At 58.4% G+C, this 57,308-nt stretch carries 52 protein-coding genes and 1 tRNA gene (1 of these 53 cut by a window edge); 17 read left to right on the plus strand and 36 right to left on the minus strand.

The annotated features are described in order from the left end of the window. Nucleotides 1–59 precede the first annotated feature (59 nt). Both ACFSAG_RS01275 and ACFSAG_RS01280 read right to left on the minus strand, forming a co-directional pair. Nucleotides 60–704 carry a peptidylprolyl isomerase gene (locus ACFSAG_RS01275; RefSeq protein WP_381510752.1) on the minus strand — a complete coding sequence of 215 codons (645 nt, stop codon included), beginning with the start codon at nucleotides 702–704 and terminating at the stop codon, nucleotides 60–62. A 4-nt stretch (nucleotides 705–708) separates the two neighbouring features. Continuing rightward, entirely contained in the window at nucleotides 709–1,239 is a 531-nt protein-coding gene (locus ACFSAG_RS01280; RefSeq protein WP_381510754.1) for a regulatory protein RecX, read from the minus strand. 96 nt (nucleotides 1,240–1,335) lie between these two features. Here ACFSAG_RS01280 and ACFSAG_RS01285 point away from each other — a divergent pair, with 96 nt between their 5' ends. After that, the gene (locus ACFSAG_RS01285; RefSeq protein WP_374614703.1) at nucleotides 1,336–3,060 is read left to right on the plus strand and encodes a fatty acyl-AMP ligase; all 1,725 of its coding nucleotides are present in this window, start codon (nucleotides 1,336–1,338) and stop codon (nucleotides 3,058–3,060) included. A gap of 72 nt (nucleotides 3,061–3,132) precedes the next feature. Next, complete coding sequence (locus ACFSAG_RS01290) at nucleotides 3,133–5,490, plus strand: putative bifunctional diguanylate cyclase/phosphodiesterase (RefSeq protein WP_381510756.1); 2,358 nt, start codon at nucleotides 3,133–3,135, stop codon at nucleotides 5,488–5,490. On the opposite strand, the gene ACFSAG_RS01295 is transcribed toward ACFSAG_RS01290, so the two are convergent. Further along, nucleotides 5,491–6,459 (minus strand): alpha/beta fold hydrolase, encoded by a 969-nt coding sequence (locus tag ACFSAG_RS01295; protein ID WP_381510758.1) that lies wholly within the window; start codon nucleotides 6,457–6,459, stop codon nucleotides 5,491–5,493. It lies immediately after the preceding gene. Nucleotides 6,460–6,492: 33 nt separating this feature from the next. Then, nucleotides 6,493–6,840 carry an arsenate reductase family protein gene (locus tag ACFSAG_RS01300; protein ID WP_381510760.1) on the minus strand — a complete coding sequence of 116 codons (348 nt, stop codon included), beginning with the start codon at nucleotides 6,838–6,840 and terminating at the stop codon, nucleotides 6,493–6,495. Nucleotides 6,841–7,011: 171 nt separating this feature from the next. On the opposite strand from ACFSAG_RS01300, the gene ACFSAG_RS01305 reads away from it, so the two are divergent. Further along, a complete protein-coding gene (locus ACFSAG_RS01305; protein ID WP_381510762.1) occupies nucleotides 7,012–9,117 on the plus strand; it encodes a TonB-dependent receptor in 2,106 nt (701 codons plus the stop codon). Nucleotides 9,118–9,148: 31 nt separating this feature from the next. Here the strand turns inward: ACFSAG_RS01305 and ACFSAG_RS01310 are convergent, their stop codons facing one another. From ACFSAG_RS01310 to ACFSAG_RS01350, 9 genes are all read right to left on the minus strand, one after another. Next, entirely contained in the window at nucleotides 9,149–9,541 is a 393-nt protein-coding gene (locus ACFSAG_RS01310; protein WP_381510764.1) for a GxxExxY protein, read from the minus strand. A gap of 36 nt (nucleotides 9,542–9,577) precedes the next feature. Further along, entirely contained in the window at nucleotides 9,578–10,138 is a 561-nt protein-coding gene (locus ACFSAG_RS01315) for a gamma carbonic anhydrase family protein (protein ID WP_381510766.1), read from the minus strand. Further along, nucleotides 10,135–12,417, minus strand: coding sequence for a spermidine synthase (locus tag ACFSAG_RS01320; RefSeq protein WP_381510767.1), 2,283 nt, complete (start codon nucleotides 12,415–12,417; stop codon nucleotides 10,135–10,137). The genes ACFSAG_RS01315 and ACFSAG_RS01320 overlap by 4 nt, the downstream gene beginning before the upstream one ends. Beyond that, nucleotides 12,390–12,959: a GNAT family N-acetyltransferase gene (locus tag ACFSAG_RS01325; RefSeq protein WP_381510770.1), complete on the minus strand. Its 570-nt coding sequence runs from the start codon at nucleotides 12,957–12,959 to the stop codon at nucleotides 12,390–12,392. The genes ACFSAG_RS01320 and ACFSAG_RS01325 overlap by 28 nt, the downstream gene beginning before the upstream one ends. 49 nt (nucleotides 12,960–13,008) lie before the next feature. Further along, a complete protein-coding gene (locus ACFSAG_RS01330) occupies nucleotides 13,009–13,866 on the minus strand; it encodes a metal-dependent hydrolase (protein ID WP_381510772.1) in 858 nt (285 codons plus the stop codon). Next, entirely contained in the window at nucleotides 13,863–14,363 is a 501-nt protein-coding gene (locus ACFSAG_RS01335; protein ID WP_381510774.1) for a styrene oxide isomerase, read from the minus strand. The genes ACFSAG_RS01330 and ACFSAG_RS01335 overlap by 4 nt, the downstream gene beginning before the upstream one ends. Nucleotides 14,364–14,428: 65 nt before the next feature. Further along, the gene (locus ACFSAG_RS01340; RefSeq protein ID WP_381510776.1) at nucleotides 14,429–14,992 is read right to left on the minus strand and encodes a GNAT family N-acetyltransferase; all 564 of its coding nucleotides are present in this window, start codon (nucleotides 14,990–14,992) and stop codon (nucleotides 14,429–14,431) included. Between the two features lie 172 nt (nucleotides 14,993–15,164). Then, a complete protein-coding gene (hemB, locus tag ACFSAG_RS01345) occupies nucleotides 15,165–16,163 on the minus strand; it encodes a porphobilinogen synthase (protein WP_381510778.1) in 999 nt (332 codons plus the stop codon). A 39-nt stretch (nucleotides 16,164–16,202) separates the two neighbouring features. Beyond that, on the minus strand, nucleotides 16,203–17,771 hold the full coding sequence (locus ACFSAG_RS01350) for a M23 family metallopeptidase (RefSeq protein ID WP_381510780.1): 1,569 nt from the start codon (nucleotides 17,769–17,771) through the stop codon (nucleotides 16,203–16,205). Between the two features lie 517 nt (nucleotides 17,772–18,288). Here ACFSAG_RS01350 and ACFSAG_RS01355 point away from each other — a divergent pair. Beyond that, nucleotides 18,289–19,212: a LysR family transcriptional regulator gene (locus tag ACFSAG_RS01355; RefSeq protein ID WP_381510782.1), complete on the plus strand. Its 924-nt coding sequence runs from the start codon at nucleotides 18,289–18,291 to the stop codon at nucleotides 19,210–19,212. A gap of 188 nt (nucleotides 19,213–19,400) precedes the next feature. After that, nucleotides 19,401–20,555, plus strand: a complete 1,155-nt coding sequence (locus tag ACFSAG_RS01360; protein ID WP_381510784.1) for a hypothetical protein — start codon at nucleotides 19,401–19,403, stop codon at nucleotides 20,553–20,555. A 224-nt stretch (nucleotides 20,556–20,779) separates the two neighbouring features. On the opposite strand, the gene ACFSAG_RS01365 is transcribed toward ACFSAG_RS01360, so the two are convergent. From ACFSAG_RS01365 to ACFSAG_RS01385, 5 genes are all read right to left on the minus strand, one after another. Further along, entirely contained in the window at nucleotides 20,780–21,682 is a 903-nt protein-coding gene (locus ACFSAG_RS01365) for an HNH endonuclease (RefSeq protein ID WP_381510786.1), read from the minus strand. A gap of 155 nt (nucleotides 21,683–21,837) precedes the next feature. Beyond that, complete coding sequence (gene lepA / locus ACFSAG_RS01370; protein WP_374614725.1) at nucleotides 21,838–23,655, minus strand: translation elongation factor 4; 1,818 nt, start codon at nucleotides 23,653–23,655, stop codon at nucleotides 21,838–21,840. A gap of 9 nt (nucleotides 23,656–23,664) precedes the next feature. After that, complete coding sequence (locus ACFSAG_RS01375; protein WP_374614726.1) at nucleotides 23,665–24,186, minus strand: AAA family ATPase; 522 nt, start codon at nucleotides 24,184–24,186, stop codon at nucleotides 23,665–23,667. Beyond that, the gene (gene pnuC, locus ACFSAG_RS01380) at nucleotides 24,183–24,746 is read right to left on the minus strand and encodes a nicotinamide riboside transporter PnuC (protein ID WP_381510788.1); all 564 of its coding nucleotides are present in this window, start codon (nucleotides 24,744–24,746) and stop codon (nucleotides 24,183–24,185) included. Before pnuC ends, ACFSAG_RS01375 begins: the two co-directional genes overlap by 4 nt. After that, complete coding sequence (locus ACFSAG_RS01385) at nucleotides 24,743–25,651, minus strand: alpha/beta fold hydrolase (RefSeq protein ID WP_381510790.1); 909 nt, start codon at nucleotides 25,649–25,651, stop codon at nucleotides 24,743–24,745. Before ACFSAG_RS01385 ends, pnuC begins: the two co-directional genes overlap by 4 nt. A 141-nt stretch (nucleotides 25,652–25,792) precedes the next feature. Between ACFSAG_RS01385 and ACFSAG_RS01390 the strand changes: the two genes are divergently transcribed. Beyond that, nucleotides 25,793–27,532, plus strand: a complete 1,740-nt coding sequence (locus tag ACFSAG_RS01390; RefSeq protein ID WP_381510792.1) for a PHA/PHB synthase family protein — start codon at nucleotides 25,793–25,795, stop codon at nucleotides 27,530–27,532. 85 nt (nucleotides 27,533–27,617) lie between these two features. Then, on the plus strand, nucleotides 27,618–28,451 hold the full coding sequence (locus tag ACFSAG_RS01395; RefSeq protein WP_381510793.1) for an alpha/beta fold hydrolase: 834 nt from the start codon (nucleotides 27,618–27,620) through the stop codon (nucleotides 28,449–28,451). Here the strand turns inward: ACFSAG_RS01395 and ACFSAG_RS01400 are convergent. After that, complete coding sequence (locus ACFSAG_RS01400) at nucleotides 28,448–29,185, minus strand: class I SAM-dependent methyltransferase (RefSeq protein ID WP_381510795.1); 738 nt, start codon at nucleotides 29,183–29,185, stop codon at nucleotides 28,448–28,450. The genes ACFSAG_RS01395 and ACFSAG_RS01400 overlap by 4 nt on opposite strands. Before the next feature lie 143 nt (nucleotides 29,186–29,328). Here ACFSAG_RS01400 and ACFSAG_RS01405 point away from each other — a divergent pair, with 143 nt between their 5' ends. Continuing rightward, nucleotides 29,329–30,636: an FAD-dependent oxidoreductase gene (locus tag ACFSAG_RS01405; RefSeq protein ID WP_381510797.1), complete on the plus strand. Its 1,308-nt coding sequence runs from the start codon at nucleotides 29,329–29,331 to the stop codon at nucleotides 30,634–30,636. On the opposite strand, the gene ACFSAG_RS01410 is transcribed toward ACFSAG_RS01405, so the two are convergent. The 6 genes from ACFSAG_RS01410 to ACFSAG_RS01435 form a co-directional block, all read right to left on the minus strand. Then, entirely contained in the window at nucleotides 30,633–31,841 is a 1,209-nt protein-coding gene (locus tag ACFSAG_RS01410; RefSeq protein WP_381511252.1) for a DUF445 domain-containing protein, read from the minus strand. The genes ACFSAG_RS01405 and ACFSAG_RS01410 overlap by 4 nt on opposite strands. A 109-nt stretch (nucleotides 31,842–31,950) precedes the next feature. Then, nucleotides 31,951–35,082 carry an efflux RND transporter permease subunit gene (locus tag ACFSAG_RS01415; protein WP_381510799.1) on the minus strand — a complete coding sequence of 1,044 codons (3,132 nt, stop codon included), beginning with the start codon at nucleotides 35,080–35,082 and terminating at the stop codon, nucleotides 31,951–31,953. Beyond that, nucleotides 35,079–36,278, minus strand: a complete 1,200-nt coding sequence (locus ACFSAG_RS01420) for an efflux RND transporter periplasmic adaptor subunit (RefSeq protein WP_374614734.1) — start codon at nucleotides 36,276–36,278, stop codon at nucleotides 35,079–35,081. Before ACFSAG_RS01420 ends, ACFSAG_RS01415 begins: the two co-directional genes overlap by 4 nt. Before the next feature lie 254 nt (nucleotides 36,279–36,532). Next, nucleotides 36,533–36,796, minus strand: a complete 264-nt coding sequence (locus tag ACFSAG_RS01425; RefSeq protein ID WP_374614735.1) for a GlsB/YeaQ/YmgE family stress response membrane protein — start codon at nucleotides 36,794–36,796, stop codon at nucleotides 36,533–36,535. Nucleotides 36,797–36,957: 161 nt separating this feature from the next. Then, nucleotides 36,958–37,257: a CtrA inhibitor SciP gene (gene sciP, locus ACFSAG_RS01430; protein ID WP_374614736.1), complete on the minus strand. Its 300-nt coding sequence runs from the start codon at nucleotides 37,255–37,257 to the stop codon at nucleotides 36,958–36,960. Nucleotides 37,258–37,264: 7 nt separating this feature from the next. Beyond that, entirely contained in the window at nucleotides 37,265–37,534 is a 270-nt protein-coding gene (locus ACFSAG_RS01435; RefSeq protein WP_381510801.1) for a hypothetical protein, read from the minus strand. Between the two features lie 261 nt (nucleotides 37,535–37,795). On the opposite strand from ACFSAG_RS01435, the gene mnmA reads away from it, so the two are divergent. After that, the gene (gene mnmA, locus ACFSAG_RS01440; protein WP_381510803.1) at nucleotides 37,796–38,920 is read left to right on the plus strand and encodes a tRNA 2-thiouridine(34) synthase MnmA; all 1,125 of its coding nucleotides are present in this window, start codon (nucleotides 37,796–37,798) and stop codon (nucleotides 38,918–38,920) included. Here mnmA and ACFSAG_RS01445 read toward each other — a convergent pair. Beyond that, entirely contained in the window at nucleotides 38,917–39,294 is a 378-nt protein-coding gene (locus ACFSAG_RS01445) for a hypothetical protein (protein ID WP_381510805.1), read from the minus strand. The genes mnmA and ACFSAG_RS01445 overlap by 4 nt on opposite strands. Before the next feature lie 31 nt (nucleotides 39,295–39,325). Between ACFSAG_RS01445 and ACFSAG_RS01450 the strand changes: the two genes are divergently transcribed. Further along, nucleotides 39,326–40,459: a serine hydrolase domain-containing protein gene (locus tag ACFSAG_RS01450; RefSeq protein WP_381510807.1), complete on the plus strand. Its 1,134-nt coding sequence runs from the start codon at nucleotides 39,326–39,328 to the stop codon at nucleotides 40,457–40,459. Here the strand turns inward: ACFSAG_RS01450 and ACFSAG_RS01455 are convergent. From ACFSAG_RS01455 to ACFSAG_RS01465, 3 genes are all read right to left on the minus strand, one after another. Further along, nucleotides 40,456–40,731 (minus strand): DUF3297 family protein, encoded by a 276-nt coding sequence (locus tag ACFSAG_RS01455; protein ID WP_381510808.1) that lies wholly within the window; start codon nucleotides 40,729–40,731, stop codon nucleotides 40,456–40,458. The genes ACFSAG_RS01450 and ACFSAG_RS01455 overlap by 4 nt on opposite strands. Before the next feature lie 48 nt (nucleotides 40,732–40,779). Further along, nucleotides 40,780–40,932, minus strand: coding sequence for a hypothetical protein (locus ACFSAG_RS01460; RefSeq protein ID WP_374614742.1), 153 nt, complete (start codon nucleotides 40,930–40,932; stop codon nucleotides 40,780–40,782). Between the two features lie 94 nt (nucleotides 40,933–41,026). Continuing rightward, nucleotides 41,027–42,061 carry a DUF4424 family protein gene (locus tag ACFSAG_RS01465; protein WP_381510810.1) on the minus strand — a complete coding sequence of 345 codons (1,035 nt, stop codon included), beginning with the start codon at nucleotides 42,059–42,061 and terminating at the stop codon, nucleotides 41,027–41,029. A gap of 30 nt (nucleotides 42,062–42,091) precedes the next feature. Between ACFSAG_RS01465 and ACFSAG_RS01470 the strand changes: the two genes are divergently transcribed. Beyond that, nucleotides 42,092–43,300: a BaiN/RdsA family NAD(P)/FAD-dependent oxidoreductase gene (locus tag ACFSAG_RS01470; protein WP_381510812.1), complete on the plus strand. Its 1,209-nt coding sequence runs from the start codon at nucleotides 42,092–42,094 to the stop codon at nucleotides 43,298–43,300. A 3-nt stretch (nucleotides 43,301–43,303) separates the two neighbouring features. On the opposite strand, the gene typA is transcribed toward ACFSAG_RS01470, so the two are convergent. Continuing rightward, entirely contained in the window at nucleotides 43,304–45,124 is a 1,821-nt protein-coding gene (gene typA / locus ACFSAG_RS01475; RefSeq protein ID WP_374614745.1) for a translational GTPase TypA, read from the minus strand. Between the two features lie 87 nt (nucleotides 45,125–45,211). Between typA and ACFSAG_RS01480 the strand changes: the two genes are divergently transcribed. Next, nucleotides 45,212–46,180, plus strand: coding sequence for a bile acid:sodium symporter family protein (locus ACFSAG_RS01480; protein ID WP_381510815.1), 969 nt, complete (start codon nucleotides 45,212–45,214; stop codon nucleotides 46,178–46,180). On the opposite strand, the gene ACFSAG_RS01485 is transcribed toward ACFSAG_RS01480, so the two are convergent. Beyond that, nucleotides 46,167–48,677, minus strand: a complete 2,511-nt coding sequence (locus ACFSAG_RS01485; RefSeq protein WP_381510817.1) for an ABC transporter permease — start codon at nucleotides 48,675–48,677, stop codon at nucleotides 46,167–46,169. The two genes, ACFSAG_RS01480 and ACFSAG_RS01485, sit on opposite strands and share 14 nt — an antisense overlap. Further along, nucleotides 48,674–49,345 carry an ABC transporter ATP-binding protein gene (locus ACFSAG_RS01490; RefSeq protein ID WP_374614761.1) on the minus strand — a complete coding sequence of 224 codons (672 nt, stop codon included), beginning with the start codon at nucleotides 49,343–49,345 and terminating at the stop codon, nucleotides 48,674–48,676. The genes ACFSAG_RS01485 and ACFSAG_RS01490 overlap by 4 nt, the downstream gene beginning before the upstream one ends. Nucleotides 49,346–49,387: 42 nt before the next feature. On the opposite strand from ACFSAG_RS01490, the gene ACFSAG_RS01495 reads away from it, so the two are divergent. From ACFSAG_RS01495 to ACFSAG_RS01505, 3 genes are all read left to right on the plus strand, one after another. Then, nucleotides 49,388–50,080, plus strand: a complete 693-nt coding sequence (locus ACFSAG_RS01495; protein WP_374614748.1) for an arylesterase — start codon at nucleotides 49,388–49,390, stop codon at nucleotides 50,078–50,080. A 114-nt stretch (nucleotides 50,081–50,194) separates the two neighbouring features. Next, complete coding sequence (locus ACFSAG_RS01500) at nucleotides 50,195–51,415, plus strand: toxic anion resistance protein (RefSeq protein WP_381510819.1); 1,221 nt, start codon at nucleotides 50,195–50,197, stop codon at nucleotides 51,413–51,415. A 72-nt stretch (nucleotides 51,416–51,487) separates the two neighbouring features. Beyond that, nucleotides 51,488–52,141 (plus strand): hypothetical protein, encoded by a 654-nt coding sequence (locus tag ACFSAG_RS01505; protein ID WP_381510820.1) that lies wholly within the window; start codon nucleotides 51,488–51,490, stop codon nucleotides 52,139–52,141. 9 nt (nucleotides 52,142–52,150) lie between these two features. On the opposite strand, the gene ACFSAG_RS01510 is transcribed toward ACFSAG_RS01505, so the two are convergent. Next, nucleotides 52,151–52,224: transfer RNA gene (locus ACFSAG_RS01510), tRNA-Gln, on the minus strand. Between the two features lie 172 nt (nucleotides 52,225–52,396). On the opposite strand from ACFSAG_RS01510, the gene ACFSAG_RS01515 reads away from it, so the two are divergent. Next, entirely contained in the window at nucleotides 52,397–53,569 is a 1,173-nt protein-coding gene (locus tag ACFSAG_RS01515) for a Ppx/GppA phosphatase family protein (protein WP_374614751.1), read from the plus strand. Next, nucleotides 53,566–54,252 (plus strand): RlmE family RNA methyltransferase, encoded by a 687-nt coding sequence (locus tag ACFSAG_RS01520; protein ID WP_381510824.1) that lies wholly within the window; start codon nucleotides 53,566–53,568, stop codon nucleotides 54,250–54,252. Before ACFSAG_RS01515 ends, ACFSAG_RS01520 begins: the two co-directional genes overlap by 4 nt. A gap of 1 nt (nucleotide 54,253) precedes the next feature. Here the strand turns inward: ACFSAG_RS01520 and ACFSAG_RS01525 are convergent, their stop codons facing one another. The 3 genes from ACFSAG_RS01525 to ACFSAG_RS01535 form a co-directional block, all read right to left on the minus strand. Next, nucleotides 54,254–55,066, minus strand: coding sequence for a DsbA family protein (locus ACFSAG_RS01525; protein ID WP_381510826.1), 813 nt, complete (start codon nucleotides 55,064–55,066; stop codon nucleotides 54,254–54,256). A 49-nt stretch (nucleotides 55,067–55,115) separates the two neighbouring features. Continuing rightward, nucleotides 55,116–56,450 carry a M48 family metalloprotease gene (locus tag ACFSAG_RS01530; protein WP_381510828.1) on the minus strand — a complete coding sequence of 445 codons (1,335 nt, stop codon included), beginning with the start codon at nucleotides 56,448–56,450 and terminating at the stop codon, nucleotides 55,116–55,118. Between the two features lie 135 nt (nucleotides 56,451–56,585). Then, nucleotides 56,586–57,308, minus strand: the 3' portion of a protein-coding gene (locus tag ACFSAG_RS01535; protein ID WP_381510829.1) for an Rne/Rng family ribonuclease. 1,842 nt of this gene lie beyond the right edge of the window; 723 of the gene's 2,565 nt are visible here — the last part of the coding sequence; the start codon falls outside the window, past its right edge; the stop codon is at nucleotides 56,586–56,588.

Raw genomic sequence — 57,308 nt, forward strand, 5'->3', positions numbered from 1 at the left:
CGCATCCTGCAAATCCCCCTCCCGCCTGCGGGAGGGGTTAGGGGAGGGCCTGTTTTGGCCTAAGGCCCAACCACCCGCCGTGCTGTAATTACCTTCACCGGTTTCGCGATCATCTGCCCTTTCATCGCACCTTCGCCCAATGTCGGCGAAATCGGGGCGTCGTAAATCTGGCGGACGACCTCCATCCCGGCGGAAACGCGGCCGAACGCGGTATAGCCGGCGCGGGTTTCGGGATCGGTCGATTTGGGATCGGCATCAAGGCTGGGCATATCCGAAAGCAGGATGGAAAAGTCGCCCTTTGCGGTGCCTGGGGCCCAGCGCGCCATCGAGATCGAGCCCGCTTTGTGCAAAATGCCCGTCTGGTCGGTGGTTTCATGCGCGATCGGTGGCAGGTCGCGGCGCTGGTCACCGCGGGTGCCCGCCTGGATCAGGCCATTGGGTTGCTCACCCCAGGGGAGCTTCATTGCGCGGTAGAATGTAATGCCATCAAACCGCTTCTGGTCGACATAGCGCACGAAATTGCGTGTTGCGATTGGCGCCCGCTTTGCGTCGAGCTCGAGTTCGATTGGCCCCAATTCGGTCGTCAGCACCACCTTCACCAGATCGGGCAAGGGGGCAGGAGGTGCAGACGCCTTTTTGGGCGGGGTTGCAGCGGTCAGGGTGATCAAGAGCGGCAGCGCCGCAAGGACGAATCGGCGGTTCATGCTGCTAATCTGCCTCGACTTCTTCCCCGGGTGAAGCGTTGACGAAACGGCGCGCCAGTTCAAAATCATGCCCCGCACGCAGGAAAGCGGCAAATTGCTTGCGCCTTTGCTCTTCCGACGCGGGTTCGGTGGCATAAGGCCCTATGCGTTTGCGTTTGGCAAAGCGCTCAGCCGATTCCCATTTCTGCGCGTCGCTTTCTTCCTGTGCGTCGTGCGCATCATCTTCGGAAATGCCCTTGGCGCGCAAATCTTCTTGCACTCGCCTTTTGCCCAAACCGCGTGCGGAAAGGGTTCGGGCGCGTGCTGCAGCAAAGGCAGCGTCGTCGATATAGCCAAGGCGCACAAAATCGGTGATCAGCGCGTTGATATCCGGCGTTTTTTCGCTCTCCCATCCGCGCTCGCGCAGCTTGCGGGCAAGATAGTCGGATAGCTTCTTCCGGCTGGTGGCATAGCGCCCGACATAGTGCAGCGCGAGGTCGCGCAACTTCACCGGATTCAATGGCTTGGGAGCCTTGTGTCTTTTTGGAGCAGTCACTGCGCCGCATTGTTGCCACAGTCGGGTCGAAATTTGAACTCCAAAGCGCGGGTAAAAGGACAGGCTTAGGGATCGCAAGATTTTAAGGGAAAGCACATGACCGGTCTAACACCTACGCCCTCCAGCGATACGCTGGAGCGCCGGTTTTCAGACTTTGAAACTCTGGGGGAAGCGCTGGACTATGCAGCGCGCGGTGTACGCGGCCTCAATTTCCACGATATGCGTGGTGAACTGGCGCGGCCTTACCCGTTCAGCGAGATGCGCACCGATGCGCTCGACGTTGCCTATCGCCTGATCAGCCATGGCGTGAAAAAGGAAGATCGGATCGCGATCATCGCTGAAACCGGCCCTGAATTTGCCGCGCTGTTTTTTGGCTGTGTCTATGCTGGCGCCTGGCCGGTTCCACTGCCGCTGCCAACCAGCTTTGGCGGTAAGGAAAGCTATATCGACCAGATCATGGTCCAACTGAACAGCAGTGATCCCTCCATCCTGTTCTTCCCGCCCGAACTTTCGGAAATGGCCGGCGAAGCGGCGAAGCGCTGCAATGTCGAGGGTATCGACTGGGCTGAATTCAACGATCGCATCGCGCTCAAGACCGATCTGCCGCAGGCGACCACTGACGAGATTTGCTACCTGCAATATTCGAGCGGATCGACCCGCTTCCCGCACGGCGTTGCCGTGACGCACAAGGCGCTGCTCAACAACCTGTCAGCGCACAGCCACGGGATGCGGCTTGAGCCGACCGATCGCTGCGTCTCCTGGTTGCCCTGGTATCATGACATGGGCCTCGTTGGTTGCTTCCTCTCGGTCGTCGCCAACCAGGTATCGACCGATTACATGAAGACCGAGGATTTCGCCCGTCGTCCGCTGGCGTGGCTCGACATGATCAGCCGCGCCGAGGGCACGGTGATCAGCTATTCGCCGACCTTTGGTTACGATATCTGCGCCCGCCGCATTTCGAGCCAGAGCCAGGTTTCGGAGCGTTTCAAGTTCGACCATTGGCGACTCGCCGGCAATGGGGCCGACATGATCCGCCCCGATGTGATGCAGGCTTTTGTCGATGCCTTTGGCGATGCCGGCTTCAAGGCCAGTTCGTTCCTGCCCAGCTATGGCCTGGCCGAAGCGACGCTGGCGGTTTCGATCATGCCGCCGGGTGAGGGTATCCAGGTTGAGCTGGTTGAGGAAAGCGAGCTTACCGGCGTGCCCGGATCGCCCGACCGCCCGACACGCTATCGCGCCATCGTCAATTGCGGCAAGGCCGTGAAGGACATGGCAATCGAAGTGCGCGACGAGAATGGCAATATCCTGCCCGATCGCGTCATCGGCAAGGTGTGGTGCACCGGCCCGTCGCTGATGGTCGGCTATTTCCGCGATCCGGAATCGACCGAGGCCTGCATGGCGGATGGCTGGCTCGACACCGGCGACATGGGATATATGTCCAATGGATACATATACATAGTTGGCCGTGCCAAGGACATGATCATCATCAACGGCAAGAATTATTGGCCGCAGGATATCGAATGGGCGGTTGAGCAATTGCCGGGTTTCAAGGCGGGCGACATCGCCGCTTTTGCGGTCACCAATGGCGGCGAAGAAACCCCTGCCGTGCTCGTGCAGTGTCGCACTTCGGACGAAGCCGAGCGCGCCAAATTGCGCGAGCAGATCAAGGACAAGGTCCGTTCGGTGACTGGCATGAATTGCGTTGTCGAACTGGTCCCGCCGCGCACCTTGCCGCGCACCAGCTCGGGCAAGCTCAGCCGGGCCAAGGCGCGCAATCTTTACCTTTCGGGTGAGATCCAGCCTTACGCCATCGCCGCCTGAGGCGATTGCACTTTTTGAACAGCTGACGGCGATGCTTACTTTTCGGTAAGTTTCTGCCGTTATGCCGGGGGCGTGACAAAGCCAGATTCAAGAACCGACCTGCCGCGCGACATCTCTGCCATGGCGCTTTTGGGCTTTGCCTCGCCAGGCGGGATGGAAGCTGTGCAACTGGAGGAAATCCAGGCCCGCTCGATCCGCGATCGCAGCACGGTCCAGCTAGCCACAAACCTGTTCTGCGCGATGATGATTGCCGCAATCAGCTTTGGCTCGGCGCCAATTTGGGCCATCAGCGGTTGGATCGCCATGCTGCTGGGCTTCAATATCCTGTGGTTCACGGTGCTGCGCAGCAAGGAAATTTCCGAAAAACGCCGCGCCACGCGCAGGGAATTCCTAGATATGGGCAGGGATTCGGCGATCAGCGGGGTCATCTGGGGCTCGGCCTTGCCGTTCCTCGGCTCGTTCGGCGCGATGCCGCAATGGCTCGGTATCTGGTCGGTTACGCTGGCGATGATGGTCTATGCCTCGATGATCATGCCCAGCCTGCCGATTGCGGCGACGGCATTCATCTCATTGGCATCGCTCGGCGGATTTGCCGGCTGGGTCTACCACGGCGAATATTATCTCGCGCTTGCCAATGCCGCTTTGGGCACGCTGATGATCTTCGGCGTATTGCGCAGCGCCAAGGCGCAGGTGCTGTACGAACTGGCGAGCAATGTGCTCCATGAAAAATCCGAAACCGTCAGCCTGCTGCTGCGCGAATTCGAGGATAGCGGCGCCGACTGGCTGTGGCAGACCGATACCGCGCGCTGCGTGACGCACACCAGCCCGCGCTTTGCCTATGCGCTCGAATCCGATCCAAAGGCGATAGAGGGGCAGCCGCTGCTCAAACTGATTGCCGGCGATGCTTGGGAAACCGGGCGTTATCCCGAAGAATTGCATGAGCTTGCCGAGCGGCTGAAGCGCCGCGAATCCTTCTCGAACCTGATTGTACCGGTGACGATCCGGGGCAAGCGCCACTGGTGGGAATTGTCGGCATCGCCGCGCCAGTCCGAAAATGGCGCCTTCCTGGGTTTCCGCGGCGTCGGTTCTGACGTCACCGAACAGCGCGAGTCGGCAGAGAAAATCTCGCATCTCGCGCGCTTCGATACGCTCACCGGACTTCCAAACCGGTTGCAACTGACCGAGGCGCTGGGCCAGGCGCTGGCGGATGCCGATCAATGGCGCCGCCGCTGCGGCTTCATGATGATCGACCTTGATCGCTTCAAGGCGGTCAACGATACGCTCGGCCATCCGGTCGGCGACCGCCTGCTTGCGCAGGTGGCAAAGCGGCTGAAGATGATCATGTCGGAAAACGAATTGTGCGGCCGATTGGGCGGTGACGAATTCGCCGTCGTGCTCAAGGATGCCGCCGATGCCAATTATGTCGCGGGCGTCGCGCGCAACATCATCGAAACGCTGTCCAAACCCTATGAGGTCGACCAGAACACGCTCTATATCGGCGCCAGTGTCGGCAGCGCGATTGGGCCGGTGGACGGTCGAACCGTCGAACTGCTGATGCGCAGCGCTGATCTCGCGCTTTACCGTTCAAAGGAAGATGGCGGCAACGTCCATCACAGCTACCAGCACAAGCTGCACGCGAACGCCGAAGAGCGCCGCGTGCTCGAATTCGAACTGCGCAATGCGCTGGATAGCAACCAGTTCTATCTCGAATATCAGCCGGTGGTTGATGCTAATGGCGAACATGCCATCGCCGGGTTCGAAGCGCTGCTGCGCTGGAACAACCCCAAATTCGGGATGGTTTCGCCGGCCAAATTCATCCCTGTGGCAGAGGATGCCCGGCTGATCGTGCCGATTGGCAACTGGGTGCTGCGCCAGGCCTGCGCCGATGCGATGAAATGGCCCGAAGGCATCAAGGTTGCGGTCAATGTCTCGGTGGACCAGCTCACCAGCCAGGGCTTTGTTGAATCGGTGGTGCAGGCGCTGCACGATACCGGCTTGCCGGCATGGCGGCTGGAACTGGAAGTGACCGAAAGCATTTTCGTGCGCGATGGCGGGCTTGCGGTGCAGGTGCTCGATCGCTTGCGCAAGCTGGGCATCAAGCTGTCGCTCGACGATTTCGGCACCGGCTATTCCTCGCTCGGTTATCTCAGCAATATTCGTTTCGACACCATCAAGGTCGATCGCAGCTTTGTGATCGGTGCCGCCAAGGGCAAGGCCGAATGCATCGCGATCATCCGTGCGGTCGTGGCGATGGCCGACGCGCTCGACATCGCGACCACCGCCGAAGGGGTCGAGAATGAGAATGAACTGGCGATGATCCAGCAATTTGGCTGCGACAAGATCCAGGGCTATTATTTCGGTCGCCCCATGGCCTTCCTAGATGCCTGCGCATTGTTCCAGGCATCGGTACCCAGCCGCAGCGTAGCCTGATCAGTTGGCGGGCGCGGCCTGCTGGCTGACCAGCCAAGCGCGAACATCGGCTGCGCTGCGATCGGGGCTCTCCTCCATCGGGATGTGACCGATGCCTTTGTAAATCTGGCTGGTGCTGCCGCTATAGGTCGACGCGAACCATTTGGCGGCGCTGACGGGAATCAATTTGTCTTCCTCTCCCCAGATGATCAGCGCGGGCAGTTTGCGTGTTGGCTCGGGCACCGGGCTGGCCGTGTTGCGGCTGCCATAAAGGGCAAAGCGTTTGCCGGTCGCTTCGCGATTGCCGGGATGGCGCAGCAATTCCCAATATTCGTCAACCTCGGCATCGGTGACGATCGCCTGGTTGCTGACGCTCTGTTTCAGCGAGGTTTCGATCATGCCGCGCGGGGTGACGATTTGCGCCAGCCGGTTGACGCCGGGCAGCCGCGCAATGCGGAAACCTATGGGGGTTGATTTGGGGCGGGAATCGGGCGCACCCGCCGCATCGACCAATATGATGCCAAGCAGCTTTTCCGGATGCGCCTTGGCATATTCGTGCGTTACCCAGCCGCCCATGCTGTTGCCGCCAAGATAGAATTGGGTGAGGCCGCGGTTCTTCGCCACCCTGTCCACCACATCGACAAAGCCGGCAGCGGTATAATCATCCTTGGGATGCGGGCCAGTCAGGCCGTGACCCGGCTGGTCATAGCGGATGATGCGATAATCCTTGCCCAACCGGTCAACCCATTGTTGCCAGGTGTGGAGCGAGGCGTTGGAACCATGCAGCAGGATCAGGGCAGGGGCATCCTTCGGTCCTTCGTCGCGCAGATGGACGGTCAGACCATCGCCCAGATCGACAAATTCGGATTCGGCATTGGCATATTTGGCGCGTAGTTCCTTTGCTGGAATATCGGGCGCATAACCCCAACCCAGCAAGGCTGCGATCAACACCAACAGCACAATCGCCCTCCATTTGAAGAATTTGCGCATCGTTCTCTCCCCCTGATGCCGACGCCTGACGGCTTACAATATCTCGTGCACCTTTTCCTGCGGGCGGCACAGGCGCACGCCCTTTTCGGTTTCGACGAACGGACGTTCGACCAAAATACTGTTCTTTGTCATTTCATCGAGGATGCGATCGCCATCGGCACCGTCGATCAAGCCCAGTTCCTCTGCCGGTGATCCGCGGGTGCGCAGCGCCTCGCGCGGCGAAAGCCCGGCATCGCGAAAAAGCTGCACCAGCTTTGCCCGTTCGAACGGCACCTTCTTATATTCGATCACGGTCAGGTCGATGCCCGGCGTTTCCTGCAGGATCGCCAGCGTCTTGCGCGAAGTGCCGCAATCGGGGTTGTGCCAGATAGTAGCTTTCACGACCCTACTCCTTTCATTCGCTCCCTCCCGCATTGGCGAGGGGTTTCCGTCCTTCCTATCGGCATTCGAAAAAAGTTCAACGGCATGTCGTTTTTGCAATTGCACATGATAACGATTCTCAATAGGGACGCGTTCGGGGATTGAGAATCGTTCTCAAAAAGGGATTTGCGAATGTTGCGTTTTGTTGGAGTTTCGGGATTAAGCTTGGCTGCGATGCTGGCAACGCCGGCATATGCCGGTGAATATGTCGAAATGGCGGGTGATCAGTGCGAGGAATGCCGCACGATCATCGTGACGGGTTCGAGCAGTGGCTATGTGGCACAGGATATCGTCACCGCGACCAAGACCGACACTCCTATTCTTGACGTTCCGCAGACTATCCATGTCGTCACCCGCGAACAGCTTGACGATCAGGCGCAATATAGCCTCGGCGAAGTGCTGCGTTATGTACCCGGCACCACCGTGGGGCAGGGCGAGGGCAATCGTGACCAGATCACGCTGCGCGGGCAAAACACCACCGCAGACTTCTTCCTCGATGGCGTGCGCGACGACGTGCAATATTATCGCGGGCTTTATAATGTGGAGCGTGTCGAGGTCCTCAAAGGCCCCTATGCGTTGATCTTCGGCCGCGGCGGCGGCGGCGGCATCATCAACCGCGTGCAGAAAACCCCTGTGGCCGACGAAAGCTTTGGCGCGGCCCGCGCCAGCATCACCAGCTTTGGCGGCTGGGACCTTTCGGCCGATCTCAACGCCCCGCTGGGCGACAAGGCAGCCGTACGGATCAACGCAACCTATGAGAAAATGGAAAGCGACCGCCGCTTTGTTGATGGCGAACGCTATGCCTGGAACCCTTATCTTGCCGTTGACCTCAGCGAGGATTGGAAGCTCGGCCTCTCTTACGAATATGCAAATGATGATCGCGTGCCCGACCGCGGCGTGCCCTCCATCGCCACTTCTGCGGGCCAGCCCAACACACCGGTGCGCGGTTATGACAGGCTGTTCTTCGGCGTTCCGGGCGTAAACCGCACCACGCTGGAGGCGCATATCGCAAAGCTGCGTCTAGATGGCCAGTTGGCTGACAACCTCAAATTCACCAGCACCTTGCTCTATGGCGATTATGACAAACTCTACGTCAATGTGTACGCCAATAGCGCGGTGTCCGCTTCGAACACGGTAACGCTCGATGCCTATTCGGATCCGACCAAGCGTGAAAACCTGATCGGGCAGGCCAACCTCATCTGGGATGTCGAAACCGGTGCGCTGGATCACAAGCTGCTGTTCGGTGTCGAATATGGTGACCAGAAAACGCGCAACATGCGTTTCAACCGCACATTCAGCCCAGGCACCACGTTCAACCTCAACAATCCGGTCTATCCGACCGTCACCTTCACAACGCCGTCGCGCAACACTGTCTCCGACGTCGAATTTGTCTCGGCCTATGTGCAGGACCAGATCGGAATTGGTGAACATTTCGACATCGTCATCGGCCTGCGGTACGATCATTTCCAGATCGATGGCATCGACTTCATCCCCGCCGTCGACCGCCCCTTCGGTCGCAGCGACGACAAGATCTCCCCGCGTTTTGGCCTGATCTGGAAGCCGCAGGAAAACATCTCGATCTATTCGAGCTTCAGCCGGTCCTTCCTGCCGCGTTCGGGCGATCAGTTCATCTCACTCACCACCACGCAGGAAAATCTCGCGCCTGAAAAGTTCACCAATTACGAACTGGGTGCAAAATGGGATATCCGGCCAGACCTGAACGTCACCGCTGCCTTGTTCCAGCTTGATCGCGCCAACGCGACCACACCCGATCCGGCTAACCCGCTGACAAGCATCAATGTCGGAGAGACGCGCACCAAGGGCCTCGAACTTGCCGTGACCGGTCGCGTGCTGCCCGATTGGCAAATGAGCGCAGGCTATACCTGGCAGGATGGCACACTGCGCGGAAATGAAAATGTGCGCCTGGGGCAACTGCCCAAGCACCAGTTCAGCCTGTGGAACCGCTATGATGTCAGCGACGCTTTGGGGCTGGGCCTCGGCGTGATCCACCAGTCAAGCCAGTTCGCCGCCATCCGCACCAGCGCGACGACGACCAAGCTGCCCAGCTTCACCCGCGTCGACGCCGCGCTGTTCCTCGATGTCAGTGAAAAAGTACAACTGCAGGCCAATGTCGAAAACCTGTTCGACACCGATTACTTCGCCGACGCGCACAACAACAACAACATCACGCCAGGCGCCCCCATCAACGGCCGCGTAACCGTGCGGGTAAAGTTCTAGAGCTGGTTTAGATCGGGTTCACGCAAAGACGCTAAGGCGCCAAGAGGTTGTGCCCGTTTGAAATCCGTTTGATACCTTCCTTGAAGGTTGCGCCGCCAAAGTTGATCAGAAGGCCAAGCGGTAGCTTCATCAATCGAAGATAGGTTAGCACCTGTTTGCTATGAACAGGTGCTAACCTCTCGATCGATTTCAATTCAACGATCAGACAGTCTTCGATCAACAGATCGACGCGAAAGCAATCTGTTAGCGTTCGACCTTGAAAAACGATGTCGATCGGCCTTTGCCGATCAACCTTAATGCCTCGCGCAGCGAGGCTGTCAGCAAGTACAATTTCATAAGCAGACTCGAGCAGTCCGGGCCCGATTTCTTTATGAATGTGAAATCCGCAATCGACGGTGATTGCAGCCAGTTCTTCGATATCCAAGCTGCCTCCTTCGCGCCTTTGCGTCTTTGCGTGAAACTATTTGAGTTCCGCCACCGCCTTGGCGTGGGCTTTGCCGTTTTCGACATAGTGCGCGACGCCCATTCGCATGCCGATGAGGGCAGGTTCGGGGAGTTCGCGGATCAGCTTTGCCGGGCGGCCGACCCATAGTTCCTTCGGGCCGATGGTCTTGCCTTCGGACAGCAGTGCGCCCGCACCGAGCATGCCGTCTTCTTCGACCACGCAGCCATTCATGATGATCGCGCCGAGGCCGATGAAGCCGCGGTCCTTGATCGTGCAGCCATGGACCATCGCCATATGGCCGATCAGCACATCGTCGCCGATGATGGTTGGGCATTCGGGCGCGCCGGGCTTTGGGCCATCGCAATGGACGACGCTGCCATCCTGGATGTTGGTGCGCGCACCGATAACGATCCGGCTTACATCGGCGCGCAGCACGCAATTGTACCAGATGCTCGCCTCCGGCCCGATGGTGACGTCGCCGATGATCCGGCAACCGGGTGCGATGAACGCGTTTTCGTGGATTTGCGGCGTCTTGCCGTGGATGGGGATGATCGAGACGTCAGGGCGGTTGGTCATCTTATAATCTTCCAGAAAGAGACATAGGGAAGGACAGAGGCATAATCGTCGGTCCAGCGGTCGTCCGCGCGTGGCGGCTTCAGCTTTATCCAGCGGTCGGGATAATAATAGGCCGGGCGCCGGTCATAGACCATGCCGGTCAACTGGGCGAGCTTGCCCGCATCGGGGCTCATCGCGATCCATTGCGAGGGGCGCATGCCCTGATTGACCACGGCCTGTGGCGGGCTGTCGAGCCGCAATGCTGCCGACCAATTGCCCGCCGTTGCCTCCGCCGCAACCACAGGATTAAGGTCGATATAGCGGTTGGAGATGTGGACGAGCAGGATGCCATCGGGCTTCAGCGCGCGGCGATAGACAGCGAAGGCCTCTTTGGTCAGCAGGTGCAGCGGGATCGAATCCGATGAAAAGGCATCGATCGCCAGCAGGTCAAATGTGCCGGCGGGTTGTTCGGCCAGCGTCAGCCGCGCATCGCCGAGGTGCATTTGGGTGTCGGGCGCACATTTTTCGAGGAAGCTGAATATCTTCCGCTCGCGCGCGATTTCGACCATGAGCGGGTCGATTTCGAAGAAATGCCAGTCTTGCCCCGGCTTTTTGTAACAGGCGAGGGTACCTGTGCCGAGGCCAACGACGCCGATCGTCGCCTTGGGGCCGAACAACTCTTCGGCGCGGCGCGATGCGATGCCGACGCCTGAATTGGCGCCATAATAGCTGATCGGCAACGTCGGATTGTCGAGCAACTGCATCCCGTGCATCGTGGTGCCATGGCTCAGCCAGCGCACGCTGCCGTCGCTGGTCTGGTTGATCGTATAGGTGCCGAAATAGCTGCGCACCCGCGATCCATCGGCGCTCAATTCGACATTGGCCCAGCCGCCATTGCCAATCATCGCTGCGATCAGAACCAGCGCAAAGGCAATACGCCGCCCGGTGACGATCAGGCCGGTGATCAGGATGATGGCCACCAGCGCGGTGTGCGTGTGAGTACCATCGAGTGAGATGTCGCTGCCGAGATAATAGCCAATCCCCAGCGCAAACAGCGCGAGGATCAGCGTGGCCGCAGTCCACCCTGACTTGCCGAACGTATCCTCCTCACCCAGCGAGAAGAGGCGCAATTGTGGCAGCAGCAGCGCCGCAGCAACGAGCAGGATCGGATGTTCCCACGTCCAGTTGAACAGCAGGGGCGCAACAATCGCGCAGAAAAAGCCGCCAATCACTCCGCCGACCGACATCATCAGGTAGAATTCGGTCAGGCGCGAAGCATCAGGCCTCGTACGGTACATTTCGGCGTGCAGCGCCACCGCGATCACAAACAGCAGGCCGATACTGACGCCCAGCCCGGCATAGGCGGCCTTGCCCCAGATCATGAACACCGAAGCCCCGCCGAGGATCAGCACCGCGGGCGCAATCTGGCTGATGACATTGGCGAGGAAGCGGTTGTCGGCAAACGCGACCGAAAAGCTGAGGAGGTAGAGCCCGAGCGGGATCACCCAGATCAACGGCATCGCCATCAGGTCGGTGGTGAGGTGCGAGGTGGTCGAAAGCATCAGCCCCGAAGGCACCGCCGACAATGCGATCCAGTAGAGCCGCTGCCGCCAAGTGATCGGGGCTGCGCTTTCGGCTGCTGCATCCGCAGATGCCTCTGCGTTGCGGCCCGCCCAGATCGCGCGTGCGCAAACCAGCACGAGCAGGAAGAGCGCAGCGTAAAGCCCGCTCCACATCCAGGTCTGCGCGGTGGTCGGCAGGTTGGGCTCAACGAGCAGCGGATAGGCGATCAGCCCGCCAAAGCTGCCCAAGTTGGAGGCGGCGTAGAGCGCATAAGGCTCCCCCGCATTGCCTGCGAGGCCGAACCAGCGCTGCATCAGCGGCGCTTGCGCCGCGACCGCGAAGAAGAGCGGGCCTATCGACGCCAGCAGCAGCCATGGCACCCAGAATATCGGCGAACCGTCAGACGGTATCGCAAAACTCGCGAGCCCGATGGGCAGCCACAGCGCGGCAATCAGCAGCAGTGCCAGATGCACCCCCGCCTGCCGCTTGGGTGCCTCTCGCGAGAGCCAGTGCGCATAGGCATAGCCCGCGAGCAGCAGCGCCTGGTAGACGAGCATCGCACTGTTCCACACCGCCGGTGCGCCGCCCAGCTTTGGCAGAGCCATGCGCGCGACCATCGGCTGGACAAGGAAGAGCAGGAAGCTGCCGGTGAAAATGGTGAGGACGAACAGGCCTCGCCCGCGCAATATGCCGCCGCCTGTTGTATCGCTCATCCGTTCGCCCGATTCCTCACCCATATGTCTCGACCAATGCGATAGGTGACGTGCCTTAGCAAGGGGCTGTCGGCGGGAACCTGCGGATGATCGAAATCAAGTACGGGATCATAGACCATGCCGATCCGCTCCATCACCGCACGGCTGCGGTGGTTATCGGTGTTGGTAATCGCCCAGACGGCATCGTCGGGCAAATTGTCGAATGCCCATTGCACCGATGCAATCGCCGCTTCGGTGACATAGCCCTTGCCCCATGCCGAAGGCGTCATCCGCCAACCCGCCTCGGGCTTGCCTTCGATCGAGGTGCCCGGCCGCCCGCGAATGATCCCGCACCAGCCGATAAGCTGCGCATCCTCCTTGCGCTCCATCGCCCAGAAGCAATAGCCTTCCTCCTCCTGCATCCGGTACATCCGCGCCACCAACGCCGCGACTTCATCGCGGCTCATCAACGGCCCGAGTGTTTCCATGACGACGGGGTCGGAACAGATGCCATGGAACGGATCAATATCCTCCTCGCGCCATTGGCGCAGGATGAGGCGCAGGGTTTCGATGCGGAATTCGGACATGGGGGCGGTGTAATCGCAATCACTACAATGGGCTAGTGGCTGCGCGCGCTCATCCCGCAAACCGTGCCGGTATCTCCGGAGTGCTCGTATCGAGCAACGGTATCGCGCCTTCGGGCAGTGCGGCATAGGCATTGGCCCATTTGGCGACCCAATCGGGATCGCGCACCTTGGCCGGGTGGTAATAGGGCAGCAACGAGCGCAGCATCGCGGGAGAGGTGTGGATCAGGAATCGGGCGACCATCGCATATAGCCGCAATCGGCTCGACAGTTTGGTCCAACTGCCATCGCGCATGAGCATCCGCTTATAGGCCTTCCGGCTCGCCCAGGCGACATGCGCGGTGGCGAAGATCACGCCCCACACCCGCGGCCAGAAATCGCCATAACGATCCTGATACAGATCAAAGGCGACATTCTTGTGCTCGGTCTCCTCCACCATGTGCCACAGGACCAGCGAGGTGACCGACGGATCGGCGCCGGTAAACAGCATCCCGCGCGCGGCGATCAGCCATTCGGTGATGCCCATTGTCATTGTTTCGAACCCGGCGGTGTAAGCCAGCCGCCAACGCAGGCTTTTCGTCTGGAAGCGCTTGTAATCCGAATTCAGCTCTTCCTCGACCTCGGCCAGATCGGGATAATCGCGCTTCAGCAATTCGTTATAGCGCCGGTGGTTCTGAAAATGCTGCCCTTCCTGCCCGACAAAGGCGTGAACATCTGCCTTCAGCCGCGCATCTTCGATCTTGGGCAGCGCCTCCATCACCGTCTTGATCAGGAACGGCTCCAGATAGGGCATGGCGAGCGATGCGCCATTGACCATATGGCTCCATTCGGGGCGGGCCGGATTCCAGATCGGCGCAATCGGCTCTGAAAAGGCAAAGGGCATCCGCCGGACGATGATCTCGCTGTTCACGCGCCGTCCTCCAGATGCCGGTAATGCTGCCACATCCCCCAGAAAAGTAGGCCGAAACTGATATGGACTCCGATGACTGCGGGCCAGCCGGAGAGGAAAATCAGGTTGTTGATCAACACGTCGCCGGGGAAGGGGCCGCCGCCAAATTCGAGCCCGCGCGTGCCGAAAATCGCATTGGCAATCGCGGGCAGGGTGAAGAACCAGCCAAAGGCAAGGGTGGACCAGAACAGCCAGCTTTGCCCGCGCGCGCTCAGCCGGACAAAGCGCGTGGCGAAGGCTATCGCGATGAACAGCGTGCCGTTGGTGATGCCTTCGAGATGCGCCATATTCCATGCGCGTCGATCCCCGGGTATCGACACAGGGACATCGGTCACGATGGGCCAAAGATCGATTGCACCAAGCAGGAAAAAGAAATAGATCCAGCCAGAGGCGACCGCCGAGAACAGCAGGCCCACCCCGTTCAATGCCAGCAACGTTCTGCGCTTTTCACTCAACATCCAAATCTCCCCCATTTGGCGTTGTCGGTGGCGCAGCCTAATCTTCTGATTTCAATAGAACAAGGTTATTCGCGGGCGCGCCAATCGTCGCGCTTCAACCGATAGATGATCGTCGGATTTTCCTCGGGCGGATATTCGGGGTCGACATAATCCAGCTTACGCATCCGCTCCATGCCGAGCTTTTCCATCATCCGCCACGATGCCTCATTGGCGTCGCTGGTCTGGGCATAGAGAAGGTCTAGGCCGTGGCGGTTGAAGGCGAGGTCGATCACCGCGCGCGCCGCCTCCATCGCATAGCCTTTGCGCCAATGGCTCTCGGCGATGCTCCAGCCGATTTGCAGCCCGGCATTCAGCACCGGTCCGGCTGCCTCAACCTCGATAGGGGCGAGTCCGCAATGGCCGATAAGCAGGCCATCATCCTTGGTTTGCAGGTGCCAAAAGCCATAGCCATCCTTGGCAATGGCCGCCGCCTTGCGCGCAAATCCCGCCTCCACCTCATGCCTTTCCTGCACCCCGCCCAGATGCTTGCGCACGGCAGGCGTGTTCATCACCTCCATCCAGCGATCCAGATCGCCGGGGGCTTCGGTGCGGATAATCAGGCGGGCGGTTTCGGCAGCTATTTCAGGCATGATTGTTTCACGCAAAGACGCAAAGGCGCGAAGAAAGAGCACGGAGCGAGTTGGCTCCGCGCGAAGCGCAGTCCGTCTCAAACCCATAGGTTGGTTGGATGCTGAAGGCCTGCGGCGCAAAAGCGACCACGTCGCGCCTTAGCGTCTTTGCGTGAAACCGAATCAAGCGAGCCTATCCGTTCAGCAACCGTGCCGCATGCGCCGCGTGGTAGGTGAGGACGCCGGAACAGCCGGCGCGTTTGAAGGCGGTGAGGGTTTCGAGGACAAGGGCGTCGCGGTCTCCGGCGCCCGCCGCTGCGGCAGCTTCGATCATCGCATATTCGCCGGATACCTGGTAGGCAAAGACCGGAACGTCAAAGCCATCCCTCACCCGGCGGATGATGTCGAGATAGGGCAGGCCCGGCTTTACCATCACGCTGTCCGCACCTTCGGCGATGTCCATCGCGACTTCTCGCAAGGCCTCATCGCTGTTGGCCGGGTCCATCTGGTAACTTTTCTTGTCACCTTTCAGCAGCCCGCGCGAGCCGACCGCGTCGCGGAACGGGCCGTAAAAGGCGCTCGCATATTTGGCGGCATAGCTCATGATCTGGACGTTGACATGCCCGTCCATTTCGAGTGCGCGGCGGATCGCGCCGATGCGGCCGTCCATCATGTCGCTGGGCGCGATGATATCCGCTCCGGCTCGTGCCTGGTTGACTGCCTGGTCGACAAGCACGCCGACGGTGTCGTCGTTTAGGACATAACCATTATCGTCAATCAGCCCATCCTGCCCGTGGCTGGTATAGGGATCGAGCGCGACATCGGTGAGGATGCCGATTGCATCGCCATGCGCAGCCTTGATCGCGCGGATGGCGCGGCACATCAGATTGTCGGGGTTGAGCGCCTCTGAGCCATCATCGCTGCGCCGGTCGGGCTGGGTATTGGGGAACAAAGCGATGCACGGAATGCCAAGCTCGATCGCTTCCTTCGCGCGCACGACGATCTGGTCGACCGACCAGCGCGAAACGCCGGGCAGCGAAGCAATCGGTTCCTCAACGGCCTCACCCTCGGTGATGAACAATGGCCAAATCAGGTCGGCGGGGGTCAGCACCGTCTCGCGCACCATCGCGCGGCTCCATGGCGTGGCGCGGCTGCGGCGCAGGCGGGTGTTGGGATAGCTTGGGTTCGTCATGCAGGGTGCTTAGACGACGAAGCCGTTTCGCTCAACGGCTTAACCGGCGGGCTTGCTTGACCCGATTTTCACCGCCGAGATCCGGTCAATCTCGCGCTGGGGTTCTTCGTTGCGACGGGCCGACGCGGGCAAGGGCGCAAGGGCGGCGCCCGGTTTCACGGCTTTCAACCGCGCCAATTCGCCCTTGAAGCGCGAAAGATCGCCGCCCGAAAGTTGGGCGCGCTGGGTAAAGGTGATCGACAGCGGGTTGATCGGGCGACCGTCGCGATAGAGCTCATAATGGAGGTGCGGGCCGGTCGACAGGCCGGTCGAGCCGACATAGCCGATGATCTGCCCCTGCCGCACGCGCTGGCCCGGCGATGCCGCTATGCGGCTCATATGCGCATAGCCTGTGGCGATGCCGCCGCCATGGTTGATCTGCACGAAATTGCCATAGCCGCCCTTGCGACCGGCATAGGCGACCACGCCGTTGGTCGCGGCAAAGATCGGCGCGCCATAGCCCGCCTTGAAATCGAGGCCGGCGTGCATGCGCTTATAGCCAAGGATCGGGTGACGACGCATGCCAAAGCCCGAACTGATCGAGCCATTGACCGGTCGGCTCAATTGCCCGCGCGATTCCCCGACGCCCGAGGCTTCGAACCACTGGCTGCTATCGCCGCTGTTCCATTTCAGCATCTGGATGCGCGGCTTTCCGCCGCGATCAATGCCGGCAAACATCAGGTCGCCGACCAATACCTCGCCGGTTGCGGCGCGCTTGTAATCGACAATCAGGTCAAACTCGTCGGTCGCGGCCAGGCTGCTGAGCGAGGTGCGGCTGGCGATGACTTTGAGGAAATTCTGCACCGCTTCGGCCGGGGCACCGGCGGCGCGTGCCGAACGGTAGAGGCTTTGGCCGACAACGCCGCGGATGCGCAGCGGGGTGGTGTCGACCATGATTTGCTGCCGGTCGAGCGAGAGTGCGCCGCTTTCGGTGCGGTTGACGGCGAGGCGCAGGTCAAAGCGCGCGCGGAAATCGAGGCTTTCGAGCGGGCGGGCGGCATTTTTGGAAGTGCGGCGGCCGAGCACGATTTCGAGTGTGGTGCCGGGTTCGATATCGGTCAGGCGGGTCGCGCCGCTGACAAGGCCGAGAACGCGGTCAACATCGCCGCTTCCGACGCCGGCGCGTTGCAGCACGCGGGCAAAACTATCCCCCCGGCCGAGCGTGGCGGTAAGTTCAATGCGCGGGCGTTCGGGGCTGGCGGCGAGCGCGCGGACGCTATCATTCGCGGCCATGCGGCGGCCGGTATCGCTGCCATAGGCGATCGGCATGATCATCTGCGCACGCACTTCTTCCAATTGCGTGCCCGCGGGCATCGGGGATTGCGCGCCATAAACGGGGGCGAAATCGGGGAGGAGCGAGAGCGCGCCGACGGTCAGCAGCGTCAGCGTTGCCAGCCCGCGGAACCAGCGTGGAGAGCCGATATCCTCGCCCAGATCGGGCACCCAGTCGATTTCGGAAAGTTTCTGCCGCCAATCGGGCAGCGGGGCGCTGCGCAAGGGCTGTACCATCGCGTCGGCAATCACCACTTCACCGCTGCTGCCGGCAACGGCAAAACCAGATTCCTTCATGCCGAACACTAAGACCCCTGTTCCCCCGTGTGTAAGTTGGTCAGGCCAAGATGCCGAACGGTTAGTAACGGGACAGGGTTAAAGTCAAATTAAGACGATAGGCAAGCGCGTTTACCTGCGGTGAGGAGTGTAAAATGCGCGCCGGAGGCTGGGTAGCGCCCGGAACAAGAGCCGGCACGCAAAGAAAGAGCCCGGTGTGCTTGCACCGGGCTCATCTTTTTCCTTGGGGAGAGGAAAGGAGCTTTTGCGTCATTCCTTACAGTGCCCCGACCAGCCCGGCTTGCCCGGATATGGTCGTGAGCGCGAAGAGGAAGGTCGAAGCCGTCGCAAAAACGGCGGCAACGGCGGAGCGCAGTCGGTAATCATAAGTCATTGTCTTTTCCTTTTATGCTCTTGTTCTTCAGGAAATCGGGGGGAGAGGGTGTTTCCTGATGACCCCTAGATAGGCCTTTGCTTCGCGGGGTGTGAGCATTTCTTTCGGCGAACGGTTATTCAAAAATGCATAACCCGATGCTATATGGACAGCATGTTCGATTGGAACGACCTGCGTTTCTTCCTCGCCGTCGCGCGCACGGGCAGCACGCTCGCCGCGGGGCGCAGCCTGAAGGTCGCGCAGGCCACCGTCTCGCGCCGCATCACCATGCTCGAGGAAGCGCTCGGCACGCCGCTTTTTGTGCGCAGCCCCAGCGGCTATACGCTTTCGGTGCGGGGGCAGGCGATGCTGCCGCATGCGGAACGCGTCGAGCGTGAGGTGGAGGCGCTGCAGAACAGCGTCGCTGCCGAAGGGCGCCGCCTGAGTGGCACCGTGCGCCTCACCACGGTCGAGAGCGCCGCCAATGTCTGGCTGATGCCCGCGATCGCCGCCTTTCGTGCGAAACATCCCGCGGTGGTGGCGGAGATCATTGTGGACGACCGCACCCTCGATATTGCGCGGGGGGAGGCGGATATCGCGATCCGTTTCGGCAACCCGCCGCAAGACGAAAGCCTCGTCATCCGCCGCATCGTCGAGCTGCACGAGAGCGTCTATGTTCGCCGCGACCTGGCGGACGAGCTCGGCATGCCCAACAGCTATGACGGGCTCACCCGCTTCCCCTTTGTCGGCATGGCCGGCACCGGCGTGGGGCAGATCGAGCGCTGGGTCGATAGCCTTGGCCCCGATATGCAGATCGTCCACCGCGCCAACACGCTGTCCTCGGTCATCTCCGCGGTGCGCGCGGGGATGGGCGCGGCGGTGATGCCCTGCCTGATCGGCGATACGCACGGCAACCTTGTGCGCCTCTTCCCGCCAATCCCCGAACTCACCACCCCGGGCTGGCTGGTGACGAGCGCCGCCGCGCGTCAGCAACCGCATGTCCGCGCGCTGCTTGACCATATTGGCGAATTCATCCGCGAATCCGTCGCCGAAACCGAAGCCCGCTACCGCATCGCCGACGCGGCCTGAGCTGTCCCCCTCCCGCGAGCGGGAGGGGTTAGGGGAGGGGGCGAGCGCAGCGAGCTTGATGACTTTACAGGCCCTCCCCCGGCCCCTCCCGCTTGCGGGAGGGGAGTAACTAACCCACAAAAACCGCTGTCCTACACGCCCCGCATGCGATAACTGCGCTGCCTTTTCATGCGATAAGGAAAAGGCCCATGGCGAAAGCGCTCCTCCCCCCAAACCAAGAACCTACCCCCGAACCCACCCCGTTCGAAATCGATCCCGAAGACCTGCCTCCCGCGCTCGAATTCACCCCCGTGCCGCGCAAGCGGCTGCGCTCCAACGGGCTTAACCCCATGCGACAACGCGCCTTCATCGCCTATCTGTCGGTCAATGGCAGTGTGGAGATGTCGGCCACCGCCATCGGCGCGAGCGACAGCGCGCTCTACAACCTCAAACGGGCGGAGGGCGCGGAAAGCTTTGCCGCGGCTTGGGATAGTGCGATCGAAATGGGCGCGCGCCGCGTGCTCGATACGCTGATGGATCATGCCATCCACGGCACACCCGAAAAGCTGATCAAGAATGGCGAGGTCATCCTCGAACGGCGCAAATTTAATACCCGCGCGATGATGTGGATCGTGCAGCAACGCTTTCCGGAGCTGTATGGCGGCAACCTCAACCTTTCCGGTCGCCCGGCGAACAGCCTGCCGCACGGCATCCAGAAACTGAAAGAGGAATGGCGCAAGGAGTGGGAGGAGGAAGCGGCGCAAAAGGCCGAAGCCGCGCGGGCAGAGGCAGAGGCCGCCCGCACCGACCAGGCGGCGACGATCACGCGACTGTTGCAGCAATATCAGGCCAAGGTGCGCGAAGAATATTTCCACCGCAGCGAAGGCAATATCCTCGCCGCCGATTTCGCGCTGCGCCAATTGGCGATGATAGAGGTTGTCCTGGATGTTGGCGGCGCCAGCTATGACATGATCAAGGCGCATTTCCACAATGCGCCCCATGGCGGCCCGTGGAGCACCCCGATCAGCCGCGCGCTGGAGGATGCCCGGCATGCGGCATGGGAAAAGGCAAGCGCAGAGGCGATGCGCCAGCGCGCAAGGGAAGAGGCGGAGGCCGCCACAGGGCAGGGTGCCGCGCAGGGCATCACCGACCCCGCGCGCCCGGCGATAGAGCCCTACACCCGCCCGCGCCGGCCCTTTTATTTGAATGAAGCGGATATGGAGAAGGATGAGGCCGCGCGTGCGCGGATCATCTGGTCACCCGGCAATCACCACGAGCGCGCCGCCGCAGAGTCGGAGTGGCGCGCGAACCGGCAGGTGGAGAGTGCAAAGCCGGAGGGGGATACGTTTTTGCCTGCGGGGTGAGAGTGATTGAAATTCACCAGTTGATTATTTCCATCCGTCTCCATCGGCGTTTTGCCGGCTCATAACCATACAGCGCAGAACGCACCCGATCTGAAAACGCAAAGTTTCTATTCCAATTGTGAGAGTGTATCTGGCTTGCATCCAAAACTGAATGCGCATCAAAGACTATGCTTTGTAGTCTGGTGCGCTCACCGATAATCCAACTGCTTATCTTGTACTTCAACTTAATGCTCCACTTCGAAGCCATGGAAACTTCGATGCCAAGCAAGAAATGCCGGATGGGGCCGATGCGCTGCTAGGCTAGGGGCGAGCAATTTCCCGGTTGAGTTGATTATGGATTCAATGCCTTGCCTGTCGTTGACTTTGCGATGAACTAGGATGTCTAAATCATCACTGAACCCAATTAGTCCGCGGTCAAACATCCAATGTATGGTGCCCGAGAGTGCGATGCCATTTTGAATGCTATCCGGCCCTGCAAACTCCACGGGTTTGATGTGCGCGGCTTCAGCTTCTGCACGTCCACCTCCATTAATGTGCTTCCAGCCAGTGACTGCGCAAGTGCTGTCGTATGCAGCTAAGACTGCCCGTCGAAAAAGTTGGTCTCTCTTTTTTCGCGAAACAAGGCTTTGTATAATTGGTCGGTCGAATTCATAGACTAGGCGTTCATCACTTAGGATATCTGGCGTAACTTCATCGTCACTCCGCGGCAAAATGGAAACGTCGTCAGGTAATCCTGCTTCGACTATTCTTCTAAAATCTTCTGGCGAAAGAGCTCTGACCGCTGATTGTGCTCGCCCGGATAGAACACCTGCGTCGTTCAATAATCCGCGTTCAACAGGACCATTGTCGGCTCGGAATGGAACAGGACTGGAGAAATCGATATAGCTTCCGGGTTCTATAAGAGCGAGGTACATGTCCGGATTGGTGGGATCAGGGATGACGTTCTCGACTTTAGCTACCGCAAAATATCCACGCGAGTTTCTTACTTTTGTGGGTTCAAGATAAACGATCCAACTTCCAATAGATGATGTAACGCGACTGAGATATTGTCTTGGAAATTGGTATCGCTCCGCAGGGCTATCATCATAAATCGAATCGGCGCGGTGCATAAAAACAGCGAAAGCCAATAGAATCTCCTGTACACGCAAAAGTTTTGACAAAAACGCCAAAGATACAGGACATTAATACTCTTACGAAGATCTCCGGGAATCAAGCGGAATTGCACTGCAACAAGTACAGTTAGTACCGTTCGTTGATTCGGCATTACGTGAAGTTTTTATCTTTATTCCTCACCCATCCGCAGCGCCGCAATAAAGGCTTCCTGCGGAATACTCACCGAGCCATACTCCCGCATCCGGGCCTTGCCCTTCTTCTGCTTTTCCAGCAGCTTTTTCTTGCGCGTGATGTCGCCGCCATAGCATTTCGCGGTCACATCCTTGCGCAGCGCGGCGATGGTTTCGCGGGCGATGATCTTGCCGCCAATCGCCGCCTGGATCGGGATCTTGAACAGATGGCGGGGGATCAGGTCTTTCAGGCGCTCGCACATGCCGCGGCCGCGCGCTTCGGCGGTGCTGCGGTGCACGATCATGCTGAGAGCGTCGACCGGATCGCCATTGACCATGATGCTCATCTTCACAAGGTCGCCCTCGCGGTGGCCGATCTGGTGATAGTCAAATGACGCGTAGCCGCGGCTGATGCTCTTCAGTCGGTCGTAAAAATCAAAAACCACTTCATTGAGGGGCAGTTCGTAGACGATCTGCGCACGGCCGCCGACATAGGTCAGCTGTTTCTGGATGCCGCGCCTGTCTTGGCACAGCTTCAGGATAGACCCCAGATATTCGTCGGGGCAATAAATGGTCGCCTCGATCCACGGCTCCTGGATTTCCTCGATGCGGTTGACATCGGGCATGTCCGCCGGGTTGTGCAGCTCCATCTCGCGCGCGTCCTCGGTCTTGCTGCGGCCGAGTTTCAGCTTGTACACCACCGATGGCGCGGTGGTGATCAGGTCCAAGTCATATTCGCGGGAGAGGCGCTCCTGAATGATTTCCAGGTGGAGCAGCCCCAGAAAGCCGCAGCGAAAGCCAAAGCCCAGCGCGGCGCTGGTTTCCATCTCGAAACTGAAGCTCGCGTCGTTGAGGCGCAGTTTGCTGATGCTTTCGCGAAGTTTCTCGAAATCCGCGGCGTCGGTGGGGAAGAGGCCGCAGAACACCACCGGCTGCACTTCCTTGAAGCCGGGCAGGGGCTCTGCCGCGGGGCGCTTCGCATCGGTGATGGTATCGCCGACGCGGGTTTGCGCGACTTCCTTGATCTGCGCGGTGATAAAGCCGACTTCGCCGGGGCCGATTTCGTCGAGTATCTCGATCTTGGGGCGCATGCAGCCGACGCGGTCGATCAGGTGGGTGGTGCCCGCCTGCATGAATTTGACCTGCTGGCCCTTGCGGATCGCGCCATCGATTACGCGCACAAGGATGACGACGCCCAGATAGGGGTCGTACCAGCTATCGACCAGCATCGCCTTTAGCGGCGCGTTGCGGTCACCCTTGGGCGGGGGGATGCGGGTGACGATGCTTTCCAGCACCTCGGCGATGCCGATGCCCGATTTGGCGCTGGTGAGGACGGCGTCGTCGGCGGGCAGGCCGATGATTTCCTCAATCTCTGCCTTCACCTTGTCGACATCGGCGGCGGGCAGATCGATCTTGTTGATGACGGGCACGATTTCATGGTCATGCTCGATCGACTGATAGACATTGGCGAGGGTCTGCGCCTCCACCCCTTGTGCGGCGTCGACCACGAGCAATGCGCCTTCGCACGCGGCGAGGGAGCGGCTGACTTCATAGGCGAAGTCGACATGGCCCGGCGTGTCCATCAGGTTCAGCTCGTATTTCTGGCCATCCTTTGCGGTGTAATCGAGGCGGACGGTCTGCGCCTTGATGGTGATCCCGCGTTCTTTCTCAATATCCATATTATCAAGGACTTGCGCCGACATCTCGCGCTCGGAAAGGCCGCCCGTATGTTGGATTAGCCGGTCCGCCAGCGTCGACTTGCCATGATCAATATGGGCAATGATAGAGAAATTACGGATGTGGGAGAGTTCAGTCATCGCGGCCCCCTAGCAGGCGGCCTCAATCGCTTCAAGCGCGGCCCGAAACCGGCTCTCCCCTTCGCCCTGAATCAAGGCATATCTGACTCCGCGATTGTCGAGTTCCACCTTGCATAGTTCAAAGAAATGCCGCCGCTCCTCTGCCTTGGCATAAACCCGCAAACCATCGTCGACAAAGGGCAGGTCGATATCGAGCAGCAGGTAGAGATCGGCATATCCGGTAAAGCGTTCAAACCATGGATCGCTATGCCCGAACATCATCTGGGCCCAAACCTCGGTGATCAGCGGGTCGGTGTCGAACAATACCAATGGCGCGTGCAACTCCGCCGCCCGGACTGCCGCTGCCTTGTTCATCGCGTCTTGCGCTTCGGCGATATGCACCAGTTCCGCCATGCCGATATCGGTGCCATGCGCCTCGCAATAGGCGCGGCCATATTCGGGGACGACCTCGCAGCCGAAATGTGCCGCAAGCCGCGTCGCCAGCGTCGATTTGCCGGTGCTTTCGGGCCCGTGGAGGCAGACGCGCTTCATGCCTGGCGCGCCTGCACCTTGCGCCATTCGATCAGCCCCGCAACCGCGAGCGTCAGGAACAGCACATAAAGTCCGGCAGTCAGGTAAAGCTCTTTGAGGATATAAAGCGGGATCGAGATGATGTTGACCACGATCCACCAATACCAGTTTTCAATCAGGCGCCTTGTCATCAAAATCTGCCCAACGACCGAGAGCATCGCGACGCCCGCATCCCAGAATGGATAGCTGGCATCGGTATGATTGGTCATAATGAGGCCCCAAGCGAGTGTCGCCAGGATCGACCCGGCAATCCAGGCACCAAACCCGTTCGAGCTGAGTTCCTCCACGATGATTTCCCCGGCGTCTGCGCGATTGCGGTGCCAACTCCACCAGCCATAAGCATTCACTGCGAGAAAGAAGATTTGCAAACCAGCATCGCTATACAGTTTCGCATCGCGGAAAATGATGAAGTAAAGGGACACCATCGCGATTGCGAACGGATAGTTCCACACCGAACGGCGGATGATCAAAATGATGTTGGCGATCCCGAGCAGGACCGCTGCAATCTCGAAAGCGCTCATCCTTTCAACCAGTCACCCAGCAAGCGGTTGACCTCTTCAGGCGCATCCTGCTGCACCCAGTGCGAGATTCCGGGCAATCGGTGCACGGTGAGGTTGGGAACCCATTGCTCCATCCCGTCCAGCAGGTGGATATCAAGCGCGAGATCATTCTCGCCCCAAATCACCAATGTCGGCGTGTCGACCATCGCATCGCCTACCTCGCGCGCTTCGGGATATCGCACCAGCGCTCGATAATAATTGACCATGGCGTGCATGGCACCGGGTCGCTGGGCAGCAGCGGCATAAATATCCAGATCTGCTTCGGAGAAACGATCCTTGTTGGCTGCCGTATTGAAAAATGCCTGGCGAACCGCCTTCGCATCATTTGCCAGCATCATCTTTTCAGGAAGCCAGGGAAGCTGGAAGAAGAAGATGTACCAGCTTTTCTTCCGTTGCCGCCAATGCTTCAATTCACGTTCAGCGCATTTTGGATGTGGAACATTCATAATGACCAGTCGGTCCAGCGGACGAACTTTCTGGATGGCAAAGTTCCATGCGATAACCGCGCCCCAATCATGGGCAACCAGCATGATTTCGTCGATCGGGGCCTCGGCCTTGGCTAGGTCAATCAGCGCGGCGACGTCTGCCATCAACTTGTCCATCCGATAGGCCGGCACGCCTTCCGGTCGGGAAGAGGCCCCATAGCCGCGCAGATTAGGCGCCCAAACGCGCCATCCCTGCGCCGCCAGTTCGGGCATCTGGTGCCGCCATGAAAAATTCAGCTCAGGAAAGCCATGCAAGAGAATGGCAAACTTCGTCGCCTTGGCATCACCAGCCTCTGCCAGCTCGAACTTAAGGCCATTTGCCTCAACAAAGCGCTGGCGAATGCCAGAAGCGGGGTCTGCAACCCATGAAAATTCGCCCATTCTCTAAACCCCTCTCATCCGCGATTGCGCATATCGAGAGCCGGGCTGGCCGTCCAGATGAAACGCCAATGATTTTCGCCAATTGACCTTGCCTTCGCTAAGTGCAATTTCTGTGCGTGAGGAAGAGGAGAGGTAGCTCATATGGCTGAAAAGAAAGCAAAAGCAAAAGCTGGCGGCGGCAAGAAAAAGGGGCTGGGTTCCATTCCGGAAACCGCTTTCGATGCGGCCAATGATGCGACCATGGCGCTGGGCCCATTGGCCGGCTTGGCACGCGAGGATTTCGCCGGCGCAATCGGTGTCATGCTGCGGCAGACAGCTGCCAATCCGAACAGTGCATTCAAGGCGGTGTCAGGCTTCACTGAAGATGCTGTGAAGATCATGACTGGAAAGTCTGATCTGGCGCCTGACCCCAAAGACAAACGCTTCATGGACCCTGCTTGGAGTTTCAATCCATTCTTCAAGGCGGGCGCGCAATATTATCTCGCTGTACAAAAGGGCATCAAAGGCTGGATTGAGGATCTGGAACTGGACGCACTCGAGCGCGATCGAGCCAATTTCGTCAGCCAGATGGTGATCGATGCACTTGCGCCAACCAACACCCTGATCGGCAATCCTACAGCGCAAAAGCGCTTGGTTGACTCCGGAGGGCTTAGCCTGATCAAGGGATTGCAGAACGCTTATAACGATCTGGTTCACAACGATGGAATGGTGAGCCAAGTCAACAAGAAGCCATTCAAACTAGGCGAGAATATCGCCACCACGCCGGGCAAGGTCGTTTATCGCGACGAGATGTTCGAATTGATCCAATATGCGCCGGCGACCGAGGAAGTCTATGCCATCCCGCAGCTCACTATCCCGCCGCAGATCAACAAGATGTACATCAACGATCTGTCGCCGGAAAAGAGCATCATCAAGTGGCAGGTTGCGCATGGTTTCCAGACTTTCGTGATCAGCTGGCGCAATCCCACGCATGACCAAGGCGTCTGGGGAATGGGCGATTATATCGAGGCGTGCCGCAAGGCCGTCGATGTCGTGTGCGAGATTACCGGCAGCGACAAAGTCAATGTCTCGGGTGGCTGCTCAGGCGGCCAGACGATGTCCGTGCTTTGCTCGCGCATGGCTGCAGATGGAGATGACCGCATCAATGCCATCACAATGATGGTTTGCGTGTTGGAACCCAAGCCCGGCGATACCGAAGCCAGCTCACTCGTTTCGCACAATGGCATCACGCTGGCAAAACAGCGCGCCGCCAAAAAGGGCGTGATCGAAGGCAGCAGCCTGGCGCGTGGCTTTGCATGGTTGCGGCCGAACGATCTGATCTGGAACTATGTGATCAATAACTACCTGCTTGGAGAGGATCCGCCAGCGTTCGATATCCTGTTCTGGAACGCCGATGCTACCAACCTTTCGGCAAGCCTTTTGGGTGATTTCCTAGAACTGTTCGAGGCTAATGCCTATGCGCAGCCCGGAACGTTCGACATTGCAGGCCATACGCTCGACCTCACCAAGGTGAAGGGCGACATGTTCATCCTCGGCGGCACGACCGACCATATTACGCCGTGGCAGGCCTGTTATCGCTCAACGCAGCTGTTTGGATCGAAGAATGTCGAATTTGTCCTGAGCCAGGCCGGACATATGCAGGCAATCCTCAATCCGCCGGGCAATCCAAAGGCGAAATATTGGCGGAATACCAAGGGCAATCCCCCTGCAGACGTCAAACAATGGATGAAGGGGGCAGAGGAAAATGCCGGCAGCTGGTGGCCGTTCTGGACCGAATGGCTGGCCGAACGTTCGGGTAAAAAGGTGAAAGCACCAGCGGCTTGCGGCAGCAAGAAGCACCCGCCGATGGAAAATGCCCCGGGATTGTACGTCCTCGATTGACGCTTGCGTAAAGTGCAGCGCAGTCTATGTTGCGCTGCAACATTGAACCGAGCCTTCGAGAGTTCGGGCGGGCAAGGAATAGTATATGACCACTAAACGCGAACCGCGTTTCAGCATGGAACAAGTCGATGGGCGCAACCTTCGGGTTGCCCATTGGAAATCGGCAGAGAAAACGAGCAAGCTGCCTTTGCTGTTTTTCAACGGTATCGGTGCGAACATCGAGGCAATGGCTCCATTGGCCGAAATGTTGCCTGACCGCGATTTCCTGACCTTTGACATGCCCGGTGTTGGCGGTTCGCCCGAGCCGATGATTCCCTATAATGCATGGATGATGGGCCGGATTTCAGAGCAACTGCTCGACCGCTATGACATGAACCAGGTGGATGTGATGGGCGTGAGTTGGGGTGGGGCGATGGCGCAGCAGTTTACGCTGCAAAATGGCCCGCGCGTCAATCGCTTGATCCTAGCTGCCACAACGGCCGGAATGCTGATGGTCCCTGGCAATCCCAAGGCGCTCGTAAAAATGGCGGATCCGCGCCGTTACATCGACCCCGATTTCATGCGGAAGCATTTCAATACGCTCTATGGCGGTACCGACGACGGGTCCGAGGGGCATATTGGACGGATCAAACCACCGTCAAAGACCGGCTATTTCTACCAGTTGCTGGCCATGCTTGGCTGGACGAGCGCGCCCTTCCTGCCCTTCATGAAGCATGACACCTTGATCATGATGGGCGGCGATGACCAGATCGTGCCGGTCGCAAATGGCCATTTCCTGAAAATGCTTATCCCGAACAGCGAATTGTTCATAATCGACGACGGCGGGCACCTGTTCATGCTCAGCCATGTCGAGGAAAGCATTTCTGCAATCCGGGAGTTTCTCGACCGTCCGAGAGCAGGCGGCAGGAAAGCTGCCTAAACGCGCTTTGCGGTTTCCTTGCAGGTTTTGATCGCTGCGGGGGCAGGGGCCTCACCTTTGCGTTCAAAGCGCGCGAAATAAGCACCGACTTCGGGGCGCTGCGCAAATTCAACCAAGCGATATCCGACGGCATCGAATTCGCAGAAAAGCAATTTGGGTGGGATGCCGTGACGTTTGGTCGCGCGGTCGCGGTCAACGACTATCACCTGGCCACCTGCTTTCAAAGCGCTGCGCAGCCGCCAGATAAAGGCATAGGGCTCGGTAACTTCATGGTACATGTGCACCATGAAAATGCGGTCAAAACTGTTGGGGGGCAGGCGCGGATCGTCGATGCCGCCTTCCTTGATCGCGACATTATCCAACCGTTCGCGTGCTATACGCTCGCCCAATCGATCCAGCGCACCGCGATTAATGTCTTGCGCCAAGACGCGCCCTTTGGCGCCTACGCGCTCGGCAAGGCGAACGGTATAATAGCCTTCGCCTGCGCCAATATCTGCCACGGTCATGCCTGGTTTGATAGCGGCCCAGTCCATCAATTTGGTGGCCTCGCCCGCTTCATCGCGGGCAGCCTCGGTGGAAAATTCGGTGTCTCCGGACTGCGATACAGCCCTATCAGCCCGCGGGAATTGGCGTGAACTCTCGGGACGGTCGTCTTGTTCCTCAACCTGTTTGCACGCTTGAAGGGCAAACAACGATACAGAAATCGCCAAGAGGAATGGTAACTTAGCAGTCATTGCTGCACCTTTAGGCGCGAAATAAGTAAGGGAAAAGCGCTTTCCGCCGCATTCGCCCGATTGCATTTACACTCCCGCTGCTTATGCTCCGACTCCGGAGAGAGACCGACTGCACGTCGGCGGGCAAGTGGAGGAGGGTGCGCTTGCGGCATATTGCGATTATCGGGTCCGGCCCGGCAGGTTATTACACTGCGGAAGCGGCGCAAAAGCAGTTTGGTGAGGATGTTCGGATCGATGTGATCGATCGCCTGCCGGTTCCATATGGCCTGATCCGTTTCGGCGTTGCCCCCGATCACCAATCGATCAAGGCGGTTTCCAAACGTTATGAGGGCGTCGCGCTCTCGGAAAATGTCCGTTTTGTCGGCAATGTCATGGTTGGGCAGGACATTTCAATTGATGAACTGCTCGAAATATATGACGCCGTCATATTGGCAACGGGTGCTCCGAATGATCGTGAATTGGGCATTCCCGGTGCCGAACTTCCGGGCGTATTCGGCAGTGCTGCATTTGTCGGCTGGTATAACGGGCATCCCGATTTTGCCGACCTGGAACCACCACTCGATGGCAAGCATGTCGTTATCGTGGGTAATGGCAATGTCGCGCTCGATGTCGCCCGTATATTGTCGAAAACCCGCTCCGAATTGGGCGGATCGGATATCGTTAGCCATGCGCTCGATATGCTGGAAACCGCCAATACCGAGGAAATCACGATTTTGGGCCGGCGAGGCCCGCATCAGATTGCCATGACGCCAAAGGAACTTGGCGAACTGGGGCATCTTGACCGCGCATGCCCCAATGTCGACCGTGCCGATTTGCCCGAAGAGGGCGAAGACATGCTGCTTGAGCCTGGCATGCGAAAATCAGTGACGTGCTTGCGCGAATTTGCCGCCATCCCCGAAAGCTACCGCGCGACCAAGCCGATCATAATCGATTTTGACTTCTACGCCGCCCCGGTCGCGATTGAGGGCGATGGTAAGGTGGAACGGATTATTGTCGAACGCACCGAGCTGGATAGTGAGTTGCGCAGTCGCGGCACTGGCGAGACTTATTCGATAGACTGTTCAATGGTGGTAGCGTGCATCGGTTATCAAACGCCTTCGATCGACGGAGTGCCATACGAGCATGGTCGGGGACGTTTTGCCAATGTCGATGGGCGCATCCTGCCCGGACTTTACTGCGTCGGCTGGGCCCGCCGTGGGCCGTCTGGCACAATCGGCACCAATAGGCCCGATGGCTATATGATTATTGAAGCGGTTGCAGAAGATATTGGCGCAGGATCGGGGAAGGGAGGGCGCCCCGCCTTGGATGCGTTGCTTGAAAAACGCGGCGTCCAGATCGTCAAATTCAGCGATTGGAAAAAGATCGAGGAAGCAGAAGTCGCCCGAGCACGCGAAGGGGCCCCGCGCGAAAAATTCGTCCGCATCGAGGATATGATCCGCGCCGCAAATTAAATGGCGAGCGAAATGGCGTGGATGACAAGGCCGGCTAGCCCGCCGACCAATGTTCCGTTGATCCGGATGAATTGCAGGTCGCTGCCCACCGCATTTTCGACCCGGTCGGTGATCGTGGCGCTGTTCCATCCGCCGATCGTGTCGGAAACGAGCGAGACGATCTGATCGCCATAATTCTCTACCGTCCCGACAATCGCCCGGCGCGCGAAGCGGTTGATCTGGCGCTTCAGGCGGACGTCATCCTGCAAGGTGGAACCCAATTTGGTCAGGGCATCGCCGAAACTGCCGGCCAATGCGGCATCGGGGTTACGCGCAGCCTTCAGCAGGGCATCGCGACCTTGGCCCCATAGACCGTCGATCCATTTGGCGAAGGCCGGGTTTTTGAGCAGCTCCTGCTTCCAGTGATTGACCTTCGCCTGCAGTTCCTTGTCGTGGCGCAGATTGTAGGCAAGTTTTTCGAGGCCCTCTTCACCCTTTGCGCGCAGGGGATGGTCCGGATCTTCGGCCATGTCGCCAAGCAGTTTCTCCAGACCTGAAACGATCGCGTTGGCGAGCCGGTCATCAAGGCCTGTCCAGCGCATGATCGTGCCAGCACGTTCCTCTACCATCGCGCGAATGATATGCTCATTGGCCTCCAGCGTCTTCGCAGCCCAGGCAATGATGCCATCAAGGACGGGCAGGTGCCGCCGCTCCTTGATCATCGCCGCCAGCAACTGTCCAAGCAGCGGGGCAATATCGAGCTTTTCGAGCTGCTTGCGGACGGCCCCCTTGGCAATTCCGCCAAGGCGCTCATCATCCAGCGATTCCACAATATCGCCGATCAGACGCGATGCTCCCATCCGCATCCGGCCTTCGCCAGAGCCGGGGGTGTTGAGGAACCGTCCCATCGCCCCCGCTACATCCATGTTGCGGATGCGACGCGCAACGATCTTGGTCGTCAGGAAATTGGATCGCAGGAAGGCGGCCAGTGTGCGCCCGATGCGTTCCTTGTTATTCGGAATGATCGCCGTGTGCGGGATTGGAATACCCAGTGGATGGCGGAAAAGCGCGGTTACGGCGAACCAGTCTGCCAGCCCGCCAACCATGCCGGCCTCGGCGAAGGCAGTTAGGAAACCCCAATGCGGATGGACATTCCGTTCAAGGTGAAGGCCAAGGACGAATAGCACCGCCATCAGGGCGAGCAACGCCGTTGCGATGCGGCGCATCTTCTTGAGCTCCGCATCGCGCCAGTCGTAACGTTCGCGTTCCGCCTGATTAAGTTGGCTGGCCGATTTTACCATCAGGAACGAGGTTTAGCGTGCTGGGGAGGCCAAGTCACTCCGCCGGTTGCAATCCCGGGGCAATACCCCCGGAAGGGCCACCCGACTTCGCACGGCTTTCCGGATCGTCGGCATCATCGCCAGGCTTGAAAGTCAGCAGGCGATCGCGCAGCCACGGGCCCATCCGCTTTTCAAGGCCGTCCGCAAGACTGAAACCGGCAGGAACGATAAGCAACGTCAGCAATGTCGAAACGATAAGGCCGCCGATCACCACAGTGCCCATTGGTGCGCGCCATTGCCCATCGCCCGATAGCGATAATGCGGTCGGTATCATGCCTGCGGTCATGGCGACGGTCGTCATCACGATCGGCTGTGCACGTTTGTGCCCGGCTTCCATGATTGCCTGGAATTTGGGTACACCGCGCTCCATTTCCTCGATCGCAAAGTCGATAAGCAGGATCGAGTTTTTGGCGACGATGCCGAACAGCATCAGCACACCGATGAACACTGGCATCGAAATCGGTTGGCCGACCAGCGCCAGCGCTGCAATCCCGCCCAACGGCGCGAGTAGCAGCGAGCCCATATTGACCAAGGGCGACATGAACCGGCGATACAGCAGGACCAGCACGGCAAAGACCAGCAAGGTGCCTGAAATCAGCGCGATACCGAAATCGCGTTGCATTTCCTGTTCCCATTCCTGGCTGCCGAATGGCGCGCGTGAAACGCCGGTCGGCAGGTTCTGCATCACCGGAAGCTTATTGATCTTCGCATCGGCGTCAGACGAGACAATTCCGGGCGCAAAATCAGCGCCAACAAAGATGCGGAAATTCTGGTTGCGCCGCTGGATAGTGGTCGGACCGGCGCCAAAGCTGATTTCAGCAACCCGCTCCAACGGAACCGAGCCACCATTGGCGGTTGGAACCGGAAGGTTGCGGATATTCTCGATATTCTGCCGCGATTCCTTGGCAAGCATCACCCGGATCGGAATCTGGCGGTCGGATAGCGAGAATTTCGCGCTGTTCTGATCGATATCACCCAGTGTCGCGATGCGGATCGCCTGGCTGAGTGCCACTGTGGTGACGCCCAATTGCGATGCCAAATCGAGCCGCGGCGTGATAATCAATTCCGGCCGCTGCAGGTCAGCCGCGATGCGAGGTGCGCGGAGTTCCTTCAGCGTCTTCATCTCTTCGACAAGGCGCTGCGCAGTCTGGTCGAGTAATCTTGGGTCAGAACCCGAAAGCATGACCGAAACGTCACGCCCCGAACCACCACCGCCCGGACCATTGGCCTGGAAGGTGACGCGCGCGTCGGCAATCTTCGACAGAATTGGCGTCAGGTCTTCCTCGAACTCTTGGCTTGTGCGCTCGCGATCTTCGTTAAGCGTGATGAAGATATTCGCATTTCCTTCGCGCACGCTCTGCAGGGCGGTGCGCACTTCGGGTTGCTTGTTGACGATTGCAGCGACTTCGTCGGTAACGGCGCGGGTTTGATCGAGCGTGGTTCCAGGGACCATCTCGATACGGATACGGCTGAAATCCTGGTTCCCATCGGGGAAAAACTGCTTTGGCACCACCACCATCAGCAAGACAGTGAGAGCGAGTGACAAAACCCCGATGCCCATCATCCAGCGACGATGGCCCAGCGACCAGCGCAGGATCTTCATATAGCGGTCCATCAACGGACCTTCACCATGCTCGGCAATGCCACTTGATTTCAGGAAATAGGCGGCAATCATAGGCGTGATCATGCGCGCGACGGCAAGGCTCATCAGCACCGACGCAACAACGGTTAGGCCGAAATTCTTGAAGAACTGGCCAGCCACGCCCGGCATCAGGCCAACCGGCAGGAACACGGCCACAATCGAGAATGTGGTGGCTACAACCGCAAGGCCGATTTCGTCCGCTGCGTCGATCGACGCCTGATAGGCCGATTTGCCCATGCGCATGTGCCTGACGATATTCTCGATTTCCACAATCGCGTCATCGACAAGCACACCGGCGACAAGGCCCAATGCCAGCAACGACATGGTGTTGAGAGTGAAGCCCATCAGATCGAGGAACCAGAAGGTAGGTATGGCACTCAACGGAATGGCGATTGCCGAAATGATGGTTGCGCGCCAATCGCGAAGGAAGAGGAAAACGACAACGATGGCGAGCAAGGCACCCTCGATCATCGCGGCCATCGAGCTTTTATACTGGGCCTTGGTGTAATCGACACTGTTGAACAGCGTGGTGAACTTGATGCCCGGATTTTCCTTCTCGATCTGCTTCATCTGGATCATGGCATTATCGAACACGGTAACGTCCGACGCACCCTTGGCACGCGACATGCCAAAGGTGACGACTTGGCGCCCGCCCTCAAAAGCCATTGATCGCTGTTCGCTGAAGCCATCAGTAACTTCCGCCACATCGGCGAGTTTTACCGAACGGCCACCACCAAGGCTGATCTGCCGTTGGCCGAGTTCATAGGCGTTGGCGGCGTTGCCAAGGATACGCACTGACTGGCGCGATCCCGCGATTTCAGACTGGCCACCTGCAGCGTTAAGATTTTGCTGGCGGAGTAAGCCATTGATCTGGCTTGCCGTCACTCCGAGCGACTGCATCTTTGCAGGATCAAGGATCACCCGGATTTCCCGGTTCACGCCGCCATTGCGGCTAACCGATGCCATGCCTTCAACGGAAAGCAAACGGCGCGAAACAGTGTCGTCGACAAACCAGCTCAGCTGTTCGAGCGTCATGTCCGATGCTTCGACAGCGAAATAGGCGATCGGATCGCTCGAGGTCGCAACCTTGAACACCTGCGGCTCGAGAATACCGTCGGGCAGGTCGCCGCGGATCTGATCCACGGCATTCTTAACTTCGCTAACCGCTGCGTTGATATCGTCGCCGATTTCAAACTCCGCGCTGACCGACGTATTGCCCTCGGAGGCCGAAGAATCGATGTTGCGCACGCCCTGGACGCTGCGGATCGCAGATTCGACCTTTTGCGTGATCTGCGTGGTGATTTCGGTGGGCGATGCGCCTGGCTGCGAAATTGCGACGACAACAACGGGGAATTCGATGTCGGGATCGTTCTGCACATCCATGCGCGCAAACGACATTATCCCTGCGAGTGTCAGCGCAACAAAAAGGACGATCGGTACGACCGGATTACGTATCGACCATGCCGATATGTTCCGAAAATTCATCGTGCAGCCTCCGGCGCCACGCTCTTGGCCAGCTTGGGTGTCACCGTTTCATCCGGATTGAGGAAGCCGCCTGCGAAGAGGACAACGCGTTCAGTTCCATCAAGTCCCTCGCTGATCGCGATGCCTTTCTGGGTGACGATGCCGGTCTTCACGTTGCGCCGCTTCACCTTGTTCGATTTGTCGACGATGTACACAAAGCTTCCATCGCGATCATTCTGGATCGCCGATTCTGGCAGGATGGCAGCGGTTACGGCGCCAGCCTTAATCTGAACCGATGCGAAGCCGCCGGGTTTCAATGCCGGACTGAACGGCAGCGAAACGCGGGCAATGCCTTGGCGCGACTGCGCATTGATCGTCGGCGCAATCTGCCAGATCGTGCCGGTAAACTGCTGATCGGTTCCCACCGGGGTAACCGTAGCGGGTGCGCCGACTGAAAGCGCCGCGAGTTCGGCTTCTCCCAACTGCGCCTGCAGTTCGAGTTCGCCGCCTTGCGCCATGCGGAACAAGGTGCCGCTGCCCTGGGTAACCGTTTGGCCCGGCTCCACATTGCGTTCGAGGATATAGCCGCCGACCGGGGCCCGGATATCAAGCCGTGCAGTGCGCGCGCGCAGTTCTTTCAACTGCGCTTCGGCAATGCCGACCCGCGCACGGGCGCTGTCGCGGGTAGCAGTTTTGCGATCAACATCAGCTTTTGAAATGAAACCGCGGCTGACCAGTTGCATGGCGCGATCAAGCTCGTTCTGCGCGAGCTGCAGATCGGCGCGCGCCGCATTTATCTGCGCTTCCTGGCCGATAATCTGCTGCGATTGGACCGAACGTTCGATGCTCGCAAGCACTTGTCCTTGCTGCACCCAATCGCCTTCGTCGACAAAGACGCGCAAGACCTGACCACCTTCACCGACAACACCAACGGGTATATCGCGTCGCGCGGCGAGTGTGCCGGTGGCGCTGATCGAGCGGGCAATGGTTTCACGCCCGGGCGCAACAACAGTAACGGTCTGGGCCTGGCTTTGCTTGTCTGCACCCGCCGCACCGTCGCTCGCGCCACTGCCGCCAAAGAAGAAATAAGCCGCCGCAATTGCTGCTATCGCGATAACCACAGCCAAGATGATACGGTTGCGATTGCGCTTCGTCCGATCAGCATCCCGGGGTTCGAGGAGATCGTTGTCGCTTGCGATACTTGTTTCAAAATTCATGGTTTTTTCCATTCGGGTCACCCCGCAGGGAGAGCTTATTTCAACATGGCCAAGGTGTATTATTGCAATAAATCACCGCGTGCAAGGCGGGATTAAAGCGGTGGTCGTCGACATTTACGGCCAAATATCCAAGAAGACAGCCAAAATTGAACGATTGCGACGATTTTCGACAAACGACGTAGTTTGGTTTTTCAACAAAAAACAAGGCCGAAGCCCATCGCTCCGGCCTTGCTGTTCAATTCAGGTGATTTTGATTAGCGGACTTTGCCGCGCTGGACCAAATTCAGGATACCGAGAACGATGACCGCGCCGACAAAAGCGACGATCAGGCCCGTGATGGAAAACTCCTGAACGCTGCCCACGATGCCGAACCGGTTGGCAATCCAGTTACCTACCACCGAACCGACGCAGCCTGCGACTACATTCCAGAAAATTCCCATGGATGCGTCACGATTCATCACCTTGCTGGCGAGCCAGCCTGCAATGCCTCCGACGATGATTGCAATAATCCAACCCATAGATTGTCCTCCTGCTCAAAACGGCACTCTCTGCCTGTGGGCAGCATAAAGACAGGTTGGAGGAACGCAATAGTGATTTAGGGGGCTAATACAGTTTACGCTAAGCAACAAAAAAGCCCGGACCAAGCCGGGCTTTTCTGGATAGAGATTTCAGCGGGATTTTAGTATTTCTGCTGGCGCTCATAGAGATCGCGATAATGCTGGATGCGGGTTACCCGCAGTCCAGGCATGCCCGAGCGATCGATTGCGCGCTGCCAGGATGCGAATTCCTCAAGCGTCAAACCATAACGCTCGCAAACTTCGCTGACAGATAGCAGTCCACCGTTCACGGCCGCGACCACTTCCGCTTTCCGACGCACAACCCAGCGGGTCGTATGCGGCGGCGGCAAGCTGTCGATGGTCAAAGGTTCACCCAACGGACCTATAACCTGAGCAGGTCGGATTTTCTGGTTCTCGATCATTCTATCCTCAATTTTCCATGCCCCGCAAAGCCACCGGTTCATCCGGCAAATCCACCTTATGGTCCGTGGATTTTCTATTCGCTAAAGCGGCAGGGTAAACGTCCGCTTCACACTCATTAACCTTAACCGGTTGATCCATCTCTTGCGGCAAAAATGCCCCGCCGATGTTTTTTGTCTGGCCACTGACGGCCGAGCCAAAATAACCGATCCGATCCACCAATGGGTCGCCAGAAGCATAAAGGCTGCTGATGACCGCATCAGAGAATTTCGAAGCCATATCAGACGCTTGGCGTTCGAGAACGACAGACACCAAGCGATCGAAGTCGCTTGATCTGACGGGCTCTGCATCGCGGCGCCGGTTATGGGGAAAGTTCATTTCCATGAGCATCGTTCTACACACAGACACATAACGTCTGGTAAAAACCGTGTTCACGCGCCATTAGGCGAAGTTAATGAGAGTTATGGATTTCTGCGGGTTTCTGTACCGAAACGAGAAGAATGGGACTAATTCCCCCTTAATGCCACCAAAGTTGTACCGATGATTGAGAACATTACCGCCACCGATTTTCAACTGGGCCCGAATTTGACGGGGAAACGAATCGTAGTCGCCATGTCGGGCGGGGTGGATTCGTCTGTCGTTGCCGCACTCGCAGCGCAGTCGGGCGCTGAAACGATTGGTGTGACCCTGCAATTATACGATCATGGCAGCGCGGTTAAGCGCGCCGGCAGTTGCTGCGCGGGGCAGGATATCCGTGATGCACGCGCCGTCGCCGACCGGTTGGGCATCATGCATTATGTCTTCGATCATGAAAGCCAGTTCCGCAATTCGGTCATCGATCATTTTGCCGATGAATATCTGCGCGGGCGCACCCCCATTCCTTGTGTCCGCTGCAATATGGGCGTGAAGTTCACCGATCTGTTTCGTCTAGCCAAGGAACTGGGGGCGGATTGCCTTGCGACGGGGCATTATGTCCGCCGCGTAGAAGGTGTCGACGGTCCGGAACTACACCGCGCACTCGATCCGGCACGCGACCAGAGCTATTTCCTGTTCGCCACCACGAGCGAGCAGCTCGACTATCTCCGTTTTCCGCTGGGCGCGATGCCAAAGCCGCAGGTTCGTGAAATCGCGCAGCAGCTTGGTCTGGTTGTCGCGAACAAGCCCGACAGCCAGGACATCTGTTTTGTACCCGAAGGCGACTATGCCAGTGTCGTTCGCAAGATCCGCCCGGAAGCGGATAGCGACGGTCCGATCCTCGACCTGCACGGCCAGGAACTGGGTCGGCACCGGGGCCTTATACATTATACTGTCGGGCAACGGCGTGGGCTGGAGATTGGTGGTTTGGCCGAGCCACTATATGTTGTCCGGCTTGATCCTGAACGGCAGGCCGTCATTGTTGGCCCGAAACGTGCTTTGGCGGTCAGCGCCGCGCGGCTGGTAGAACCCAATTGGCTTGGCAAGGTGCAAGGCCGCAAGGTGATGGCAAAGGTCCGGTCATTGGCGAAACCTGTTACCGCGACATTGGAAGGTGAATGGCTACGCTTCGAAGCTGAGGAATATGGCGTGGCACCCGGCCAGGCTGCGGTGCTTTACGAAGGCGATCGCGTGCTGGGTGGCGGCTGGATCGAAGAGACCTTGGGCGTGATGACAGCCGAAGCTGCTTAATCCAGCGCGTCGATTTCTTTCTGGTTGAGCTGGATGCAGCCAAATTCGCCGCGCCGTTCGGCGACCGCCTTTGCAAGGAAGGGAACGGATGCGGTAATCCGTTTGTGTTCCGAGTCGTCACTGACCGAAACCATTTCCATCCCTTCTTCGAAATCCTTTTCGCACGAAGCCAGCGAACGACCTTCGATATAGCGGCAAGAGCAGGTGACATGTGCGCCATAGGATGCGCCTAGCCGTGCCTGTTCGCGGATGTCGGCAAAATTGAGGACAAACCATAAAACTATCAGCGCGCCAATTCCGGCGGCTGTATATTTGACCTTTCGGCCCAGCGGCCAGGCGTTGCCGGTTTGGCTTTTTGAAGTTGCGGTTGCCATTTGTTGCCTTCCTGGTGCATTCACACCCGCCATGCCTAGATACAAACTGCTGGTTGGTGCAACCGCCATTTCAATGATACTTGCGAGCTGTAGCGAGGATCCGCAACCCGCGCCCGAAGTCAGCGCACCTGCCTTTGAACAAATCGCAGATGACGCGGCGCCTGGGAAAGCGCGATTGGTAGAAGCGATCGCACCCTTTTTCGAAGATCCGGCATTGGCCGAAACGCGTGCGCTTTTGGTGATGCATGGCGGCCGCATCGTCGCGGAGCGATATGCGCCCGGCTATGGACCGGATAGCCGACTGATTAGCTGGTCGATGGCCAAGAGTGTCACCGGTACCTTGATCGGCATGATGGTTGCAGATGGTCTGCTGGTTCTCGATGATCCGGCGCCGGTGCCCGAATGGTCCAGCCCGGGCGATCCGCGGGCAAAGATCACTTTGCGACACCTGCTTCACATGTCATCCGGGCTCGACCACACCGAAATGGCTGAAGGCGACAAGGCCATTTACGAGGCTGATACCACCCGCCTCTTGTTCCTTGACGGTCGCGAAAATGTTGCGCGCTATGCGGAAAAGCGGAACCTTGAGGCGAACCCCGGAAGCAAGTTCGAATATTCGACCGCAACCAGTCACATCCTTGTTGATATAATGACGCGGACGCTAACCGATAGCAGCGATCCGCAGGTGCGGCGCAAAGCGATGCTCGATTATGCGCGCGGTCGCCTCTTCGAGCCATTGGGAATGGCAAGCGCGGTTCCCGAATTTGATCGCAATGGCACGATGCTGGCCGGTAGCATGATCCACGCGACCGCTCGGGATTGGGCGAAGTTTGGCGAGTTCTTGCGGAACAATGGCTCGGTAAGGTCGGCGCAACTGCTTCCAACCAGCTGGACCCGCTTCATGAAGGCGTCGAGTACTAATGATCCGGCATATGGTGGCCATATATGGCTGAATAAGCGCCGCCCTGACGGCTCGGATCAGGTGCTGTTCCCCGGAAAAGCGCCTTCGGATGTTTTTGCGGCATTGGGCCATCTGGGCCAGTTCATCGTAGTTTCGCCGCAGCACCGCCTGACTATCGTGCGCCTAGGGAAGACTGCAGACAGCGATCTGGGGCCAATCAACGATCAGTTGGCAAAACTGATTTCGGTTTTTCCGAAGAACTAGGCTTTCGCGACAGGCGCGTCGTCGCCCAGATCTTCGTACCAGGCTTCAACCGGGCCTTTGAGCATCAATTGCATCGGGCGTCCGTGGCGATCGCGGCTCTTGCCTGCCGATACCTTGATCCAGCCTTCCGAAATGCAATATTCCTCAACCGTGGTGCGGCGTTCACCCTTGAAGCGAATGCCGATACCGCGCGCGAGCGCGTCCTGATCGAAAAACTCGCTGAACGGGTGGACCGAGAGCCGGTCGGGCGGAAGGTCGTTGCTGTCAGTCATGGCGAGCGCCTTTGCCGCAAACCGGCTCCGATGGCAATGGGTTAGCCGCTAGTTGCTGACTGCAGGGATAATCCACATCAACGATAGGAATCCGATCGCGAGCAACAGCGAGAAGCCAAGGACATAGCGAACGCCATGTTCTTTGACGCCGCCGCTCGCCTCTACTTCGGTAAGCTCGTCATGATCTTCGAAACGCTCCATGGAACAGGCTCCTTCTCCGAAACTGTCATCCAGAAGAACATGATTTGTTTAGCAGACTATCGAAAAAGATGCGAATCGTTCGCAATATGCCTGATTACAAAGCATTAGGGTCGTAAAACTCGGCGATCAGGATATGGATATTATCCGTCGGTTCGAAATTCGACTTGCGCACTTCGAAGCGAGTCGGACTGATCTTCTTCACACCGGTCATGCAGAAACTGAGCAAATTATCGGACTTTTCCTTATCCACCACCAGTCGGAAATCTTTGATAGGCCCTTTCCAGTTCGCACCCGATTTCAGGACATAGTCGAGCCAATGTTCGGTGTAAGCGACGCCATAGTCTTCGCCGCGTGCAGCAGCTTTCTTCTTTTCGGCGTTATAGCGCTTGTCGAAGCCTTTGAGGAACGCAGCATCGATGCAATAATTGGCCTGATATTCAGCAAAATAATCGCTGCCTTTGCGATATTCAGGCGTCAACATTCCGCCTACACTGCCTCCCGCTATCGGCTTATAGCTATGCTCGACAGTAATGGTCTTACCTGCGGGAAAGACTTGCTTGCGTGTCACATGCGCCTGAATCTGCCAGTTGGGTGCGTAATCGTTGCTGTCCGCCTCCTTGCGCAAAAGGCCTTCGGCAACAAAAGCATCTTTCTCGGACTGGCTAAGCCGTTCTGAAAGCTGCTCGCCAAACTCATAGTCCTCCCAATGCTTTATCGGCCAGCCGATTGCCTTCAGGCGCGCTTCTACTCCTTTGGTTTCGGGCCTCCCTGTCAGAGTGACGACTTCAAGATAGCCTAATTCCGCGGGCTTTCCGTCAACCACTGTCTTGAACTGCAATTGCTCACGCCAATCCGAGAAAGAAGGAGCGTCGATATATCGATCGATATTGCCAGGCAGTGGCGGCAGTGGAAAGCTGACCAGCGTCTCCACGTCTTTTGAAGACGTGTTCGTAAATCGATATTTCACTGTCACTAATTGGCGCGACAGGAACAGGTCCTCGCTGTCCATCGATATCACGTCGTTGCGGGTCAGTTCGAGACCCCCAAGGCCGATAGCAGCGCTGCTATCATTTGCGAAAGTTGGAGCTGCTATCGCTCCGAAAGCGAGCAATGCGATAAACTTCTTCATCTATTCTCTATGCCATGCCAAGGGCATGCGATGAAAGCCGGTAATTACGATGCCATTATCTTGGGTGCGGGCGGGGCAGGGCTTATGTGTGCTGCCACGTCCGGGCGACGCGGGCGACGCGTGCTCGTCATCGACCATGCTTCCGGTCCGGGGAAAAAGATCCTAATCTCCGGCGGCGGGCGCTGCAATTTCACCAATGTGAACGCAACAAGCCAGAACGCGCAGGAACGCTATATCTCGGCCAACCCTCATTTCGCCAAATCGGCGCTGGGTCGGTATGAACCGCAGGATTTTATCGATCTGGTGCGCGCGCATGGGATCGCTTTCCACGAAAAGACGCTGGGTCAGCTTTTCTGCGATGGCAGCGCGCGGCAGATTGTCTCCATGCTTATGGATGAATGCGACAAGGCTGTCGCGATGGGCGGTGGTGTCGCTTTCGCTTTCGGGCTCGATGTCCGCGATGTGGGGCATGACGGCACCGGGTTCCGTGTCGCCTATGGCAATCTGTCGGCCAGCGCACCGCGCCTGATTGTTGCCACCGGCGGTCCGAGCATCCCCAAAATGGGCGCGACCGGCTTCGCCTATGATCTGGCGCGGCAGTTCGGTCTGAAAGTAGTCGAACCTCGTCCTGCATTGGTTCCGCTGACTTTGGGCGGTGACGATGTGCTGTTCCGCGAACTTTCCGGCGTGTCGGCAGAGGTTATTGCGAGTGCGGGCAAGACCGCCTTTCGAGAAGCTGCATTGTTCACACATAAAGGGCTGTCAGGTCCGGCGATTTTGCAAGCCAGTAGCTATTGGTCAAATGGCGATCCGATCCAGATCGATTTTATGCCCGATGCCGATGCGGCAGTTTTATTGTCCGAAGCCAAACGTGCCAACCCGCGTGCAACTTTGCGCTCAACGCTGGAAAAGCACTTGCCCGGTCGGCTCGCAGAGGCGCTGGCCGGACAGTTGGCTCTGAACGGCAATCTCGCAGACCAGTCCGACCGCAAACTGGCTGAAGCAGGTGCGCGGCTCGATCGATGGATCTTCCACCCCAATGGCAGCGAAGGCTATGCCAAGGCCGAAGTCACCCGCGGTGGTATCGCCACTGACGGCCTGTCACAAAAGACGCTCGAGGCCAAAACTGTCCCTGGCCTGCATTTCATTGGTGAGGCCGTCGATGTCACCGGCTGGTTAGGAGGGTACAACTTCCAATGGGCCTGGGCGAGTGGGGTAGCAGCAGGGGAGGCGGTTTAAGCTTTAAGCCGCCTCTTTCTTCCGGCTTGCCTTCTTACGCTCATGCGGATCGAGCAGCGCCTTACGAATACGGATATTCTTGGGCGTAACTTCGACCATTTCATCATCGTCGATATAGGCGATGGCTTGCTCCAGCGTCATGATCTTCGGTGGGGTGAGGCGGATTGCGTCATCCTTGCCGGTCGAGCGGAAGTTGGTCAGCTGCTTCGACTTCATCGGGTTGACTTCAAGATCTTCGGGTTTGGCATTTTCGCCGATGATCATGCCTTCATACAGCGCCTCGCCGGGCGATACGAACAATATGCCGCGTTCTTCCAAGGGGCCAAGGGCGTATGCAACTGCTTCGCCATTACCGTTTGAAATCAGTACACCATTTTTCCGGCCTTCGATCGGTCCGCGATAAGGGCCATACTTCTCGAACAGGCGGTTCATGATTCCGGTGCCGCGGGTGTCCGAGAGGAACTCGCCATGATAGCCGATCAGGCCGCGCGAAGGGGCGCTGAAGGTGATGCGTGTCTTGCCGCCGCCCGAGGGGCGCATGTCGGTCATTTCGCCTTTGCGCAGCGCCATTTTCTCAACGACGGTTCCTGCATGTTCATCATCCACATCGATGACGACGGTTTCGTACGGCTCGGTACGGTTGCCGTTTTCGTCTTCGCGGTAGAGCACGCGCGGGCGGCTGATGCCGAGTTCAAAACCTTCGCGGCGCATCGTTTCGATGAGAACGCCGAGCTGGAGTTCGCCGCGTCCTGCGACTTCGAACGAATCCTTGTCTTCGCTTTCGGTCACCTTGATGGCGACATTGGATTCAGCTTCGCGTTCAAGCCGGTCGCGGATCATGCGGCTGGTCACCTTGGTGCCTTCACGGCCCGCCATCGGCGAATCGTTCACGGCAAAACGCATCGACAGCGTCGGCGGATCGATCGGCTGTGCCTGGATCGCTTCGGTAACAGAGGTGTCGGCGATGGTATTCGATACGGTTGCAACCGTCAGGCCGGCGATCGAAATGATGTCGCCCGCGCTGGCTTCGTCGGTCGGAACGCGATCGAGCCCCTGGAAGGTCATGATTTTTGAAGCACGGCCGGTTTCGATAACCTTGCCATCCATATCCAGCGCGTGGATCGGCTGGTTGACCTTGACCGTACCCGATTGGACGCGGCCGGTGAGGATGCGGCCAAGGAAATTGTCACGATCCAGCAGGGTCACGAGGAAGGAGAAGGGCGCGTCGACTTCGAGCGCCGGCGGCGGCACATGTTCGACGATTTTCTGGAACAGCGGCGTCAAAGTGCCTTCGCGCAGGTCCGGATCTTCATTGGCATAGCCGTTGCGGCCCGAGGCATAAAGTACGGGGAAATCCAGCTGTTCGTCAGTCGCGTCCAATGAGACGAACAGGTCGAACACTTCGTCGAGCACTTCCTGGATGCGTTCGTCTGGACGGTCGATCTTGTTGACGACAACGATCGGGCGAAGGCCAAGTTTGAGAGCCTTGCCGGTCACGAATTTCGTCTGCGGCATCGCACCTTCGGATGAATCGACCAGCAGGATGACGCCGTCGACCATCGACAAAATGCGCTCCACTTCGCCGCCAAAGTCGGCGTGGCCCGGGGTGTCGACGATGTTGATGCGCGTGCCTTCCCAAACAACCGAGGTCGGCTTGGCAAGAATCGTGATCCCGCGTTCCTTTTCAAGGTCATTCGAATCCATCGCGCGTTCCTCAACGCGCTGGTTGTCGCGAAACGTTCCGGACTGGCGGAAAAGCTGGTCAACAAGGGTGGTCTTGCCATGATCGACGTGCGCGATGATGGCGATATTACGCAGGGACATTTATTTTGCCTTCTGGGAATGCGGTGCACCGGCACCGTCAATTGGGCGCGCCCTTAGCTTAGTTTGTGCACTGCGGCAAGGATTGCTATGCGCAACGAGATGCTTTCACGATTGATCCCCGACCGTTTTGTCCTGTTATTGCTGGGCGCCGTGCTATTTGGCTGGTTGTTGCCTGTGTCGGGGCAGGGGCTGGAGATCGCACAAGACATCAGCTTCATCAGCATTTTTGCGCTGTTCTTCCTGCACGGCTTGCGCCTGCCTCGCCATGAAGTGGTCAAGGCTGCGCGAAGCTGGAAGGTGCAGGGGGCGATGCTGGCTTTCACTTTTGGGATCATGCCACTCGCTGGCCTTGCCATAGCGATGGGCGCGGGCTGGATGCTTCCAACGGCGCTTGCCACGGGTATCGTCTATTGCGCAATGCTGCCGTCTACGGTGCAATCTGCGATCAGCTATAGCTCGATGGGCGGCGGCAATGTTGCGGGTTCGGTGGTCGGCGCTGCGCTATCAAATCTTGCCGGCATCATTTTGACCCCAGCCATGGTCGCGCTGGCGCTGGGGGCTTCGTCTGGTGTCGCAATCGGCGGCGATACGATCATCCGTATTGCAACGATGCTGTTGCTGCCTTTCGCGCTTGGCCAAATCATGCAGGCCTGGCTTGGTGGTTGGGCGCAGCGGCAAAAAGTGATGCTCTCTTTTTTCGATCGCTTGGTGATTTTGATCGCGGTCTATGTCGCTTTTGCAGGAGCGGTGAATGCGGGCAGTCTCTCTGCACTCGATATGGGAACGATGGCAACATTGTGCGCGCTACTTGGCTTGCTGCTGGTTTTTGCCTTTGCGGGTGCTTGGTTCTTTGGTCGCGTGTTGGGGTTGGACAGAGCCGATCGGATCAGCCTCGTTTTTGCGGGCGCACAGAAAAGTATCGCAACCGGCGCGCCGATGGCGGCGATCCTCTTTGGCAGTTCCGCGGGTTTGATCGTGTTTCCGGCCATCATCTACCACATGGCGCAGCTAATTGTATCAGCGCCACTGGCGACGAGGTTTGCTAGAGGCTCCTGAGTGCTTCCGCTGGGCGCGCTGCAAGTATCGGCAGCGAGCCCAGCATGCCGAGTGCGAATGTCAGTCCAGCACCACCAACCAGCGTCCATGCCAATGCGGCCGGATCAGGCGCGAAGGTAAAATCGAAAATCTCGACAATGACATACCAGCCAGCGCCAAGGCCCAGCACCAAGGCTACGACCCCAAGCACCAACGCCAATATCGCATATTCCATCGCTTGCGCGCCCAAAATCTGTCGACGCGTCGCACCCAACAACTTCATGATGACACTGTCATATATGCGGCTCTGCCGTGCGGCGGCGATGGCGCCGACAAGCACAGCTATACCTGCAAAAATCGCAATAGACGCGGCAGCCGCAATCGCCTGTGCCATTTGCTGTAGCAGAACCGTCACCTGGCTGACGACTTCGCCGACTTCGATTAGCGAGGAGGATGGGAAAGCGGGGGGTATCGACTTGGCCAATTCTCGTTCGGCCTCGGCTGGCACGGTCAAGGTCGCGACCATGCTGTGTGGTGCGGCATCAAAAGTACCTGGGGAGAAGACGAGTGCATAGTTCAGTCCGAAATTCTCCCACTTCACCTCGCGTAACGAAGCAATTTTCGTGGGAATTTCGACGCCCAATACGCTCACCGTCAGGCTGTCGCCCACCCCGATACCAAGCGATTCCGCCACCCGAACATCAAGCGATACCAACGCCGGGCCTTGATAATCTGCGGGCCACCATTCGCCTGCAATGACTTCGCTGCCCTCAGGCACATTGGGGCTGTAGGTCAGCCCGCGATCGCCATTGAGAACCCATGCGCCTTCGGGCAATTCTTCCAATTGATCGACGCGTTGGCCGCCAAATTCGACGATCGTTCCCCGCAAAGACGGGATTAGGTTGATGTCCGCATTGGGTGCTTCGGAACGTACCATGCGGGTGAATTCGGCAGTGCGCTCGCGCGGGATATCAAGCGCGAAAAAGCTCGGCGCGCGTTCGGGGACGCTTTTGCTAATCTCATTGTTAATGCTCGTCTGGATCGCGGCTAGCGTCACAAAAAGCGTAAGGCCAAGACCAAGCGCTATCACCAGTGCCTGAGTGTGCGACCCGGGGCGATGTAGGTTGGTGAGTGCAAGGCGGGGCAGTGGCGCTTTCGGACGCGGCAACAGCAGCGCGATCTTTCGCAACGCCCACGCCAGCAGCGCGAGCAACAAGAGCAATGCAAAGGCCGCGCCGATGAAACCTAAAGAGAAGATCGGCTCTCGCGCCGTGCCGACCGCCAGCGCAACAATCGCGGCTATGCTGGCTGTAACCGATATCGCCGTACGCCTGTCGATCCGACGGCCTCCCTCGACCACGGAACGGAAAAGACCGGCTGCCGGTACGGTGCGCGCGCGCGCTAGCGGTGGAAGGGCGAAGGCGAAAGCGATCAATAGCCCGTAAACCGCGCTGACCAGCAAGGGGAGGGGATGCAACGAAAATCCAGGAGCCACAGGCAGAATATCGCCCGCAACCCAGCCTATGGCCATCGGCATCACGCTTCCTACGGCAAGCCCGACCAGGATAGCTGCAATTGCCACTGCGAAGATTTGCAGCATGTATATGCGGAAGATGGTGCCGCTATCGGCACCGGTTACTTTTAATGTCGCAATGCCCGCTCGCTTGCTTTCCAGATAGCTGCCGACGCCATTGCCGACGCCTATCCCTGCGATCACAAGCGATGCCAGCCCCACCAAAGTCAGGAACTGACCCATGCGTTCGATAAAGCGCCTCGTTCCTGGCGCCCCGTTCGAACGATCGGTGATATCCCATCCGGCAGAAGGGAATTGCGCTTCGAGTGATTTTGCAATCGCTTCGGGATCCGCACTTGTGGGCAGCTTGATGCGGTATTTGCTTTCGAACATGCTGCCCGGCTGGATGAGTTTGGTATCTTCTAGCGATGCGGAGGATACAAGCGCCACCGGCCCAAGCGTGAAACCTTCGCCGAGCCGATCCGGTTCTTCGGCAATGATGCCCGCAACCTTGAAACTGGCCTCGCCAAATCGGACCGTACCGCCTGTCGAAAGATTAAAGCGGTCTGCGAGGGTTTCGCCGATGTAAATCTGGCCGCGCGCGGGCGCAGTGGCGGGTGCATCCGTGCCCTTCAGCCTCAACGTGCCATAGAGCGGATAGGCATCATCGATGGATTTCAGTTCGGCGAGTACGCTGTCACTGCCTGTGGGGCCAATAGCCATGGCGCGGAGGCGCACTGTTTTGGATACTGTTCCTGCCTCAGCAAAAGCTTTGCGTTCAGCCTCGCTGGCTTCGCGCTGGGCGATGCCAATTTCTATGTCTCCGCCCAATATGGTCTGGCCGCGCCTTGAAAGTTCTTCGGTGATGCCTGCTGTCAGGCTGCCAATTGCCGCCAAGGTAGCGACACCGAGAAAGAGGCAGACGGCGAGTAGCCTTAGGCCGCGGATGCGCGCAGACAGATCGCGGCGGGCGATGCGCCATATAGCCGACAGCGACAGGCTCAAGCCACGCTCTCCACCACATGGCCATCCTGCATCGTGACGATGCGATCACAACGCGCGGCGAGTGCAGGATCGTGAGTGATGATTAGGAGCGTCGCGCCGAGTGCTGCCCGCCGTTCAAACAGCAGGTCGATAATCGACGATCCGGTTGAACCGTCGAGGTTGCCGGTGGGTTCATCGGCAAAGATGATGCTGGGCGCGGCAGCCATGGCGCGGGCAATGGCTACACGCTGCTGCTCACCACCCGAAAGTTGCGATGGATAATGCGTGAGCCGATGCCCCAGGCCGACGCCTTCCAGTTCCTTTGCCGCGCGTCCGAACGGATCGTCTATTCCCGCCAGTTCCATCGGCACCGCGACATTTTCAAGCGCAGTCATGGTGGGAAGGAGGTGGAAGGCTTGCAGCACGATACCGATGCGTCCACGCCGTGCACGGGCCAGTTCGTCTTCATCCAGCTTCGTAAAATCCAGCCCGTCGACCATTACAGTGCCGCCGCTAGCCCGCTCAAGGCCAGCCAGGACCGCCATCAGGGAGCTTTTTCCCGAACCCGATGGTCCTAAAAGGGCGATGCTGATCCCGTAAGGAACCTCGAGGTCGACCCCGCGTAAAATAGAAACAGGCGCATCGTCGGCACCAAGCGTAAGGATGACATTCGACGCCCGTATCGCCATATCGGGCGTGTTGGTTTGCGTGGTGGACAAGGAGAGTTCCTTATGAAGACGAATTTTGCCTTATATGGTGTGGCTTTACTGCTTGTCCAAGCCCTGTCTGGATGCGGGTCTTCACCTGTAACTGCGCCAAAGGAAGAAACGGCCCAAACTGCGACGGTAAAGGCCGAAGCCGCGCAATATGACAAGCTCGTCGTCGCTTTCGGCGACAGCCTTTATGCGGGGTATCGACTTGCGCCAAATGAAGGCCTTGCCCCACAACTCCAGGATGCACTTCAAAAGGCAGGGATTAATGCGCGTGTGCATAATGCCGGTGTGTCGGGGGATACCACCGGTGCAGGAAAACAGCGGCTGACATTTGTCCTCGATAATCTGGAGAAGAAGCCCGATTTGGTCGTGTTGGGACTGGGCGGCAACGATATGCTGCGCGGTATCCAGCCCAAGGAAACCGAGGCCAATCTAACGGCAATGCTTGAAGAATTGAAGAAGCGCGACATTGATGTGGTGCTTACTGGCATGCTCGCTGCGCCAAATCTGGGGGCGGATTATGCCAATGCCTTCAACCCCATTTTCCCCAAATTGGCGAAGCAATATGGCGCGCCGCTTTATCCCTTTTTCCTCGATGGAGTGGTCGCAGATCCCAAGCTGATGTTGCCCGACAATATCCATCCCAACGCCGAAGGTGTGGCGAAGGTCGTCGATGGCCTTTCACCGCTCGTCGAAAAGGCGCTCAAGTGATCGAAAGCAGACTGTATTAAAAAAATAACACACCTTCGACCGGATTCGCTTGAAATCGTTCTAACTGCGTTCCATTTATTCCATAATATTACCGCTTGAGGAGGATCGACCCCCATGTCGACCAATGCATCGACCGAAACACTCACCGCTACCGAGACGGAACTGAAGCTAACCCCGCCCGATCCTGTGCCGCCCATTGCGGCCGAGAAGGCTGTCGGGCTGGTACCGGTGGAAGATGAGGTGAAAAGCAAGCTTGCCGAAAAGGTGGAGGGCTATATCGCTGACCTGCTTGCGCAGGATGTGAACAGTCCTGAATTTGGCAAGCGCGTCGACCAGTTGACCAATATGGGCCGCAAGGAAATCATGGAAGCGGCAGGGCAATCCAACCGCTTTCTCGATCGCCCAATCCGCCAGATGGACGAAACCAGCGGTGTAGGCGCAGACCTTGCTGAACTGCGACGGACGGTTGAGGATCTTGACCCTTCTAAGCGCGGCAACCTGACGACCAAGCAGAAGCTGTTTGGCATCATCCCTTGGGGCAACAAGCTGCGCAACTATTTCGACAGCTACCAAAGCGCGCAGGGACATATCAGCTCGATTCTTGGCCGCCTTGCCAACGGCAAGGACGAGTTGCTGATGGACAATGCCGCTATCGACGTCGAGCGGCAAAACCTTTGGAAGGCGATGGGCAAGCTGGAGCAGATGATCCTCATCTCCAAGCAGCTTGACGGAAGGCTGGAAGAAAAGGCTGCGGAACTTGAGCTTTCAGACCCTGCCAAGGCAAAGGCAATTCGCGAAACCGCGCTGTTTTACGTCCGCCAGCGCCATCAGGACCTGCTGACCCAGATGGCGGTCACGGTGCAGGGCTATCTGGCGATGGACCTGGTCAAGAAGAACAATATTGAGCTGGTGAAGGGTGTCGACCGTGCGTCAACAACCACCGTAGGCGCGCTGCGCACGGCGGTTACGGTGGCGCAGGCGATGACCAACCAGCGGCTGGTTTTGGGCCAGATCTCCGCGCTCAACACCACCACAGCGAACATCATCGACAGCACCGGCAAATTGCTGCGCGAAAACACTGCAGCCATTCATGAGCAGGCATCTGCCTCTACTATTCCGCTCGAAACGCTCAGCCGCGCATTCCAGAATATCTATGATACGATGGATGCGATCGATACGTTCAAGGTCAAGGCGCTTGAGAGCATGAAGCAAACCTCCGAGGCGCTTGAGAAAGAAGTCGAGAAGTCCAAGGGTTATATCGCCCGCGCCGAGGGCCAGGCGCAAGCCAAGGCCAGTGCGCCGGAAACCAACCTTTTAAGCGCATTGGAGGCGTAAGAATTGGCAAGTCCGGCCTCGCAATCCGATGAAATACTTGATGGCGCGCGACGCTCACTAAAGCGTGTGCGGATGGGGCCGCCTATCGGAATGAAGTCCCGCGCGCTTCGCCGGGCCCATTTCTATGGAAAACTGGCACGAGCAGGAATCGCGGTCGGTGCCTTGCTGATCGGGGCCGGAATCATCGGCGCTATCATCGATGGCATCGGTTTCTGGGGAGTGATGATTACCGGCGCTCTTGGTGCTGCAGCTATTTACGCGCTGATGCGCTATCCCGAAATGCCGATGCCGACCGTGGAGACGCTGCGGCAAACCGATCTTGCAACATTGGCCGGAAAAACCGAAATCTGGCTTGAGGCGCAGCGCGCTGCTCTGCCTGCACCAGCGATCCCGGTGGTGCAGAATATCGGCTTGCGGCTGGATGCTCTCGCCCCGCAGCTTCAGACACTGGCGGAAACCGACCCGGCATCGCGTGAGGTGCGCAAGTTGGTGGGAGAACATCTGCCCGAACTGATCAACGGCTATCGGCGTATCCCGGAAACGCTGCGGCGGCAGGACAATGGCGGTAAGACCCCTGAACAGCAACTGGTCGATGGATTGAAGCGGATCGACCGCGAGATCGAAACCATGACCGGGCAGATTGCCAGGGGCGAACTCGACAAGCTGGCGACACGCGAACGCTTCCTCGAAATCCGCTATGACGGGGCGAGTGAAACCGCTCAGTAATTTGGGAAATGGTTCCCCGGTAAGGATTCGAACCTCAATAGACGGAGTCAGAGTCCGTAGTCTTACCGTTAGACGACCGGGGAATGTGGGGTGCGCCATTAGGCCGGAGCGGGCCTGCTGTCAATCAGGTGACAGCCGCTTTTTTGAGGGCTTTTGCCTATTCTCTTGAAAAAACCGTCGCTTCGGTATAGCTCGGTCCTCAAGTACCGGGCGGCATTTCCCGCTATCGGATAAAAGATAAGAGAAGATTCGGCCATGGGCGATCCAATCGCACCATCGCCGCAAAAAGGCGGACGGGGCAAAGGTGCCCGGAAAAAGGGCCCAAACCGTCGAAAGTCCGCCGATGCGGCTACAGGAGGAGGAGCCTCGCGGGAAAACAACGCGAAGCAGGCTCCCAAATTTTCGCACGAAAACCGATTTGGTGACCAATCCGGTCGTGGCGGCTGGCTTGGGCGCACGGCTTATGCTGCGCTCGATCTTGGTACCAACAATTGCCGTTTGTTGATTGCTCGCGCTTCCAATGACGGGTTTACGGTAGTTGATGCTTTTTCGCGTGTGGTCCGGCTCGGCGAAGGTTTGGCTTCGACCGGCAAGATGAGCGAAGAGGCAATGGACCGCGCGATCGAGGCACTCTCGGTTTGCGCCGACAAGCTGAAGCGCCGCAATGTCGTGTTGGCACGATCGGTCGCCACCGAAGCATGCCGGCAGGCGTTGAATGGCACCCAGTTCATCGAGCGGGTGAAGCAGGAAACCGGCATCATGCTCGATGTCATCAGCCCAAAAGAAGAAGCGCGGCTGGCGGTTATGGGCTGCCACGCGCTGCTCGAGCCCGGCGAGGGGCCTGCGCTGATTTTCGATATTGGTGGCGGATCGACCGAGCTGGTGCTGGTATCGACCGACGGAATTGTCCCCGAAATCCTCGATTGGGCGAGTGTTCCCTGGGGCGTCGTCTCCCTGACCGAGAGCGAGCCCCTGGACGGTGAAGATGATGCCGCGCTGGCCGACGCCTATCACCGGATGCGGACCAAGGTCAGCAATGCCTTCGCCGAATTTGCAGCGCGCTTACCAGTCGGGCAGGGGGATCACCGCCTACTCGGTACTTCGGGTACTGTGACAACACTGGCCAGCGTGTATCTGAAACTGCAATCCTACGATCGCAAGCAGATCGATGGACTGCACCTGCCAACCTCCGCCATGCGCGAAATCAGCCAGACATTGGCTGCGCTGCCGCCTTCTGGCCGGGCAAAGTTCCCGACGATCGGGCATGAGCGTTCCGATCTCGTTGTGGCTGGTTGTGCGATATTGGAAACCATCTTCGATATCTGGCCGGGCGAGCGCTTGGGTGTTGCCGATCGAGGTATCCGCGAAGGCATATTACGCGCATTGATGGCAAGCGACGCGAAGCGTCGCGGCAAGCGCCCCGCATGACGAAATTCACTTTTGGCGGCAATCGCTCTGGCCGAAGCACAACTGGCAAGGAAAGGGTCAAAACCGCCAAGCGGCGCAGTCCGCAATCGGCGCGCTGGCTCGAACGGCAACTCAACGATCCTTATGTAAAGCGCGCGCAGAGCGAGGGCTATCGCAGCCGAGCGGCGTATAAGCTGGTCGAACTGGACGAGAAATTCCATTTCCTAAAAGGCAAGAAGGCCGTTATCGACCTTGGCATTGCGCCTGGTGGCTGGGCGCAGGTCGTTCGACGCAGGCTGCCAAAGGCGAAGATTTCCGGCATCGATCTCCTCCCGGTGGATCCCATCGAGGGCGTGACGCTGTTCGAAATGGATTTCATGGACGATCGAGCCCCTGACTTGCTGGTGGAGGCGCTAGGGCAAGCGCCTGACCTTGTCATCTCAGACATGGCGGCCAACACCGTCGGTCACAAACAAACCGATCACCTGCGCACTATGGGGCTCGTGGAGGCTGCGGCGCATTTTGCCGTTGAGATGCTGCAGCCGGGTGGTGATTTTGTCGCAAAGGTTTTTGCCGGCGGAACCGACCCTGAATTGCTCAATCTGCTCAAATCAAATTTCGCTACCGTGAAGCATGCAAAGCCGCCGGCAAGTCGCAAGGGTTCAGTCGAATGGTATGTGGTGGCGCAAGGTAAAAAGGGCTGAATCAGCCCTTTTTGCGCGCCCGGTCCACCGCCGCCTTCAGCGCATCATAACCCAAGGCACCTTCGAGCATTTGATCGCCGATGATGAAGGTGGGAGTGCCTGAAAAGCCGATTTGCTGCATCATCGAAAGATTACGTTCAATCTCCGCATTCACTTCCTCCGATGCCGCATCCTTGGCGGCACGCGCCATGTCGAGTCCGGCACGGCGTGCGGCTGCAGTAATGGTCTGCTCATTGGCAGGACCCGCAGCAAACATGGCATCATGGAATGCCTTGTGCTTACCCTGCTTGGCCGCAGCCAAGGCCCAGCGGGCAGCGTCGCGGCTGGTGGGCGAAAGGATCGGCAATTCGCGATAGACGATGCGAACGTCCTTTTCGCTTGCCATCAAACGGTTGAGATCGGCCACGCTGGAACGACAGAAGCCGCAGTTATAGTCGGTGAATTCGACCACTGTGATGCTGCCTTTGGGATTGCCACCGACCGCTCCCGGGAATGGCGTGGTCAACGCGTTGCCTGCCGAACCCATCCGCTTGGCCATTTCCCGCTTTTGGAGGATTTCAACGGCTTCGGTGATGATTTCCGGATTTTCGAGAATATAGGCGCGAACGATGGCTTCGGTTGCGGCACGCTCTGTCTTGCTGATGCCCGCCGCAGAAATCGCTTTTTCAGCATCGGCAGCAGCATAGGCTGCTTTGTCTCCGCGTTCGACCTCTTCCTTGTCCGTAAAGAAATATAATCCCGCGCCTAGCAGCATCAAGGCGGCGATTAAGGCAAATATCAGGGGAAGGCGGGCGTTTGTCTGTGACTGATCCATTTTTGCGGCGTAGCGTGTTTGTCAGTTTCGGGCCAGAGGATTAACCCCGTTAGCGCTTTCGCTTTTCCAGTTTCTGCACCTGGGCTTCGGCCACCAATTTCACATCCTGCGCCCTGATCCAGTCTTGCGAATATTCGGGTAACCCTGCCATGGCTGTTGCGGCATTGGGCAGGGCAAGCTGCGGAGCGCCCTCCATCAAATAGCGTTCTGCACTGGCGAGCGCCGCACGCGGCTCGTCACCCAACGCCTGATAGACAACGCCAAGCTGGTACCATGCGAACGGATTATTGTTGTCCTTCGCCACTGCAGCTTTCAGAACTCGCTCAGCCTCCGCCAGATTGGCTTTGTCCTCCGTTGCGATTAACGCATGCCCAAAAACCGCCGCGATCAGTGGCTGGTTTCCGGTTATGTCGACCGCCTTACGCAGCGACGCCAGGGCTTCATCTGGCTTTCCCGATTCAAGCAGGATCTGCCCATGCAATTCTAGGAAATAGGGGTCGTTGGGATTCTTCGCGACGAGGCTGTTCGCCTCCGCCATCGCTTTTTCTGGATAGGCGGCTTTGTGCCACGCGTAAGCGCGGGCGTAATGCCCTGCTATGGATTTGTCGGTTTCGGGATAGTCGCGCAGTGTTGCATTCGGATCGGCGATATAGCCTTGCAGCTTCGCCTTCACGCGCTTGAAATCCGCTTCCCATTTGGGGTTCAGGGGTGCGTTCCACGCTGGATCGGCCTTGTAAGTGTCTTCCAGCACCGTAATGCGTTCGCCCGAAAGCGGGTGGGTGCGGTCATAACTGTCAACCTGGGGGATACCGAGACGGAATTCGTAATTTTGCAGCTTCTTGAAGAAGTTGATAGAACCACGACCTGAGATGCCCGCCGCCGAGAGGTAGCGCGCGCCTGATGCATCGGCGACGCTTTCCTGAACGCGGCTGAAGGCAAGGAATTTGCCCAGCGCTGCCTGTTGGCCTGCAGCCATGATTCCCATCCCGGCTTCTCCGGCACCAGCGGCGATGGCGGCTGCAGCGAGTATCAGGCTCGCGATGGAGATCGAGCCAGCTTTTTCCAACCCTTCACTGTAGCGGATGACATGGCCACCCTCGATATGACCAAGTTCGTGCGCGATGACACCCTGGACCTCATTTGCGGTGGATGCGGCATGTATCAGTCCGCTGTGAAGATAAACCGTTTGGCCGCCCGCGACGAACGCGTTGATCGATTTGTCGTTGATCAGGACGATATCGACATTTGACGGATTTAGGCCTGAAGCGCGTATCAGCGGTTCGGAGATTTCATCGAAAAAGGCTTCGGTTTCGGCATCGCGCAATATCGATTGGGCATGCGCTGGCTGGATGCAAAGTGTGAATGCAGCCAATGCCGCTGCCATTTTAGACAGGAATTTAAAAAATTGCTCACCCTGAAACATGCTCATGCGATGCATCGATCCAAATGAATGGGTGATGAAGCCGGAACCAGCCCGACCCGATCGGTCTGCATGATCGATCGGGTCAGGATTGGTAACTTAGCCAAAAGTGCGTTGCCACCATCCGCGACGTGGACCGTCGCCTGACGGGTCTTCATCCCCCGCGTCGGTGCTTGCATCTTCTTGGGTTTCGGTTTTTTTGCTGCTGCGGCGCGGCTTTTTTGCCGGAGCTGGCGCTACTTCGTCCGCGCTTTCAGCGGCATCGTCCGCTTTCGCTTTGGGTTTGCGACGGGACTTTGGCTTTTCCTCTGCGGGTGCTTCGGCCGGCTCCACGATTTCGGCAGCGACTTCGACCTCTGCGGTTTTAGCCTTGCGGCTCGCGCGCTTGGGCTTTGCAGGTGCGGCTTCAGTCTGTTCGGCTTCGGCTGCTATAACAGGCTCGCTTTCGGTCGCTGTCTCGGCCTCTGCCGGAGCGTCGGTTTCAGCCGTTTTGCGGCGACTACCACGTGCACGACGGGGTTTGCGAGCCGGTTCGGCATCAGTAGCAGCTTCATCGTCGCCGGCAGCAGCTTCTGAGCTTGTTTCTGCAGCTTCGTTTTCTGCGTTCTCTTCTGATGGCGAACCTTGATCTTCACGATCCCGATTGCGACCGCCCCGGCGACCACGCCGACGGCGCTTGCGGCGTCCGTTACGGTCTTCACGTGCATTTTCTTCCGAACGCTCTTCGGCTTCTTCGACTTCAGCTTCGTCTTCTACATCCTCGAAATCGTCGTCATCGTCCAAGTCGACAATCGGTTCCGGGATCGCCGGGCGCTCGGGGCG

It is taken from the genome of Sphingorhabdus buctiana (assembly GCF_042680825.1).
In the GTDB taxonomy this organism is placed as follows: domain Bacteria; phylum Pseudomonadota; class Alphaproteobacteria; order Sphingomonadales; family Sphingomonadaceae; genus Sphingorhabdus_B; species Sphingorhabdus_B buctiana.

Coding starts and splice junctions, on each gene's coding strand:
- ACFSAG_RS01415 (WP_381510799.1), bottom strand. CDS start 35,082: ATGAATTTTCGGAACATATCGGCATGGTCGATACGTAATCCGGTCGTA.
- ACFSAG_RS01460 (WP_374614742.1), bottom strand. CDS start 40,932: ATGGAGCGTTTCGAAGATCATGACGAGCTTACCGAAGTAGAGGCGAGC.
- mnmA (WP_381510803.1), top strand. CDS start 37,796: ATGATTGAGAACATTACCGCCACCGATTTTCAACTGGGCCCGAATTTG.
- ACFSAG_RS01355 (WP_381510782.1), top strand. CDS start 18,289: ATGGACAGCATGTTCGATTGGAACGACCTGCGTTTCTTCCTCGCCGTC.
- ACFSAG_RS01350 (WP_381510780.1), bottom strand. CDS start 17,771: ATGAAGGAATCTGGTTTTGCCGTTGCCGGCAGCAGCGGTGAAGTGGTG.
- ACFSAG_RS01390 (WP_381510792.1), top strand. CDS start 25,793: ATGGCTGAAAAGAAAGCAAAAGCAAAAGCTGGCGGCGGCAAGAAAAAG.
- ACFSAG_RS01275 (WP_381510752.1), bottom strand. CDS start 704: ATGAACCGCCGATTCGTCCTTGCGGCGCTGCCGCTCTTGATCACCCTG.
- ACFSAG_RS01395 (WP_381510793.1), top strand. CDS start 27,618: ATGACCACTAAACGCGAACCGCGTTTCAGCATGGAACAAGTCGATGGG.
- ACFSAG_RS01400 (WP_381510795.1), bottom strand. CDS start 29,185: ATGACTGCTAAGTTACCATTCCTCTTGGCGATTTCTGTATCGTTGTTT.
- ACFSAG_RS01425 (WP_374614735.1), bottom strand. CDS start 36,796: ATGGGTTGGATTATTGCAATCATCGTCGGAGGCATTGCAGGCTGGCTC.
- ACFSAG_RS01340 (WP_381510776.1), bottom strand. CDS start 14,992: ATGCCTGAAATAGCTGCCGAAACCGCCCGCCTGATTATCCGCACCGAA.
- typA (WP_374614745.1), bottom strand. CDS start 45,124: ATGTCCCTGCGTAATATCGCCATCATCGCGCACGTCGATCATGGCAAG.
- ACFSAG_RS01325 (WP_381510770.1), bottom strand. CDS start 12,959: ATGTCCGAATTCCGCATCGAAACCCTGCGCCTCATCCTGCGCCAATGG.
- ACFSAG_RS01385 (WP_381510790.1), bottom strand. CDS start 25,651: ATGGGCGAATTTTCATGGGTTGCAGACCCCGCTTCTGGCATTCGCCAG.
- ACFSAG_RS01320 (WP_381510767.1), bottom strand. CDS start 12,417: ATGGGTGAGGAATCGGGCGAACGGATGAGCGATACAACAGGCGGCGGC.
- ACFSAG_RS01335 (WP_381510774.1), bottom strand. CDS start 14,363: ATGTTGAGTGAAAAGCGCAGAACGTTGCTGGCATTGAACGGGGTGGGC.
- ACFSAG_RS01520 (WP_381510824.1), top strand. CDS start 53,566: ATGACGAAATTCACTTTTGGCGGCAATCGCTCTGGCCGAAGCACAACT.
- ACFSAG_RS01530 (WP_381510828.1), bottom strand. CDS start 56,450: ATGGCAGCGGCATTGGCTGCATTCACACTTTGCATCCAGCCAGCGCAT.
- ACFSAG_RS01445 (WP_381510805.1), bottom strand. CDS start 39,294: ATGGCAACCGCAACTTCAAAAAGCCAAACCGGCAACGCCTGGCCGCTG.
- ACFSAG_RS01480 (WP_381510815.1), top strand. CDS start 45,212: ATGCGCAACGAGATGCTTTCACGATTGATCCCCGACCGTTTTGTCCTG.
- ACFSAG_RS01410 (WP_381511252.1), bottom strand. CDS start 31,841: ATGCGCCGCATCGCAACGGCGTTGCTCGCCCTGATGGCGGTGCTATTC.
- ACFSAG_RS01515 (WP_374614751.1), top strand. CDS start 52,397: ATGGGCGATCCAATCGCACCATCGCCGCAAAAAGGCGGACGGGGCAAA.
- ACFSAG_RS01435 (WP_381510801.1), bottom strand. CDS start 37,534: ATGGCTTCGAAATTCTCTGATGCGGTCATCAGCAGCCTTTATGCTTCT.
- lepA (WP_374614725.1), bottom strand. CDS start 23,655: ATGACTGAACTCTCCCACATCCGTAATTTCTCTATCATTGCCCATATT.
- ACFSAG_RS01455 (WP_381510808.1), bottom strand. CDS start 40,731: ATGACTGACAGCAACGACCTTCCGCCCGACCGGCTCTCGGTCCACCCG.
- ACFSAG_RS01295 (WP_381510758.1), bottom strand. CDS start 6,459: ATGCGCAAATTCTTCAAATGGAGGGCGATTGTGCTGTTGGTGTTGATC.
- ACFSAG_RS01420 (WP_374614734.1), bottom strand. CDS start 36,278: ATGAATTTTGAAACAAGTATCGCAAGCGACAACGATCTCCTCGAACCC.
- ACFSAG_RS01505 (WP_381510820.1), top strand. CDS start 51,488: ATGGGGCCGCCTATCGGAATGAAGTCCCGCGCGCTTCGCCGGGCCCAT.
- ACFSAG_RS01360 (WP_381510784.1), top strand. CDS start 19,401: ATGGCGAAAGCGCTCCTCCCCCCAAACCAAGAACCTACCCCCGAACCC.
- sciP (WP_374614736.1), bottom strand. CDS start 37,257: ATGATCGAGAACCAGAAAATCCGACCTGCTCAGGTTATAGGTCCGTTG.
- ACFSAG_RS01495 (WP_374614748.1), top strand. CDS start 49,388: ATGAAGACGAATTTTGCCTTATATGGTGTGGCTTTACTGCTTGTCCAA.
- ACFSAG_RS01465 (WP_381510810.1), bottom strand. CDS start 42,061: ATGAAGAAGTTTATCGCATTGCTCGCTTTCGGAGCGATAGCAGCTCCA.
- ACFSAG_RS01315 (WP_381510766.1), bottom strand. CDS start 10,138: ATGACCAACCGCCCTGACGTCTCGATCATCCCCATCCACGGCAAGACG.
- hemB (WP_381510778.1), bottom strand. CDS start 16,163: ATGACGAACCCAAGCTATCCCAACACCCGCCTGCGCCGCAGCCGCGCC.
- ACFSAG_RS01305 (WP_381510762.1), top strand. CDS start 7,012: ATGTTGCGTTTTGTTGGAGTTTCGGGATTAAGCTTGGCTGCGATGCTG.
- ACFSAG_RS01450 (WP_381510807.1), top strand. CDS start 39,326: ATGCCTAGATACAAACTGCTGGTTGGTGCAACCGCCATTTCAATGATA.
- ACFSAG_RS01490 (WP_374614761.1), bottom strand. CDS start 49,345: ATGGCGATACGGGCGTCGAATGTCATCCTTACGCTTGGTGCCGACGAT.
- ACFSAG_RS01500 (WP_381510819.1), top strand. CDS start 50,195: ATGTCGACCAATGCATCGACCGAAACACTCACCGCTACCGAGACGGAA.
- pnuC (WP_381510788.1), bottom strand. CDS start 24,746: ATGAGCGCTTTCGAGATTGCAGCGGTCCTGCTCGGGATCGCCAACATC.
- ACFSAG_RS01285 (WP_374614703.1), top strand. CDS start 1,336: ATGACCGGTCTAACACCTACGCCCTCCAGCGATACGCTGGAGCGCCGG.
- ACFSAG_RS01470 (WP_381510812.1), top strand. CDS start 42,092: ATGAAAGCCGGTAATTACGATGCCATTATCTTGGGTGCGGGCGGGGCA.
- ACFSAG_RS01525 (WP_381510826.1), bottom strand. CDS start 55,066: ATGGATCAGTCACAGACAAACGCCCGCCTTCCCCTGATATTTGCCTTA.
- ACFSAG_RS01375 (WP_374614726.1), bottom strand. CDS start 24,186: ATGAAGCGCGTCTGCCTCCACGGGCCCGAAAGCACCGGCAAATCGACG.